The following is a 57,671-nucleotide window of genomic DNA, read 5'->3' on the forward strand; positions in this document are numbered from 1 at the left end:
GGGTGGGATGGGCCAGCTCGCTGTGCAGCTTGTCCATGTCCAGTTCCTTTTCCCATTTCGACACGACGATGGTGGCCACGCCGTTACCGACAAAGTTGGTCAGCGCGCGGCATTCGCTCATGAAGCGGTCGATGCCCAGGATCAGCGCCATGCCGGCCACGGGAATCGTCGGCACCACGGCCAGGGTGGCGGCCAGGGTGATGAAGCCGGCGCCCGTGATGCCGGACGCGCCTTTCGACGTCAGCATCGCCACGCCCAGGATGGTGAGCTCTTGCCAGATCGTCAGTTCCGTGTTGGTTGCCTGTGCCACGAACAGGGCGGCCATGGTCATGTAGATATTGGTGCCGTCCAGGTTGAACGAGTAACCGGTCGGCACGACCAGACCGACGACTGGCTTGGAGCAGCCCAGGCGCTCGAGTTTCTTCATCAGGGCCGGCAGGGCCGATTCCGACGAGCTGGTGCCGAGCACGATCAGCAGTTCTTCCTTGATGTACAGCAAGAAGCGGCCGATGGAGAAGCCCGTGTACTTGGCGATCAGGCCCAGCACGACGAAGACGAACAGGAAGCAGGTCAGGTAGAACGAGCCCATCAGTTTTGCCAGCGGAATCAGCGACGCCAGGCCGTATTTACCGATGGTAAAGGCCATCGCGCCGAACGCGCCGATCGGTGCGACTTTCATGATGATGTTGACCATGCCGAAGATGGCATGCGACAGCTCGTCGATCAGCTTGGTGACCGGACGGCCGCGCTCGCCCAGCAGGGACAGCGAGAAGCCGAACAGGATGGCGATCAACAGCACTTGCAGGATGTCGCCCTTGGCGAAGGCATCGACGAAGGTCTTCGGGATGATATTCATCAGGAAGTCGACGGTGCTCATGCCTTCGGCGTGCGTGTATTGCGCGATCGACTTGGCATCGAGGTGGGCCGGATCGGCGTTGAAGCCGGCGCCCGGTTTCAGGATGTTAGCAACCAGCAAGCCAATGGCCAGCGCGAAGGTGGAGACCACTTCGAAGTACAGCAGGGCCTTGCCGCCCACGCGGCCGATTTTCTTGACGTCCTGCATGCCGGCGATGCCGGAGACCACGGTACAGAAGATCACGGGGGCGATGATCATCTTGATCAGTTTGATAAAGCCGTCGCCCAGCGGTTTCATGTCGACGGCGTTCGAAGGGTAGAACACCCCCAGCAGCACGCCAGCCACGATGGCGAACAGCACCTGTACGTACAGGATTTTATAGAATGGTTTTTTCACGAGTGGTCTCCTCTTGCGGGTTGATGCTGCGAATCATCCGCCCATTGGCAGGCGTGCTCAATTGTGGATAACCGCAGATATGCAGTTTCGCTATATCGGGTATTGCGCCATGGCGAATGTGCCAGTGCTATGCTGCGACGCAGCAATTCAGCCGCGCGCTTGGAGCATTGCCCGCGCTGCGCTACACTGCCGTAGCGTCGCGCGCGGGACATCCCTTGGCAGGCAGAAAGCGGTGCTCTTTTTATATCGAATAAGGAAATCGAATGATCGAAGCGAGCATCAAATCCGTCCAGTGCATCTCCCCCGCAGGCCTGCATACCATGTCGTACAAGGAGTGGGGCGCACCCGACAATCCGAACGTGCTCGTCTGCGCCCATGGCGTGACGCGCGTGGCGGACGACTTCGACAACCTGGCGCGCGCCATGGCCAGCGATTACCGCGTGATCTGCCCCGACGTGGTGGGACGCGGGCGCTCGGGCTGGCTGGCCAATCCCCAGTTCTACCGCGTGCCCCAGTATGTGAGCGACATGGTGACCCTGCTGGCGCGCGTGCTGGCCAATGGCGAGCGCCAGACGGTGGACTGGTTCGGCACCTCGATGGGCGGCTTGATCGGCCTGGGCCTGGCCTCGTTGCCGCACAGCCCGATCAGCAAGCTGGTATTGAACGATATCGGCCCAACCCTGGCGCCGGAAGCCTTGCAGCGCATCGGCGACTACATCGGCCAGGACTTGCGTTTCGATACCTTCGAGCAGGGCGCCAAATTTGTGCGCGACGTGTCCGCCAGCTTCGGCCCGCACACGGATGCGGAATGGCATAAACTGGCAGTCGATGTGTTGCGGCAGGACAAGGATGGCCATTGGCGCCGTCACTATGATATGGGACTGGCCATGCCGTTCCGCTCGGCCACGCCGGAATCGGCGGCCAGCGACGAAGCCATGCTGTGGGCCGCGTACGATGCCGTGCGCTGCCCCACCTTGCTGGTGCGCGGCTCGGAATCCGATCTGCTGTCGCACGAGACGGCGCAGATCATGCTGGGCCGCGGCCCGAAAGCGGAACTGGTGGAAATCGCCGGCGTGGGCCATGCGCCCACTTTCGTCCACGACGACCAGATCGCCATCGCGCGCAAGTTTTTGCTGGGCAAGTAAGAAGGCAACAAGCAATACCGCTGTACAGATTTTGAAACAACCGAAAGAAGAAGCATGGAAATTACACGACTGCACGTAGGCAAACGCCTTTCTGAAGTAGCGATACATAACAACACCATCTACCTGGCGGGACAGATCGCGGAAGACACCACGCAAGGCATCGTCGGCCAGACGCGTGAAGTGCTCGGCCACGTCGACCGTTTGCTGATGGAAGCGGGCAGCGACAAGACGTGCATTCTGTCGTGCCAGATCTACATTGCCGACATGAAGGATTTCGACGGCATGAATGAAGTGTGGGACGACTGGGTCGCTTCCGGCCACACGCCGCCGCGCGCCACCGTGGAAGCGAAACTGGCCAATCCGGCTTGCTTGGTAGAAATCGTCATCATCGCTGCAGAGCGCTAAGTTATTGAGTTGTTAAGTTTATAAGGTATCACATGGTTTCCATCTCGGCCCCGAATAGCGCCACCTCGGAACAACTGGTAGAGGGCTTGAGTGCGCCGGACTGCGCGCGCGTGCTGGACGCGCTCGCGTATGCCACCGCAGCGTATGGCGACAAGCAGACCTTTGCCGGCCGCTCCGCGCTGGACTTCGCCATCGGCGTGGCCACCACCCTGGCGTTCCTGCGCAGCGATGCGGAAACACGCATCGCCGGCCTGATGTTCGAGCTGACCTTGCTGGAACCCGACACGGCGGCCGACATCGAGCCGCGCTTCGGCAAGCAGGTGTGCGACCTGGCGACAGGCGTGCGCCAGCTGATCCGTTTGCGTGCGCTGACCCAGGCGCAGCACGGCGGCGCTGCCGGTCGCGGCAAGAATGCTGCGCAGCAAGCCGTGGCCCAGGTGGAAACCTTGCGCAAGATGTTGCTGGCGATGGCGTCCGACATGCGTGTCGTGCTGGTGCGTCTGGCCGCCTGCGTGACGACCTTGCGTTACTTTGCCGACTTAAAGCTGTTCAATGAAATGACGCGCGAGTACGGCAAGGAAACGCTGGATTTGTACGCGCCGCTGGCCAACCGCCTCGGCATCTGGCAACTGAAGTGGGAACTGGAAGATTTGTCGTTCCGCTTCATCGAACCGGAAGCGTATAAACGCATCGCCAAGATGCTGGAAGAAAAGCGCATGATGCGCGAGGGCTTCGTGTCCTCGGCGATTCTGCGCCTGCAGACGGAACTGGCTTCGGCCGGTATCCAGGCGGAAGTATTTGGCCGCCCGAAACATATTTACAGCATCTGGAACAAGATGCGCGGCAAGGAACTGGATTTCACGGCCCTGTACGACGTGCGCGCCTTCCGCGTCATCGTTGCCGACGTGAAAACTTGCTACACGGTGCTGGGCGTGGTCCACAATATCTGGACCCCCATCCCGAAGGAATTCGACGATTACATTTCGCGCCCGAAACCGAACGGTTACCAGTCGCTGCACACGGTGGTGACGGCCGAGGACGGCCGCCCGCTGGAAGTGCAAATCCGCACGAATGAAATGCACAGTTTTGCCGAATACGGCGTGGCTGCGCACTGGCGCTACAAGGAAGAGGGCGGCTCGAACTTTGCCGGCCAGAAGTACGATGAAAAGATCGCCTGGCTGCGCCAGTTGCTGGCCTGGAAAACGGAGGTGGCCGACGCCGTCGTGGGCCAGGAGGAAATCCAGCGCGAATGGGTGGAAAAGCTCAAGTCCGCCACCCTGGACGACCGCATCTTCGTCATGACGCCGCAGGCGCGGGTGCTGGAATTGCCTGTCGGCGCCACGCCCGTCGATTTTGCCTATCACCTGCATACGGACGTGGGCCACCGCTGCCGCGGCGCCAAGGTCGACGGCATCATGGTACCCCTGAATACGCAGTTGAAGAACGGCCAGACTTGCGAAATCATCACGGCCAAGGGGGCGCCGGGCACGGCCGGGCCGTCGCGCGACTGGCTCAGCGCCGGCTACGCCGTCAGCACGCGCACGCGCTCGAAGATCCGCGCCTGGTTCCACGCCATCGACATGCAGGAAACCCTGGCCCACGGCCGCGCGCTGGTGGAAAAATCCCTGCAGCGCGAAGGCAAGACGGCCGTCAACCTCGAGGCGCTGGCGCAAAAGCTGGGCTTTGCCAAGGTTGACGAGCTGTTCCTGTCTGTCGGCAAGGATGAATTCAGCCTGCGCCACGTGGAGCAGGCGCTGCACGACAATGGCGAAGTGGTGGTGCCGGAAGACGCCGTGCTGGTGGGTAAAAGCCGCGCTTCCAGCGTGGAGCAGGGCGCCAAGTCCGGCGTGCTGGTGGTCGGCACGGAAGGCTTGATGACGGTGCTGGCCAAGTGCTGCAAGCCGGCGCCGCCGGACAGCATCGTCGGTTTTGTGACGCGCGGCAAGGGCGTTTCCATCCACCGCGCCACCTGTAAAAACTTCGAGGAAATGCGCGCCAAATCGCCCGAGCGCGTGATTTTTACCGAATGGGGCAGCACGGGCGGGCACGACACCGTGTATCCGGTCGACATCTTTATTCTGGCAGGCGACCGCCAGGGCTTGCTGCGCGACATCTCCGAAATCTTTTCGCGCGAAAAGATCAACGTGATCGGCGTCAACACCCAAAGCGCCAAGGGCCAGGCCCGCATGACGTTTACGGCCGAGATCAGCTCGACGGCGCAGTTGTTGAAGGCGCTGAATGTGATCAAGGATGTCAGCGGGGTCCTGGAAGCGCGGCGCAGTTAGTTGGAGTTACCCCGAGAGCAGAGGCTGGGGTCAGACCCGGCGGGTCTGACCCCGGTCTTTGCCGTTGGGTTCAATTAATGCGTCTTGTCACCCTGATGCAGCCCCGCCATTGCCGCCGTCTCCGGCTGCAAGGTAATATGGTCGATGCCATGCTTGGCCAGCAACATCTTCTTGATCGCGCGCAATACCTTTGGCCAATGGTCGAGGTGCTCGATTTCCACATGGCCGATCAGGGCCGGCTGGCCCGGCGACATGTCCCACACATGCAGATCGTGCACGGCAATCACGCCATCGACTTGTTCCACGTCCGTGCCCACTTCGATGTAGTCGATGTGCAGGGGCACGCCTTCCATCAGGAAGTGGTACGACTCCTTCAATACCCCGAAAGTCGATTTCAGGATCAGCAGCGATACCAGCACGGACAGCAGCGGGTCGATCTGCATCCAGCCCGTAAAGTAAATCACGGCGCCCGCGATGATGGCGGCGACCGAGCCGAGCAAATCGCCCATCACGTGCACGAGGGCGGCGCGCGTGTTGACGCTTTGCTTGTCTTTCGACAATACCCATGCCACTACCACGTTGATGGCCAGGCCGATGAAAGCGACGATGAAGACCATGCCGCCCTTGACAGGTTGCGGGGCGGAAAAACGCAGCACGGCTTCATAGCAGATCCAGCCCACCACGCACAGCATGGCCAAACCGTTGACGAAGGCGGCCAGCGCTTCGGCGCGGCCGAAGCCGAACGAGTGGCGCGGCGAGGGCGGGCGGCGCGCGATGATCTGCGCCAGCAGGGCCAGGCCCAGCGCGGCCGCGTCCGTGACCATGTGGCCCGCGTCGGAAATCAAGGCCAGCGAATTGGACAAGAAGCCGGCTGCCACCTCGATGCCGGCAAATGACAGGGTCAGGCCCAGCGCCCACGCGAGGATGCTCTGGCTGCGGCCCTCGAACGAGTGGGTGTGCTTGGCGTCGCCCTTCAGGTGGGCGTGCAAATGGGTGGCGTCGTGTTCGGTGTGCGTCGGCTGCATGGAATACTTTGTGGAATGAACTTGCCGCCAGTGTAATTGAAAAGCAACAACATAGTCGGCACGTAAAAAAACCTGCAGGCCTAAAGGCACTGCAGGTTTTTGCTGAGATACATCATTTACTGCGCGGCCGTCTCGCCAAACTTGCCTTCGCGGAAATCCTGTACGGCCTGGAATACTTCCGCCTGGGTATTCATGACAAACGGGCCATACTGAGCGATGGGCTCGTTCAAGGGCTGGCCGGCGACGAGGATCACGCGGCCGCCTTCCGGTGCTTCGATGCGCACGCCGTCGCTGCCCGGCGTATTGGCGAAGATCGCCATGCGCAGGGCGGGCACGGCCTTGCCATCGACCCGCACTTCGCCACGGAACGTGTACAGGAAGGCGTTATGGCCTGGCGGCAAGGGCTGCTCGAAGCTGCTGCCAGCTGGCAAGTCGATATCGAGGTACAGCGGTTCCGTCAATTCGCGCTGCACGGCGCCCGTCACGCCATGGCTCTCGCCGGCGATCACTTGCACGGCCACGCCTGCGTCCGTCGTGTAGCGGGGGATTTCGCTGCTCGTGAAATCGCGGTACCACGGCGTGCGCATCTTGTCGCGCGCTGGCAGGTTCAGCCACAGCTGAAAACCTTCCATCACGCCTTCTTCCTGTTCCGGCATTTCCGAATGGATCACGCCGCTGCCGGCCGTCATCCATTGCACGCCGCCCGACGTCAGCAAGCCTTCGTGGCCCGCGCTGTCCTTGTGGCGCATGCGCCCCGTGATCATGTACGAGACCGTCTCGAAACCCCGGTGCGGATGCTCGGGGAAGCCGGCGATATAGTCGTTCGGCTTGTCGCTGGCAAAGTTGTCGAGCATCAAAAACGGGTCGAGACGGCGCTGCAGCTGCTGCGTCAGCACGCGGTTGATCTTCACACCGGCGCCATCCATGACGGCCTGGCCGGCGATCACGCGCTCGACGGCGCGTGGCTTGTTGACGGTGGTGGTGTCGCTCATTGTTCTCTCCTCTAGGCCGGGACGGCGCCAGTGCGCCGTCCCTTTCACTGCTGGGAATTACACCAGGATCGCGTTGATCTCGGCGTCCGCTTGCGCCTGCGCCTTGGCCACAGCTTCCGGGCCCATGCCCATGCCTTCCGAATACACGTATTGCACGTCGGTCAGGCCCAGGAAGCCGAACATGGTGTTCAGGTAAGGCACCTGGCTATCGTTGGCGCTATCGCGGTGCAAGCCGCCGCGGGACAGGCCCACGTAGACTTTCTTGCCGGTCAAGAGGCCAACCGGGCCGTTTTCCGTGTACTTGAAGGTGACGTTGGCGCGGGCAATCGCGTCGAACCAGCTTTTCAGTTGCACGGTGATGCCGAAGTTGTACATCGGCGCGCCGATGACGATGACGTCAGCTGCCTGCACTTGCGCAATCAGCGCGTCGTCCAGGGCGATGCGGGCCGCCTGTTCCGGCGTGCGCTTGTCGGCCGGCGTGAACAGCGCTTGCAGGGTCGGCTCGTCGAGCACAGGGTGCGGTTGGGCAGCCAGGTCGCGGCGGACCAGGGCGGCGCCAGGATTGGCGGCTTGTACGCGGGCAACGATGGCGTCAGCCAGGCGGGTCGAGGCGGAGCCGGTGCTGCGGGCGCTGGAATTGATTTGCAGGATGTTCATCTTGTTTTCTCCGTTGTGAGGTGTCTTGCGATGGATGAACTATAGCAATTCCAAAAACCATCCGGAAGCCGTTAAAATGGATATCATTAATCCACCAATGGAACAATCAAAACTATGGATATCGATCCCGGAGATTTATTGCTGTTCGCCCGCGTCGTCGAGTGCGGCAGTTTTTCGCGCGCTGCCGTGCGCGTGGACTTGCCCAAGTCAACCCTGTCGCGCCGCATCTCGCAGCTGGAAGCGAAACTGGGCGAGCGGCTGCTGCTGCGCACCACGCGCAAGCTGGCGCTGACGGAATTTGGCGCCAGCCTGCTCGAGCATGCGCGCAAGGTGGTCGAGGAAACGGAGGCGGCCGGCGCGCTGGCCCAGCACCGGCAGGCGGGGCCCAGCGGCTTGCTGCGCATTTCCATGCCGGCGGACTTTGGCGACGCGCTGATGCGCCAGGTGCTGGCCGAATTCGTGCGCCGCTATCCGGCCATTTCGCTGGAACTCGACTTGTCGGCGCGCCGCGTGGATTTGCTGGAAGAAAATTTCGACCTGGCCATCCGCATGGGCAACTTGCCCGACGACGCCAGCCTGTCCGCGCGCCGCGTAGCCTTCAGTACGTTGGCCTTGTATGCCTCGCCGCAATACACGAGCGTGCACGGCTTGCCCGAGCATCCCGACGATTTATATGGCCATGATTTGCTGAGCTTGCCGCGTGCCGTGCATGGCCTCGTGCACTGGACTTTGATCCGCGGCAAGACGACATGGGAGCGCGACTTGCCCGTGCGCCTGCTGGCAAACTCGCCGGAATTGCTGGTGCGCATGGCCTGCACGGGCGTGGGCATCGCGGCCAGCACGGACCGCTTCGCCAAGGCCTATGTGGCGACGGGGGAGCTGGTGCGCGTGTTGCCGGAGTGGAGTTTCCCGCTGGTCACGGGCTGGGCCGTATTTCCCGGCCGGCGCCTGATGCCGGCCAAGACGCGGGCGTTTCTGGACTTGATGGAAGAGATGTATCGCACGGACGCGCCCGTGTAGGCGCGCATCCTGTTGGCTTAGCTGGGCACGTTGCCCATGACTTCGCCCAGCTGCACGGGGCCGGCCGGTTGCCAGTTGGCGTTGAATTGCACGGTGTCTTTCGGGAACAGCATCACGACGGTGGAACCGAGCAGGAAGCGGCCCAGCTCTTCGCCCTGTTTCAGCACCACATTGTCGTTCGCGTAGCTCCAGTCGCGGATCTCGCCCGTGCGGGGCGGGTTGACGACGCCGTGCCAGACGGTCGCCATGCTGCCGACGATGGTGGCGCCCACCAGGGTCATGACGAAGGGGCCGTTGGCCGTGTCGAACACGCAGACGACGCGCTCGTTGCGGGCGAACAGGCCGGGAATGCCGCGCGCCGTCGTCGGGTTGACGGAGAACAATTCACCGGGCACATAAATCATGCGCGTCAAACGACCGTCGCACGGCATGTGGATGCGGTGGTAGTCGCGCGGGCTCAGGTACAGGTTGGCGAAGCTGCCATGTTCGAACTGCGCCGCCAGGGCCGCGTCGCCGCCCACCAGGGCCGTGGTGCTGAAGTTGTGGCCCTTGGCCTGGAAGATCTGGTCCTTGTCGATCTTGCCGAACTGGCTGATGCGGCCATCGACGGGGCAGATGTAGTCGGCCTTGGCCAGCGGACGGGCATCGGGGCGCAGTGCGCGCGTGAAAAAGTCGTTGAAGCTCGTGTAGTGCGTGATGTCCGGGTCCAGCGCCTCATCCATGTTGACGTTGTAACGGCCGACGAACCAGCGGATCAAACGGGTGGTCATGGCGCCGCCTTTGGCGCCGGCGATCCGGCCGGCAAAGTTGGTCAACGCTCCTTTTGGAAGCAGATATTGAGGCAGGACGGCAAGACGGTCAGACACGATGGGAAGCCTTTGACGGGGTGATGGGAACAATGGTGAAAACGCATTATAGCGGCGATGTGGCGCGCAATGATATGCGCCGTATGCAAGGGGGCGTATCGCAGCCTGCCGCCGAATTTAATTTGCTATAGGAAATATTTTCGGGAAACTGTGCCAGTCAGAAAAAATTACAGCACAATACGGCGGCCTGTTTTTTAGCTTTCAGCCATTTTTATTCAGCCAACTTTTTTCAGTTAGGTCATGATGCCACGCCGTTGCCTCCGCCTCACCGTCCTTTGTTCCGCCGTTTTACTTGCATGGAATGCCCATGCCCAGCAATCCGAAACGCCGGCCGTTGATACCGCCGCCGTGCCGTTGAAGGCCGAAAAGGCTGAAAATCCCATGCAAACCGTCGAAGTCAAGGGCAGCGGCTACGATCCGCGCCGCGACGATACCGCCAGCAAGATGATCGTGGGCAGCGAGGAAATCCTCAAGTATGGCGACACGAACGTCACCGACGTGCTCAAACGCTTGCCTGGCATTACCGTGTCCGGCGCGGCCGGGCGCTCGGGTGGCGAAATCCGCATGCGCGGGCTGGGCAGCGGCTATACGCAGATATTGCTCAACGGCGAACGGGCGCCGGCCGGTTTTTCACTCGACACCCTGTCGCCCGACGTGATCGAGCGCATCGAGATTTTGCATGCGGCCAGCGCCGAATACAGCACGCAGTCGATCGCCGGCACCATCAATGTGGTGCTCAAGAAAGCCGTGAAGACGGCGCAGCGCGAACTCAAGCTGGGTGTGCAGGGCAGCGACGTGAGCTTTTCGCCCAGCGTGAATCTGCAACTGTCTGACCGCGACGGCAATTTTTCATACTCGCTGGCCGGTTCGCTGTACCGCTACGACTACCATTACGACAATCCCGGCCTGGAACTGGGCTACGCGCCCGACGGCCGGCAAAACCTGCTGCGCCGCACGAACGGCACGGGCGATGGCCGCCCGGAAGGCATCAATCTGTCGCCGCGCCTGAACTGGGTGCTGGCCAACGGCGACAACGTGACGGCGCAATTCTTTTTCAACGGCGGACGCTCGAATCACCGCAATTTCAGCCGCGCGGAAACAGAACTGGGCTTGCGCCCCGACTACGACGCCAACACGGGCACTTCCAGCAACCACAACGCCTTCGGCCGTAGCGACCTGACGTGGATGCACAAGCTGGCCGGCGGCGCCAAACTGGAACTGAAGATCGGCGCCTCGGCCGCCCGCAATACGTCCGACAGCCTGCAGCAGGGCTTTATCGACGGCGGCGGCCTGGCGCTCGAGCGCAAGGTGGGCGTGAAGGCGACGGAAAACGGCGTCAGTTCCACCGGCAAGTATTCCTCGCCCCTGCTGCCCGGCCATGCCCTGTCGATGGGCTGGGATGGCGCCTACACGGAGCGCGAGGAAACGCGCCGGCAGCGCGAAGCGGCCTTGGGCGTGCGTCCGCCCGTCAACAGCGACGAGGGTTTCGACGCCACCATCAAGCGCCTGGCGCTGTACGTGCAGGATGAATGGGAAATCACGCCGCGCTGGTCCATGTATGCGGGCGTGCGCTGGGAAGGCATCGATACGCGCAGCGCGGGCGATACCTACGACGAAGTAAACCAGCGCACCAGCGTGTGGAGCCCGCTGCTGCAAACCCTGTGGAAGTTGCCCGATACCAAGGGCGACCAGGTGCGCCTGGCCCTGACGCGCACCTACAAGGCGCAGCCGACGTCGAGCCTGATTCCGCGCCGCAATACCTCGACGAATAACAGCCAGACGGACCCTGACCGCGAAGGCAATCCTTACCTGAAACCGGAGCTGGCGCTGGGCATCGACGCTTCCTACGAGCATTACTGGGCCGAAGGTGCCTTGCTCAGCGCGCGCGCCTCGGCCCGCCGCATCGACGGCTATACGCGCCAGGGCTTGCTGTTCATCAATGATCGCTGGGTCTCCACGCCCGTCAACGATGGCCGCGCGAATACGCAGACACTGGAACTGGAAGCGAAGTTCCCGCTGCGCGCCGTGATGGCCGCGCCCGTGCCGGCCATCGACCTGCGCGCCAGCGTCAGCCGCAACTGGTCACAGGTGGAGCAGGTGCCGGGGCCAAACAACCGGCTCGACCAGCAAACGCCCGTCAGCGGTAACTTTGGCCTCGACTACAAGACGCCGGACGGCGTCTTGACCACGGGCGGCAGCTTCAACTTCCGCAACGGCGGCCCCGTGCGCATCACCGAGCGCCAGAGCGCCTACACGTCGCCGCGGCGCGACCTCGACATTTATGCGTTGTGGAAATTCGATGCGAAGAACCAGCTGCGCCTGGCCGTGTCGAACCTGCTGGCGCAAGACTTCGAAAGCGACACCATCTATACGGATGCCAGCGGCACGATCGTGCGCAACAGCATCTCGCCGAGCTCGCCGCAGGCGCGCGCCACCCTGGAAATGAAGTTTTGACGCGTTTGTTTTAACGGTGAAACCCCGGCCGGCATCCCCGCTGGCCTATAATCTCGGCAATTGCGCGCACGGCCAGCCCGTGCGCGCCGCCTTTTCATTTGCCAAGATTGCTTTCCCCATGACGTTTTCCTCCCTCGGCCTGATCGATCCCCTGGTCCGCAAACTTGACGAGCTCGGCTATGCCAAGCCCACGCCCGTGCAGGCGCAAGCGATTCCTGCCGTGCTGGCCGGGCGCGACCTGATGGCCGCCGCCCAGACGGGCACGGGCAAGACGGCCGGCTTTGCCGTGCCCTTGCTGCAGCGCCTGACCCTGGAAGGCGTGGTGGCGCCGCAATGCGTGCGCGTGCTGGTGCTGGTGCCCACGCGCGAGCTGGCCGAGCAAGTCTATGCCAGCTTCCGCAGCTATGGCGGCAACTTGCCGCTGCGCAGCTTTGTCGCCTATGGCGGCGTGCCCATCGAGCCGCAGATCAGCAAGCTGCGCAAGGGCCTCGACGTGCTGGTGGCCACGCCGGGCCGTTTGCTGGACTTGCAGACGCAGGGCGCCGTCAAGTTCGAGCAGGTGCAGACGCTGGTGCTGGACGAGGCGGACCGCATGCTGGACCTCGGCTTCGAGCGCGAACTCGATATTTTGCTGATGACGATGCGCAAGCAGCGCCAGACCCTGCTGTTCTCGGCCACCTTCTCGGACGCCATCCGCGCCATGGCGAAAACCATGCTGAAGGACCCCGTGTCGGTGGAAGTGAGCGCGCGCAACAGCACGGTGAAAGCCGTCAAGCAGTCGGTGATCGTGTGCGACAAGAAACGCAAGCCGGAACTGTTCTTGCACCTGCTGAAGAAAAAGCGCTGGGGCCAGGTCCTCGTCTTCGTCAAGACGCGCAAGGGCGTCGAGCTGCTGGTGAATACCTTGCTGGAGCAGGGCGTGCGCGCCGATTCCATCCACGGCGACAAGACGCAGCCGAACCGCTTGCGCGCGCTGGCGCGTTTCAAATCGGCGGAAGTGCAGGTGCTGGTGGCCACCGACGTGGCCGCCCGTGGCTTGGACATCGATCAATTGCCCGTCGTCGTCAATTTCGACTTGCCGACGGTGGCGGAAGACTATATCCACCGCATCGGCCGCACGGGCCGCGCGGGCGCTTCGGGAGAGGCCATTTCCCTCGTCTGCGCCGATGAAGTCGAATTGCTGTCGGCCGTGGAAGCGCTGACGCGGCAAACCTTGAAACGCAACGAGGAGCCCGGTTTCGAGGCGGAACACCGCGTGCCGGGCACGTCCGCCGGCGGCACGATTCAGAAAAAGATCGTGAAAGTGCTGGCGCCGAAGGCGGCGGAGCGGGCGAAAAAGCGCCGTTTTTATAAGTAAAGGACGCACAAGGCGCGCAGCACGGATATCGCATTCGTGCCATCATGCGCCATGACCTCGATACCTTTGTTCCCGCTCAATACGGTGCTGTATCCCGATGGCTATCTGCCCCTGCAGATCTTCGAGGTGCGCTACCTGGACATGATACGTCAGTGCATCATGGGAGAGCAGCCGTTCGGCGTGGTGCAGCTGCTGGACGGCGCGGAAGTGCGCAAGCCGGGCCAGCTGGAAACCCTGGCGCCCGTGGGCACCCTGGCGCGCGTCATCGACTGGGCCGCGCCCTTGTCGGGCTTGCTGCAAATCAAATGCATGGGCATGCAGCGCTTTCACATCGTCTCCAGCGAACAGCTGAAAAACGGCTTGTGGATGGCGCAGGTCGAAACCTTGCCGCCCGATAAAACCATTCCCATCCCCCAGGAGCAGCAGAACGTGGCCGACGCACTGGGTGCCCTGATCCGCACCTTGCAGGAGCAAAAGATTCCACCCGATCAAATGCCCCTGCAGCCGCCGTACCGCCTCGACGAGTGCGGCTGGGTGGCGAACCGCTGGTGCGAGCTGCTGTCCCTGAGCGCCATGCAAAAGCAATTGCTGCTGAGTCAGGACAATCCCGTGCTGCGCCTGGAACTGGTACAGGATATGCTCACGGAAAACGGCTTGCTGGAAGAGTAAAACACGCCAGGCCGCATGTTTTCTCGCGCTTCCGTTGTGCAATTGCAATTACTATTGAGAAATACTTTACGCTTTGCCGCCGCTGGCATAAGATAATGCCCCTGGGCAAGATTGCCCTGGGCAACATTCAAGAGCAGACGACATGGCAAAAGTAAGCGCGGAACAGATCAATGCGGCAATGGAAGCGATGGCGGGCGAAGGCCAGGCCATCACGGTGCGCGCCTTGCGCGAACGGCTGGGCAACGGCGCCTGCCTGGGCACCATCAGCAAGCTCTTGCAGCGCCGCAAGGCCGGTGCGCAGCGCCAGATCGCCGCCGCCGCCGAACTGTCGCCCGTGCTGCAGCAAGCCATCCTCGATTATGTAGGGCAGGAATTAAGCGCCAGCCACAGCGCGCATGAAGCCGAGATGAACGACAATCAACAGGAATTGATGGACCTGGCCAGCGAGAACGAGCGCCAGCAAGAGTTGCTCGACCTGCAGGCGGGCGAGCTGGAAACCCTGCGCGAGGAACTCGAGCGCGAGCGGCAGGTGGCGAATCAGGCTAGAACGGACCTGGCCAAGGCGCAGCTGCGCCTGGAAGGCTTGCCGCGCCTGGAAGAGGCGGCCGAGCAGGCGCGCATGGACCTGGCCAAGGCGCAGTTCAAGCTCGAGGGAATACCGCGCCTGGAAGAGGCTGCCGAAGCGGCACGCGCGGAACTGATCCAGGCCCAGCTGAAGCTGGAAAGCCTGACGCGCGTGGAAACGGAACTGGCGGCCGCCCGTCTGGAACTGGAAGCGGAACGCGAAGAGCTGGGCGAAACGCGCGCCGAGCTGGACGAGGAACGGACCTTGCGCATCAAGGCGCAGCAGTTTATCGTCGATCCGATCTTCAAAACACCTGTCTGAGGACGCCTGATCAAACCTGCTGCGCGTCGGTATAGGTAGCCTGCGATGCTCACCGTGCTTCAGCACGGTTGCGCTTCTTAGCCACCTCTACCTTCCGCTCGCGACGGTTTTGTCAGGTGTCGATACGTCGGGGGAATATGTCATGCGGGCCTTGCTGGCTTAGAATGGCGCACTGTCGCGCCATGTCATGCCATGTGACGCCTTGATCGCAAAGAAGGTTTATGTCTGTAGAAAAAGAAGTGCCGCTCCCGCTTGCGGCCGCCCCCATCGCGCCGCGCGCGCTGCCGCCCCGGCCGCCAGCCGAATTCAGCTCGCCCGAAGCGGCCCTGGCACGCAAGCTGGCGCGCGAAGACAAGGATGCGCAGGTGCGCGGCGTCACGTCCATCGACGCCATGCGCGAGGCCATCAAGCGGGCGGCGCGGGACTTGCCCGCCATTACCGAAGTGCCGCGCCTGGCCATGCTGGACGCCGCCGCCTTCCGCGCGCGCGCCGCGCTGGGCTTGCCCTTCCTGATGCGCGGGCTGGTGCGGCGCTGGCCTTTGTCGGCATTGGTGCCAGAGGTCTTGCGCGAACAGTTCAGCCACGTGCCCGTGCGGGCGCGGGTGGGTGACTATATCAACACGGCGTTCGCGGCCGACCGCGCCATGCAGGACATGTCGATGGGGCAATATCTGGACCTGGTGGAAGAAGGGGCGCACGCGTTGCCGCCGTACCTGGGCAACTTGGAATTGCGCGAGCTGAACCGCCTGTGCCACTGGCCCACGTATTTCGACAAGATGGGCCCGCCGCGCTTCTGGGTGGGGCCGGCCGGCACGGTGACGCCCCTGCATTGCGATTACGACGATAATATTTTCGCGCAAGTGTGGGGCCGCAAGCGCATTTTCCTGGCGCCGCCGCACCACGACGCCTTCCTGTATCCCAGCGAAGCGAACGCCATCCTGTTCGGTTCGCCCTTCGACCCGGAAGCGCCCGATTTCCAGCGCTTCCCCTTAGCAAGCCAGGCGACCATGATCGAATGCCTCGTGGAGCCGGGCGACATGCTGTACGTGCCCGCCGGCTGGTACCATCAGGTGCGCGCACTGACGTTTTCGCTGTCGTCGAACCGCTGGGCCAGGGCCATGCCGCTGGCCCTGCATGGCGGAGCGGCGCTGCGGCGTACGGAGGCCTGATCTTATGGCGCGATGGCCAGTGCCTGCAGGCACCCAATTGTGCTGGCAGCGGAAACCGGATGAGTGTGGCCCGCCAGGAATCCACGGAGAATCATCATGACGGCAACTTTGCACAAACCAACCTTACACAAGCGCTATCTGGGCGCCTTGCTGGGACTTGCCTGCGGCGATGCCGTCGGCACGACCGTGGAATTTTCTCCGCGCGGCAGCTTTGCGCCGGTGACGGGCATGACTGGTGGCGGTCCGTTCGGCTTGCAGCCGGGACAATGGACCGACGATACGTCGATGGCGCTGTGCCTGGCCGAAAGCCTGGTCCAGAAAGGGGCGTTCGATGCGGCGGACCAGATGGTGCGGTACTTGAACTGGTGGCAATGGGGCTACCTGAGTTCCACCGGCACCTGCTTCGATATCGGTGGCACGGTAAGGAGCGCGCTGGCCAGTTTCCAGGAGACGGGCAATCCCTGGAGCGGCTCCGCCGCGCCTGACACGGCGGGCAATGGGTCGCTCATGCGCCTGGTCCCCGTCGTGCTGTTTGCCTATCCCGATGCCGAAGCGGCCATAGCCTGCGCTGCCGACAGTTCCCGCACCACCCACGCGGCGCCGGAAGCCGTCGAAAGCTGCCAGCTGCTCGCCGCCTTGCTGTGCAGCGCGCTGGCGGGCACGGCGAAAGACGCGCTGCTGGACAGTATCGCGTTCCGGCCTGCGGAACCGAAGCTGGTGGAGCTGGCCAGCGGCAGTTTCCTCGCCAAGACGGAGCAGCAGATACGCGGCACCGGTTATTGCGTGGAATCGCTGGAAGCGGCGCTCTGGTGCTTCTTCCATACCAACTCACTGGAAGCGGCGGTATTGCGCGCTGTCAATCTGGGCGAAGATGCCGATACGACCGGCGCCATCGTCGGCCAGCTTGCCGGCGCCTATTATGGCGCCCAGGCGATTCCCCCGCTATGGCTGGATGCGCTGGCCATGCGCGACGATATCGAGGAACTGGCGGGCAAATTGTTCGAGCGGGCCAGGGACTAGCGCAGGCTGCAGCCCACCAGCAGCAGCATCGGCCGCTCGCGCTCTTCCGCCAGGGCCGGCTGCTGCGCCACCTGCGCATCTGTCGGCCCCCATTCTTCCACGTGTTCCAGCTGGAAACCTGCCCGCAGCAGCGCATTGATGGTCGTGCCCAGGGTGCGGTGCTGCTTGATCACGCCGGGCGCCAGCCAGTCCGACACGCGCGGACCTTGCTGCTGGTAGCTGTCTACGGGCCAGCGCTTGCGGCCCTGTCCGTTCGTCAGCCAGCCCTGCTGGCGCGGCGCCATGAAGATCGGGTGCTCGATGGAAAACACCAGCTTGCCGCCCGGCTTCAAGCCGTGGCGGATGGCGGCCAGCAAGGTGGCGAAATCCGCGATATAGTGGAAGGCCAGCGAGCTGTAGACGAGGTCGTAGCCGGCTGGCGGCAAGACCAGTTGTTCCAGATCAAGCCGCGCATAGCTGACAGCCGCATATTCTCCCATGCCGCCTGCCTGCGCCAGCATCTTTTCCGACACGTCCACGCCCAATACCCGCGCCGCACCCTGTTCTGCCGCCCAGCGGCAGAACCAGCCATAGCCGCAACCCAGGTCAAGTACTTGCTTGCCTTGCACGTCTGGCAGCATGGCGCGCAGGGCCGGCCATTCGGGCGCGCTGTCGAGGCCGCCGATGGAGCGGGGCAGCTGGCTGTAGGCCGTGAAAAAGGCGTCGTTGTCGTAGATATTTTGGGTCATGGTTCAAGATCCTGATGGGCGCTGCGCTTGGCATGTCCGCCCCGCTGCGCCCGGTAAATGCCAGCGTGGCCGGAAAACAGGTAGGCCACGACGCAGGCGATGGCTGCGTACACGCCGATCTCGGCGCCGAACAGCTCCATCGCCATCAGGGTCGAGGCGATCGGCGTGTTGGCGGCGCCCGCGAATACGGCGACGAAGCCGATGGCGGCCAGCAGAGCGAAGGGCTGGTGCAGCAGCGGCCCCAGCGCATTGCCCAGGGTCGCGCCGATGAAGAACAATGGCGTCACTTCACCGCCCTTGAAACTGGTGCCCAATGACACGATGGTGAACGCCATCTTGCCGAGGAAATCCCAGGCGGGCAACGGTTCCTTGAGCGCGTCGACGATGGTGGGAATGCCCAGGCCGATATATTTGTCGGTGCCCAGCAGCCATACGGCGAGCGCGACGGCGAGGCCGCCCGCCAGCGGACGCAGCGGGGCGTAGGCGATCTTGCGCTTCATCAGTGCGCTCAAGCCGTGCGTGGCTTGCGCAAACACCTTACCGGTCACGCCGAACAGCACGCCCGCGACCACCATGGCGGATAAAGTCCAGGCGGAGAGGGCGGGGATCAAAGGCACGGCGTAATGCGTATGCTGGACGCCCCACAGCAAGCCTACCTGGTCGGCGATGACGGCGGCAGCCAGGCAGGGCAGCATGGCTTCGTAGCGCAAGCGGCCGATGGCCAGCACTTCCAGGCCGAAGATGGCGCCCGCCAGCGGCGTGCCGAAGACGGAGGCAAAGCCGGCGCTGATGCCGGCCATCAGGATGATGCGGCGGTCTTCATTGCTCAAGCGAAACATGCGCGTGAGCTGGTCGGCCAGCGCGCCGCCCATCTGCACGGCCGTGCCTTCGCGCCCGACGGAGGCGCCGAACAGATGCGAGATGACGGTGGCGCCCAGCACCAGCGGCGCCATGCGCAGCGGAATGATTTTTTTCGGATCGTGGATTTCATCGATGAGCAGGTTCGCGCCGCCCTCGACACTGCTGCCGTAGCGCAGATACAGCCAGCTGACGGCAAAGCCCGCCACGGGCAGCAGCCAGATCAGCCAGGCGTGCGCCAGGCGCGTCGCAGTTGCCCATTCAAGGGCGAACAGGAAACCGGCCGAGGCGGTGCCAGCCAGCACGGCCACGACAAAGGCCAGCAGCAGCCATTTCAACAGATGCTGCAGCAGATCGGTGAGGGCGCTCAGGCGGTGCATCGGTCATCCAGTCATGGGCGATGGGTGGGTGTTTCTTACAGGCCCAGTTCCGCCACCAGCGCCTGGCCGATGGCCCGCTGTTCGGCCAAAATGGCGCGCAGGTGGTGGGGGCGCGTCTTGACATTCGTCATGACCACGCGCAATACATTCGTCGGGCCAGGGTAGCGCGTCGATTCCAGGACCGTGCGCGACACAAAACTGTGGCCTTGCGCCTTTTGGCGGTTTTGCAGCTTGGCGTTCAAGGTGTTCAGTTGCTTGTTCAGCTCGGTCGCCGCCTCGACCTGTCCGCCGGCCAGCAGGCTGTCCATGCGCTGGCGCAAGGGCGCGGGCACGTAGCGGTAGGTCAGAATGAAGGTGTCGGAGCGCGTGACGAGTTCGAAATCCTGCTGGTCGGCCAACAAGTCCTGCAACTGGCCGGACAGGGTGGCCGCCTGCTGCAGCAAGGTCGTGTAGCCGGACACGCCCAGCACCTTGAACGAGGTCCACAGTTTCAAGGCGTCGAAGCGGCGCGAGCCTTCCAGCGAGGTCTGGCCCAGGTCGCCCGAGTTATCGCGCAGGATGTAGTTGGCGTTGTGCTTCAGCAGGTTCAGGCTGGCGCCATCCTTGAACAGCACCATGCTTTGCGCCATCGGCACCCACAGCAATTTATGCCCGTCGATGACGACGGAGTCGGCCAGGGCGATGCCGTCGTAGAGGGGGCGGTACTGTTCCGCGATCAAGAGCGCGCCGCCCCAGGCCGCATCTACGTGGAACCAGATGCCTTCCCGCGCGGCAATGGCCGCCATGGCGGCCAGCGGGTCGATGGCGCCCGTTTCCGTCGTGCCGGCGATGCCGATCATGGCGACGACCTTGATCTTGCGCGATTTCAAATCGGCAATCGTCGCTTCCAGCGCGGTGACGTCGATGCGGTTGTCGCGGTCGACGGCCACCAGGTGCAGGGCGTTTTCGCCGAGGCCCAGGGTCGCCAGCGCCTTTTTCACGGAATAATGGCTGCGGGCCGAACCGATCACGGCCAGTCCCGCGTAGCCGGATTCTTGCATGGCGGCAAACAGACCGCGTTTGCGCGTGCCGGGCAATTGTTTTTCCAGTGCCACGGCCAGCGCCGTCAGGTTGCCCATGGTGCCGCCATTGACGACATTGCCCAGCGCGCCGCTGGTGGCGGCCATGGCCTGCGCGTAGACGGCGTCCGGCTGCTGGTACACCTGGCGGTGCAGCCAGCCCAGGATCTGCTTTTCGATCAGGGTCGATACGTACGCCGTCTCGATCTTGACCTGGTTCTGGTTCAGGGTGGCCGTAAACGCTTCGGCCAGCACGCTGATCCAGGGCAAGGCCTGCGTCATGTGGCCGATGTATTGCGGATGGTTCAGCTGGGCCGTATTGGCCAGCACGGTGGTGTCGAGCTCCTGCAGGAAATCCGTTATGGGCATGCCATGCGCGGGCAGGCAGGTATCGGACAGCTGCGTCAGCAGTTCCGCGTACGGCGTGTGCGGATACGGTTCGGCGCGTTCGGCCGCAAGCCAGCCGCCCAGCATGTGCAAGGCCTGCTGCAAGGGCGCGGGTGCCTGCTGTAGCGCATCGATGGAAAAATGCTGCTGCAGCAGTTGTTCGATAGGGGTCTCGGTCATGGCGCGTTGTCTTCTCTACGGATTGCTGGTGCCACGGTGACAAACGAATTGCGCCCAGGCGGAAGCGGGATTTTACCCGACTCCGCCTGGGCGCATCAGTTTGCTATTGCTGCGGGCGATCAGAAGTAGTTGAGGCCCAGCGCCGACTTGACTTCGTCGGCCGTGCGGGCCGCCACTTCGCGCGCCTTGAAGGTGCCTTCCTTGAGCATCTGGATGACCTGGCCCTTGTCTTTGGCGAACTCTTCGCGGCGGGCGCGGATCGGCGCCAGCATTTCCTGCAAGACCACATCCAGGCGCTTCTTGACGATGCTGTCGCCCAGGCCGCCGCGCACGTAATGGGCTTTCATTTCGGCCAGTGCCGCTTTTTCCGGATCGAACGCGTCCAGGTAAGTAAACGCGATGTTGCCTTCCAGGTGGCCCGGGTCTTCCACGCGCAGGTGCAGCGGGTCCGTATAAACTTTTTTCACGGCAGCCGTGATTTCGGCCGGGGTCGCGCCCAGGTTGATGGTGTTGCCCAGCGACTTGCTCATCTTCGCCTTGCCGTCGATGCCGGGCAGGCGGCCGATGTCCGGCACCAGCGCCTTGCATTCCATCAGCACTTCACGGTTGTACATGCGGTTGAAACGGCGCACGATTTCATTCGTTTGCTCGATCATGGGGATCTGGTCTTCGCCCACGGGCACCACGCCCGCCTTGAAGGCCGTGATGTCGGCCGCCTGGCTGGCCGGGTAGGTCAAGAAACCGGCTGGAATGTCGCGCTCGAAGCCGCGCAGGCGGATTTCTTCCTTGACGGTGGGATTGCGCTCGAGGCGCGCCACGGTGACGATGTTCAGGTAGTAAAAGGTCAGCTCGGCCAGTTCCGGGATCTGCGACTGGATGAAGACCGTGGTCTTGCTCGGGTCGATGCCGACGGCGAGGTAGTCGAGCGCCACTTCGACGACATTGCGGTGCACCTTGTCGATGTCTTCCATATTGTCCGTCAGCGCTTGCGCGTCGGCCAGCATGATGAATTGCTTGTAGCTGTTCTGGTAGCGGACGCGGTCGCGCAGGCTGCCCACGTAGTGACCCAGGTGCAGGGGGCCGGTCGGGCGGTCGCCCGTCAGGATCACGGATTGCGAAGCGATGGCAGCGGGCGACAGCGGTGCTGCCGGTGCGTCGTTCTGGTCTTGGGTATCTGGGGTGTTAGGCAAGCTCATCAAGTTTCCTTTTGAGCCGCCTGCATCGGGGATGATCCAGGCTGAGCCTGTTACGCCACCGATCGAGGCGGCGTGGATCAAATTCACATCACTATAGAGTGGCCGCGCGAAAGTGAGCGGGACCACCAATTCAAGCAGGCGTGTTGTGACGGGATAAATTTCATGGCGTTATGGTTGCAGTTCGGGCGCGTTCTGTCAAGTTGCGTGCCCATATATCTGCTGCGCTGCGTCAGAGGCTAGCCTATTGTGGAACTTGCTTTCCGGGTACTATTGCCATTCGGCCACTTTTGCGTGGCATGAATCATTGGAGAACAGTATGCGCGTGTCGTCCCCCGTCCGGCTCACCGGCCTGGCTTTTGTTATCAGTTCCTTGTTTGCAGTACCGGCGATGGCGCAAACGCCGCCGATGACGCCCGATATCGGTGCCAAGCTGGTGCTGCCCGATATGAATGATTACGTCAAGCGCGTGGTGATGATCCCCATGCGCGACGGCGTCAAGCTGTACACGGTGATCGTCGTGCCGAAAGACGCCAAGCGGGCGCCGATCATGCTCACGCGCACGCCGTACAACGCAGCGCGCCGCGCGCAGCGCGCCACCAGCGCCAGCATGCTGGCCACCTTGCCGCAGGGCGACGACACCCTGGTGGAAAACGGCTACATCCGCGTATTCCAGGACGTGCGCGGCAAGCATGGCTCGGAAGGCGATTACGTGATGACGCGCCCCGTGCGCGGCCCGCTGAACAATACCAAGGTCGATAACGTGACCGATGCGTGGGACACCATCGAGTGGCTGTCGAAAAATATTCCGGAAAGCAATGGCAAGGTGGGCATGCTCGGTTCCTCGTACGAGGGCCATACGGTGCTGATGGCCCTGGTCGACCCGCATCCGGCGCTGAAGGTGGCCATTCCCATGAGCGCCATGGTCGACGGCTGGCGCGGCGACGACTGGTTCCACAACGGCGCCTTCCGCATGCCGAGCTTGTCTTACCTGGCGTGGCAAACGAGCGTGCGCGGCAGCGGTGAGGCGCCCGTGCTGGGCGTCTACGACGACTACGACGCATATCTGCGCATCGGCTCGGCCGGTGATTTTGCGAAGAAATTCGGCATCGACAAGCTGACCTATACGAAAAAGCTGTTCGAACACCCGGCCTACGACAGTTACTGGCAAGAACAGGCGCTTGATAAAATCCTGGCCAAGCGTCCGCTGATCGTGCCCACCATGCACGTGGTGGGGCAGTGGGACCAGGAAGACATCTATGGCCCTTACGCCACCTATACGGCGATGGAAGGGCGCGACAAGCACAACAACCTCAATTACCTGGCCATCGGCCCGTGGCGTCACAGCGGCGTCAACTATGACGGTTCCAGCCTGGGCGCCCTGAAGTTTGACGGCGATACGGCGCGCCAGTTCCGCGAAAAAGTCATGCAGCCATTCCTCAATCAATACCTGAAGGATGGCGCGCCGGAAGCGAACACGGCGCCCGTCGTGCCCTACCAGAGCGGCACGAACCAATGGCAGCGCCTGCAGCAGTGGCCGCTGGCTTGCGAGACCTGCGACACGAAATTGACGCCGATCTACCTGCAGGACGGTTCCAGGCTGGGCTTTGCGGCGCCATCGGGCGCTGCGGATGCGGCGCAAGGCGCGTTCGATGAATACGTGGCCGATCCCGCCAAGCCCGTGCCTTTCGTGCCCCGTCCCGTGCGCCTCGCCGATGCCGACGTGTGGAAGCCATGGCTGGTCAGCGACCAGCGCGGCTATGCGGACCGCACGGACGTGCTCAGCTATGTTTCGGAACCGTTGAAAACGGCCGTGCGCATCGCCGGCGCGCCGATGGTCAACCTGTTCGCGGCCACCAGCGGCACGGATGCCGACTGGGTGGTGAAACTGATCGACGTGTATCCGGACGAAGTACCGTCGCAGCCGGCCATGGGCGGCTACCAGCTGGGCGTGGCCATGGATATCTTCCGCGGGCGCTACCGCGACAGCTTCGAGCACCCGACGCCGATACCGGCGGGCAAAGTGGAGCGCTACCGCTTCGCCTTGCCGAACGCGAATCACGTCTTCCTGCCCGGTCACCGTATTGCCGTGCAAGTACAGTCGAGCTGGTTCCCGCTGTACGACCGCAACCCGCAAAACTACGTGCCGAACATCTTCCTGGCCGACCCAGGCCATTATAGAAAGGCGACGCAGCGCGTGTACCACGCGGCAGGGGCGGCCAGCGCCATCGAGTTGCCGATCGCGCCGCTCGACGCCCGCTAGGCGATGCGCATCAAGACCGCTCCCGCCGCGATCAGGCCGATGGCCAGGTAGCGGTGGGGGCTGATTTTTTCGCGCAGGAACAGGGCCGCAATGGCGATGGCGAACAAAATCGACGTTTCGCGCAGGGCCGCGATGGCGGCTACGGGCGCCTGCGTCATGGCCCACAGGGCCAGTCCATACGAGGCCAGGGTGCCTAAACCGCCAAAGGCGGCCAGATGCCATTGCGTTTGCGCATAAGCAAGCAGGCCGGCGCGGCGGCGCAGCACCGTCCACAGCAGCAGCCCGGTTCCGTTCAAGACGAAAATCCACATGGTGTAGGCGGCCGGCGCGCCAGACAGGCGCACGCCGATGCCGTCGATCAGGGTATAGCTGGCGATGACGCAGGCGTTGCCCAGTGCAAAGGCGGTGGCGCGTCCCGTGTTTTTCGCGGCGATGGCCGTGACTGGCCGGCGCGCGGCAATATACAGGCCGAGGATGCCCGCGCAGATGCAGGCGATGGCGCCCATTTGCATGGAAGACAGGCGCTCGCCGATCAGCGGCCAGCTGGCCAGCGCCACGATCAGCGGGGCGCTGCCGCGCATCAGCGGGTAGGCGTGGCTCATGTCGCCCGCCTTGTAGGCCGCCGCCAGCAGAGAATAATAGGCAAGCTGCGCCACGGCCGAGGCGGCCAGGTAGGGCCAGCTGGCGGGCGCGGGAGCATCGACGAAGGGCAGGATTGCCAGTGAGATCAGGGCCGCGCCAGCGGAGACGAGCACGGTCGTGAGGAAAGTATCCTTGCCCGACTTGACGATGGCATTCCAACTGGCATGCAGCAGGGCGGCAAACAGAACGACGGCGACGACGAGACCGGACATGCAGGCCTTAGCGCGGGCGTATGCTCTGCGACAACAGTTCCTGGCGGTGATGGCGCTGGAAGCCTTCCATCAGGGTGCCCGAGCGGCTGGCTTTTTCCAGCAGTTCGCGCAGGGCCGCCTGGTCATCCGCCGTCAGCGACTTGCGCGACAGGTAGACGCCGCTCATGCCCCACGGCAATTCCGGCAAGGCTTCCAGACGCAGGCGGTCGGCCAGGCCGTACACGCGCGCATCGTTTTGCGCCACGCCGGCCAGGATGGTGGGGCTCATGATGGTGGCGTCGATGAAGCCGCTTTGCATCAGGCGCGCCACGGACAGCGCATCGACCTCGTAGAACAGGCGGCCCTGGCTGCTCAGTTCCTTGGCCAGCGCCTGGTAAGAGGCGCCATAGTCGTAGCCGCGCACGAGCGCCACGCGCAAGTCGCGCCGCTCGATCAGTTCCTGCATGGTGTTGATGGGCGCGCGTGCGCCTTGCAGCGAGATCAGCAGGGGCCGGTTGCCCATCAAGGGGATGAACAGGCCGTGCTGGTCGCGCCGCGGCGTGCTGCTGGCGGGAATCAGCATATCGGCCTTGCCCGCCTCAAACATCGCCTCCAGGCGCGCCCGGGGCACGGCCGTGAAGATGAAATTGCAGCCCAGCTTGGCGCCCATGCTACGCAGCAAGTCGGGGTAGATGCCGCCGATGGCGGCGCCATTGACCACCACGCTGGCGCCGATGGCCGAGACGGGCACCTGGATATCGCGCGAGCATTGCGCGCCCGCCAGGGTCGGCAGCGCCAGCGCCAGCATGGCCATGGTCCGGCGCCAGGCGCTGGAATAAAAGTCAGTCATACCCATCCTTGCTCACCATCGAATCGCGGGCGTCGGCAACGTCCGCTTGATTATCCCATTCTCGCCTATCTATTTCTCAAATGCAATATTATCCTGCCGACTACTTTGTGGTGGAAACCGCAAGTCTGGCCAGGCGCTGTGCCTGGAAGTAGCGCCAGGCCACCACGATGCCCAGGGTTTGCATGATGGCGCACAGATAGAAGGTGCTGCCGATGCGCCAGTCCTGCGGCGGCAAGTGGCTCACCTCGCCGAGGATCATGCTGCCGAGCAAAGGCATGATGATGATGCCCAGGCTGCTGATCGATTGCAGGGAGCCCATCAGCTCACCCTGTTCGCCGGCGTTCGATGATTTCGAGATGATACCCTGCAGGGCAGGGCCGGCGGCAAAGGCCAGCAGGTTGCACAGGATCAACGCGTACATCATCCAGCCTTGCGTGGCCAGCCCGTACAGCAGGTAGGTGAGGGCGCCCGAGGCCATGCCCAGCAGTGACAAACGCACTTCGCCGAAGCGCTTGATGAGTATGCCCAGCAAGCCCGCCTGCACGACGGCCGCGCACAGGCCCACGCAGAACAGGGCGATCCCGTTCTGGCGCGGCGTCCAGTCGAAGCGGAAATGCGTGTACAGCACCCAGGTGGTGTTGAGCATCATTTGCGCAAACGTCATCAGGCCGAAGGCCAGCACCAGACCGCGGATCTCCACGCGGCGCACCAGTTTCAGCAGGGCGGCAAACGGGTTGATGCGCGCCCAGGTAAAGGGCGTGCGGGGACCGGGCTGCAGCGATTCGGGCACGCAAAAATAGCCGTAGAGGAAATTGGCCGCCGACAGGCCGGCCGCCACGTAAAACGGCAGGCGCAGATTGACCTCGCCCAGCAGGCCGCCCAGCATGGGCCCGCAGATGAAGCCCAGGCCGAAGGCGGCGCCGATCTTGCCGAAACTCTTGGCACGGTTGTCGTGCGTGGAAATATCGGAGGCGTAGGCGGACGCGACCGACATGCTGGCCGACGAGACACCGCCGATGATGCGGCCGATGAACAGGCAGGCCAGGTTCGGCGCCCAGCCCGTGGCGAGAAAGTTGATGCCCATGCCGGCCATCGAGTACAGCAGCACGGGACGGCGTCCCACGCGGTCGCTGATGGCGCCCAGCATGGGCATGAAGATGAACTGCAGCAAGCCGAAGACGGCCGCCATGATGCCGTACCAGAATGCCTGCGCATCCTTGCCGTCGACAAAGTCGCCGATCAGGATGGGCAGCACGGGCACCACCAGGCCGATGCCCAGCATGTCGATGAAGACGCAGACGAGGATGAAATTGAGATTGCCGGCGCGCGCGGGCGCGGCGGGCGAGGACGAGGAATGGCTGTCGGGGCTGGTTTTATCGGACATGCATGCTTTCGGCGCGTTGGCATCGCGCCGGCGCGTTACAGGATGCTGCTGACGCGCGGCGCGATAGCTGAGGCTTGCATTATAGACAGCATGCGCGTTGCTGGCTATCGCCGCCAAGCTTATGCGCCCATTCCCCATTCGTCGGCAAAGGCGGCGCGGAAATCCGTCAGCACGGCCAGGCGCTGTTCGGCCAGCGCGCGGCCCGCCGCCGTCTGCATCTTGCCGGGCAGCTTGTCGAGCTTGGTGACGATATGGTCGAGTGCGTAGGCCTTGTCGTCGAGCGGGCGATGCGCTGCCAGCGGATCCGTGCCATGCGCCAGCGCGCTATCCATGCGCGCAGCCGTGTAGAACAGGCGCGCCAGTCCCACGGCGCCCAGCGCGTCGATACGGTCGGCATCCTGCACGATCTGCGCTTCGATCGTGTGCGGCGTCAAGTTGGCGGAAAAACTGTGCGTCTCGATGGCGTGGGCCACGCCGGCCAGTTTTTCTGGTGGAAAATCCAGTTCGGCCAGCTGGCGGCAAGCCAGCGCGGCCGCCTGGCGCGAGGCCAGATGGCGCTCGGGGTGGTTTTTCGGCAGGTTGATCAGGTCGTGCAGGTAGCACGCTGCTATCACGGTGAGGGCGTCGGCCTGCGCATATTCCTGCAGCAGAACGCTGGCATTGCGCCAGACGCGGTGCAGGTGGTTGATGTCGTGGGCGCTGTCATCGCCCAGGCCGGCCGAGGCCAGCGCCAGCAGGCGTGGCTGCCATTGGGAAAGCAAAGAATGCATGGTTCACCATCATAAAAAGCGGGGGGCGCCAGTGTGGCATAAAACGTGCGCACGCAACTATCCATTGCTCTAATGGTATTTGCTTTTTTATTTACTTCTGAGCAGAATGCGCGTCTTGGGGTTTTATTGCCCATCAGATATTTTTTTAAAACAATCATTCCACATTGAAAAGGATGCTCATGCACCGTTATTGGCTGATAGTCGGTTTGTTACTTGCCTGCGGTCACGCGGCCACCTGGGCCCAGGAAGCTCCCCGCTATACCTTGACAGAGGATATGGCGCAAACAGGCACAGTCATTAAACACAAGGGTGTGAAGGCCGGTATTCCCTTGAATTACAGCTATGCGCAACTCAGTGCGGAGCAGAAGCTTGCCGTACGGGATCAGTACGAAGGCATGCCGGCCACAGACGAGCCTCCCTATCCGCTCAAGGGCTTAGCACCTTTCTTGCGTGAAGTGTACGCGGCGCAGCGCATCTTGCAGGTGCGGGGCCAACTGGTGCTGGCGGTGCAGGTAAATAGCAAGGGGGAAGGCAAGGAAGTGGCCATCTTCGAGTCTCCGGACGACAAGATGGCGAACTTCGCCGCGGCTGCCGCCATCAAGCAGCGCTACAAGCCGGGGCTGTGCGGCGGCGTGCCTTGCACCATGGATTTTGTGTATACCGTGACATTCAACCTGCCGTCGAACGAGGAGGGCGGGGAGAGGGCGGCACCATAGCGGCTGGCGCCCAGGCGTGATGCTTTTGCTACAAAGTCAGATAATCGCGGTCCAGCGGAAACAACGATGCTCTTTTTTAGTGCACTGAAAATTTACATGCGGTAACATTGCCGTATTGCAATTTCAGTGCATTATTTAATAAATTCCCTATGGGCGTCCAAGATTGGTGATAGGCGCGTCCTGCGACATTTCTAAAGGATCATCATGAACACCAATTCCAGCGACACTGGCGCCACCGTTGCCAAGGCTGCCGAGTACCTGGCCTTTACCCTGGGCCAGGAAGAGTATGGCATCGACATCCAGAAAGTCAGCGAAATCCGCAGCTATGAAACGCCGACCCGCATCGCCAACGCCCCCGAGTTCGTCAAGGGCGTGGTCAACCTGCGCGGCATCATTGTGCCGATCGTCGACATGCGCATCAAGTTCAACCTGGGCACGCCCAGCTATGACCAGTTTACCGTCGTCATCATCCTCAATATCGGCAACCGCGTCGTCGGCATGGTCGTCGACCGCGTCTCCGACGTCACTACCCTGATGCCGGAACAGATCAAGCCGGCGCCGGACATGGGCCGTTCGATCAACACGGAATACGTGATCGGCCTGGGTACCATCGACGAGCGCATGCTGATCCTGGTCGACATTGACCAGCTGATGTCCAGCGCCGACATGGGCCTGATCGAAAAACTCGCAGCCTAGGCCGCCAGGAAAAGTCCGGGACGGCGTTGCATTGCCCCTGAACATTTCCCGACATCCTAATCCGAGAGGGTTTCTTAAAAACAATTGACTCTCGACATTGCTTGGTTTTTCTGCAAGGCGCACGCTAGCGCATTTTCTGGCGCACGGTTCCGCCGAACCGTGCGCCAGTTTCACTTCAGTTTCACTTTTACACCCGCCTTGACACCGCCGCCAGCCAGCGCGCCAAAGGGAAGCCATCAGCCGTGCGGCATGCTGGCATCAGGGCTTTTTAGGATAGTCACATGAATGTATTACGCAACGTCAGCATCGGTGTCCGCCTCGGACTCGGTTTTGCCGTGATTTTGCTGTTTTCCATGCTCATTACGGGCATCAGCGTCTGGCGCCTGCACGACGTGGCCAGCGCCACGCGCGTCATGATGGAGCAGCCGCTGGCGAAGGAACGCTATATTTCCGACTGGTATGGCCGCATCGACAGCGCCGTGCGCCGCACCATCGCCATTGCCCGCAGCAGCGATACCTCACTCAGCGGTTATTTCGCCGAAGAATCGAAAGTCTCGTCGGCCAGCTCGGCCGAGCTGCAAAAGAAAATCGAGGCCTTGATCGACAAGCCCGAGGAAAAAGCCATGTTCGCGGGCTTGCTGGAGCAGCGCAAGGTGTACATCGGTTCGCGCGACCAGGTCTACAAGCTCAAGGGTGAAGCGCAGGTCGATGCCGCCAATGAAGTGTTTGAAAAGACCTTCGTTCCTGCCGCCGCCAAGTACCAGAAGATGGTGCAGGACTTGCTGGAACACCAGCGCGCCAGCATCGACACGACGGCGCGCGAGATCGACGCCGTCGCCAATACCAGCCGCAACCTGATGCTGGTGCTGGCCGCGCTGGCGCTGGCTTTTGGCGTTGTCTGTGCCTGGGTCTTGACGACGGGCATCGTGCGCCCCCTGCGCACGGCCGTGGATATCGCCCGCAAGGTGGCCGATGGCGACTTGACGGCGCAGATCGACGCCAGCGCCAAGGATGAAACGGGGCAATTGCTGCAGGCCCTGAAGGACATGAATACGAGCCTGCTCAACATCGTTGGCGAAGTGCGCAGCGGCACGGACAGCATCGCCACGTCCTCGACGCAGATTGCCGCCGGCAACCAGGACCTGTCTTCCCGCACGGAAGAGCAGGCCGGTTCCCTGGAAGAGACGGCGTCGTCGATGGAAGAGCTCACTTCCACCGTGAAACAGAATGCGGACAATGCGCGCCAGGCAAACCAGTTGGCGGCCTCGGCGGCGCAAGTGGCCGTCAAGGGCGGCGAGGTGGTGGCGCAGGTGGTGGGCACGATGGAATCGATCAATGCCTCGTCGAACAAGATCGTCGACATCATCAGCGTCATCGATGGCATCGCCTTCCAGACGAACATTCTGGCCCTGAATGCGGCTGTGGAAGCGGCGCGTGCCGGCGAGCAGGGCCGCGGCTTTGCCGTCGTGGCGTCGGAAGTGCGCAACCTGGCGCAGCGCTCGGCCAGCGCCGCGAAAGAGATCAAGACCCTGATCGGCGCGTCGGTCGAGCAAGTCAATGCGGGCAGCATGCTGGTGGCGCAAGCCGGTTCGACCATGAATGACATCGTCGACAGCGTGCAGCGCGTGAGCGACATCATCACGGAAATCACGGCGGCCAGCAGCGAGCAAAGCGTGGGCATCGACGAAATCAACCGGGCCATCGGCCAGATGGATGCCGTCACGCAGCAAAATGCGGCGCTGGTGGAAGAGTCGGCGGCCGCTGCCGAATCGATGCAGCACCAGGCGCATAACCTGGCGCAGGTCGTCAGCGTGTTCAAGCTCAACGGCCAGCAGGCCAGCGGTGCGAACGGTGTCACACATGCGCTGAAACGCCCGGCAGCGCCGCAAACCGCCTTGCGCATCGGCACGCGCTGATGCCGCTGCGGCCGCCCCGTGCGGCCGCTTTCTGCTGTCCCCCTTTTTATATAGTCTGGTTCCGCTTTTTTAGGATATTCACATGAATTTGTTAAGAAACGTCAGTATTGGTGTGCGCCTCGGCCTGGGTTTTGCCGTGATTTTGCTGTTTTCCATGCTCATCACGGGCATCAGCGTGTGGCGTTTGCACGACGTGGCCACGGCCACGCGCACCATGATGGAACTGCCGCTGGCGAAGGAACGCTATATTTCCGACTGGTACGCGAAGATCGACAGCGGCGTGCGCCGCACCACGGCCATCGCGCGCAGCAGCGACACGACCTTGGGCGCGTATTTTGCGGAAGAGGCGAAACAGTCCTCCGTCGTCTCGGGCGAACTGCAAAAGAAAATCGAAGCCTTGATTTCCAGCCCGGAAGAAAAGGAACTGTTCCGCCTGGTGAGCGAACAGCGCAAGGTTTACCTCGATTCACGCGCGCAAGTATCGAAGCTGAAGGCGGATGGACAGGAAGCGGAAGCGGAGAAGGCTTTCCAGGGTATCTTCGTGCCCGGTTCGACGAAATACCTGAAAGTGGTCAACGACATGCTGCAGCACCAGCGCGCCAGCATCGACACGACGGCGCGCGAGATCGACGATGTCGCCAAGACGAGCCGCAACTTGCTGCTGACCCTGGCCGTGCTGGCGCTGGGCTTTGGCGTCGTCTGCGCCTGGTTGCTGACGATGGGCATCGTGCGTCCTCTGCGCACGGCCGTGGACATTGCCCGCAAGGTGGCCGATGGCGACTTGACGGCGCAGATCGATGCCAGCGCCAAGGATGAAACGGGGCAATTGCTGCAAGCGTTGAAGGACATGAACACGAGCCTGCTCAACATCGTCAGCGAAGTGCGTACGGGCACGGACAGCATTGCGACCTCGTCGACGGAAATTGCCGCCGGCAACCAGGACCTGTCTTCCCGCACGGAAGAGCAAGCCGGTTCCCTGGAAGAGACGGCGTCCTCGATGGAAGAATTGACCAGCACCGTGAAGCAGAATGCGGACAATGCGCGCCAGGCGAACCAGTTGGCGGCATCGGCGGCGCAAGTGGCCGTCAAGGGCGGCGAAGTCGTGGCGCAAGTGGTGGGCACGATGGAATCGATCAATGCGTCGTCGAACAAGATCGTCGACATCATTTCCGTCATCGACGGCATCGCCTTCCAGACGAATATTCTGGCGCTGAACGCGGCCGTGGAAGCGGCCAGGGCCGGCGAGCAGGGCCGCGGCTTTGCCGTGGTGGCGTCCGAAGTGCGCAACCTGGCGCAGCGCTCGGCCAGCGCCGCGAAAGAGATCAAGACCCTGATCGGCGCGTCCGTCGAGCAAGTCAACGCGGGCAGCATGCTGGTGGCGCAGGCAGGCTCGACCATGAACGACATCGTCGACAGCGTGCAGCGCGTGAGCGACATCATCACGGAAATCACGGCGGCCAGCAGCGAGCAAAGCGTGGGCATCGACGAGATCAACCGGGCCATCGGCCAGATGGATGCCGTCACGCAACAGAATGCGGCGCTGGTGGAAGAATCGGCGGCCGCCGCCGAATCGATGCAGCACCAGGCGCACAACCTGGCGCAGGTGGTCAGCGTGTTCAAATTGAATGGGCAGCAGGCCAGTGTCAGCGGCTTGAAGGGGGCCAAGCGTCCGGCAGCCAATGCGCCAGCAGAAGCATTGCAGCTCGGCCGCGCCGCCTAGTTGCTTACCCAGTAACGGCTGGGGTCGTACCCTGAGAGTACGACCCCGGTATTTAAGCCTCTGGGGTGAAGCTTGCGATCGCCAGCTGCGACAGCCGGTCCGCCTCGCCATTTCTGTGGCGCGGCAGCCAGCGCAAACTCACATCCGTGAATTGTTTCAGCAGGGCCACTACGGTGGCCCTCTGCGTTTCCAGTCCCTTGGCGCCGATCGGCGTCGTTCCCAGCACATCATTGATCACCACCTGGCTGTCGCCGTACAGCAGCAGTTGCACGGGCGGCGGGCGCACGCCGAGTGCCGCCTGCAGCAAGGCCGTCAGGGCCGCGTATTCCGCGTCGCTGCTGCTGCCATAACCGGCCGCTTCGCTCACTTCGATACGTTCGCCATGCGGTCCCAGCAGCAGGGCCCCTATGCCCAGCTTGCCCGGGTTCGGGTGGGCGGACCCGTCGAACCAGCCGCGCCAGGCCAGCGGGCCGCCATGGTCCTGGCGCTTGAGCGCCAGCTGCGCGCGGCGCGCCTGCATCCTGGCTTCCTTGCGCAGTTTGCGCGCCTCTGCCTCCGCCGTCATGGCTTGATCAGGAAGGTGTCGATGAGGCTGCCGATCCAGCACGCCACCAGCACACACACGGCCACCGTCATGGCGGGGCCGTCGTTGGCGGAGAGGGCCTCCACTTTTTCCATGATCAGCTGCACGTCGAGGGGCAGGGCGCCGCTGTCGATCTGTGCCATTACCTGGTCCAATCGTGCCATGATCTGGCGCAATACGATCGCCAGCGCGACCAGGGCCGGCACGAGGAAGAGGCAGCCACGGGCCTTGCGTTGCAAGACAAAATGCCCGCTGCCGGGGAAGACCAGGGCCGACAGCAGCAGGGCGAGATGACGTTTGGAAAGGGAGGAGCCGCTCATGCGTGCCTTTTGTAGGGGAAAGAGCGGCTCATCATACTATTGCCAGCCGAATTTGCGCAGATACACGCGTTTCATGAACGTCGTCAGCACGGTGTAGCAGACGAGGATGCCCAGCAGCCATGGGAAATAGCCCAACGGCAAGGCTTGCAGCTTGAAGTAAGTCGCCAGCGGTCCCATCGGCAGGAATACGCCCACAGCCATGATGACGGTGGTGGCCACCAGCAGGGGCACGGACGCGATGCTGTCGATGAAGGGCAGCTTGGGCGTGCGGATCAGGTGCACGATCAGCGTCTGCGTCAGCAAGCCCACGACGAACCAGCCGGACTGGAACAGGGTCTGCTGCTCTGGTGTATTCGCGCCGAACACATGCCACATCAGGATAAACGTGCTGATGTCGAAGATCGAGCTGATGGGCCCGAAGAACACCATGAAGCGGCCGATGTCGCGCGGGTTCCAGGTCAAAGGCTGCTGGATCAGTTCGGCGTCGACATTGTCGAACGGGATGGCGATCTGCGACACGTCATACAGCAGGTTTTGCACCAGCAAGTGCAGCGGCAGCATGGGCAAGAACGGCAAAAAGGCGCTGGCCACCAGCACGGAAAACACATTGCCGAAGTTCGAGCTGGCCGTCATGCGGATATATTTGAGCATGTTGCTGAAAGTGCGCCGGCCTTCCAGCACGCCTTCTTCCAGCACCATCAGGCTTTTTTCCAGCAGGATGATGTCGGCCGCTTCCTTGGCGATATCGACGGCCGAGTCGACGGAAATGCCGATGTCGGCCGCGCGCAGGGCGGGCGCGTCGTTGATGCCGTCGCCCATGAAGCCGACGATATGGCCATTGCCGCGCAGGGCGCGCACGAGGCGTTCCTTGTGCAGCGGGCTGAGCTTGGCAAACACGGTATTGTCTTCCGCAGCGCGGGCCAAAGTGGCGTCGTCCATGTCGTCCAGTTGCGGGCCTTGCAGCACGCCGTGCACGGCCAGGCCCACTTCGCGGCAGATCTTCGCCGTCACCAGGTGGTTGTCGCCCGTCAATACTTTCACGGTGACGCCATGTTCCGCCAGCGCGCGCAGGGCGGGCGCCGTCGATTCCTTCGGCGGATCAAGAAACGCCACATAGCCGATCAGGGTCAGCGCCGTTTCATCGGCCACGCCGTACACGGTCTTATGGGGCGGCACTTCCTTGACGGCCACGGCCACTACGCGCAATCCTTCCGCGTTGAGGCCATGCGTGGTTTCCAGTACCTTGTCCAGCAGGGCCGCGTCGAGCGGAATGTTGACGCCGCCGAGGCGCAGATGGCTGCAGGCGGCGAGGATTTCCTCGACGGCGCCCTTGCAGATCAGCTCATGGTGGTCATTCTTTTCAGACACGACAACGGACATGCGGCGGCGCACGAAATCGAACGGGATTTCATCGACTTTCACGTAATCGCGGGCCAGTTGCATTTCCGTCTGCAATTCCACGTGGTCGAGCACGGCGCGGTCGAGCAGGTTTTTCAGGCCCGTCTGGTAGTGGCTGTTCAGGTAGGCAAATTGCAGCACCTCGTCGGACGGCTGGCCGAACACGTCCGTATGGCGCTCGAGCACGATCTTGTCCTGCGTCAAGGTGCCCGTCTTGTCCGTGCACAGCACGTCCATGGCGCCGAAGTTCTGGATCGCATCCAGGCGCTTCACGACGACTTTCTTTTTCGACAGTTTCACGGCGCCCTTGGCCAGGGTGCTGGTGACGATCATCGGCAGCATTTCCGGCGTCAGGCCCACGGCGACGGACAGGGCGAACAGGAACGCTTCCATCCAGTCGCCCTTGGTCCAGCCGTTGATCAGGAACACGAGCGGCGCCATCACGAGGGCGAAGCGGATCAAGAGCCAGCTGACGCTGTTCACGCCCGCCTCGAATGCCGTGGGCGTGCGCTCGGTGGCCGTCACGCGCGTGGCGATGGTGCCGAAATACGTGCGGTTTCCCGTGGCCAATACCAGCGCCGTGGCGGCGCCCGAGATTACATTCGTGCCCATGAACAGCAGATTGGCCAGTTCCATCGGGTCTTTGCCATGGGCATCGGCCAGTTCGGCCATCTTTTCCACCGGCAAGGATTCACCCGTCATGGCAGCCTGGCTGACGAACAGGTCTTTCGCGGACAGCAAACGGCAGTCGGCGGGGATCATGTCGCCGGCCGACAGCACGATGAAGTCGCCCTGCACCAGTTGGCGGATCGGCAGTTCGATCTGCTGGCCATTGCGCAGCACGGTGGCGGTATTGCTGACCATGGCTTTCAGGCGTTCGGCGGCGCGGTTCGAGCGGCCTTCCTGCACGAAACGCAGCAGGGTCGACAAAATCACCATGGTGCCGATGACGATGGTCGCTTTCGGGTCTTCCGTCAGGTAGGAAACGATGGCCAGCACGGTGAGCAGCAGGTTGAACGGATTCTTGTAGCACAGCCACAGGTGCTGGTACCAGGCCAACGGCTTCTCATGCTCGACCTCGTTCGGCCCCGTTTGCGCGCCGATGACTTGCGCCTCGGCATCGCGCAAGCCTTCCAGGCGCGTGTGCAGGCGGTTCAGGGCGCTGTCCAGGTCTTCATGGGCGGCGGCCAGCAGCTGGCGCGCCAGGTGGTCGGGCACGGGCCGGGCCGTGCTGTTTTCCAGCGGCATGGCGCGGCGCCGGAAATTGCCGGCCGTATGGCGCTTGCGCAGGAACGATTCGAATAAGCGGGTGAAGAGATTCATGGCTCTTCCTTTCACGACGAGGTGTTGACGGGCGGCGCAGCCGCAGGCAAGACTTGCGTGCCGCCAAGACACAATAGTGCTGGCGGGCAATCCGGGTCAGTAGCCGGTCGCGATCGGAAAGAGGGAGGGAGAGGCGCACAGCCGGAGTGGCCGCGCGAGACACCGCACCTTGCTCAGCAAGGCACGGAGGAAACGGGATTCCGCGTCGCTTGCTGCTTAGCTGCCGAGGCAATCACCGATACAAGATCGGCTACTGTCACTAGAACAAGTACCCACGTGGGACTCCGTAAATGAATAATGAGGGCATCTTATGGATGCGCTGCAACAGTGTCAACTGAAGAAATGTTAGGTTTCCAAAGTGTAATGTGGGCGTGGACGAACACGAAAGTCCGATGCCACGGCTATTCACGTTGTTGTGACAATGTGTGTTTCTTTCTGCTTGGCAATCCGTTATGCTCGGGTACGCTGACGCGCTACTCCTGCAGGTTTCAGATCCGGCTCGAGATCAGGATGCCTTGGCGTTGTTGTGCTGTTTGCCGTCGTTCCGCTGACTTGCTTTCTACTGGTGCACGCCTAAACCTGATCCATTTTTGGCGTGGCGCGCCTCGCTAAAGGCTGCGCGTTCCCTGCCAGCTTCCACGATGCTGCTGCTCCGCATGCGTAGAAACCCGTGAATAAGTGTTATACGGCCAGCACTATTGGCAGCGGCCGACGTCTTTCGGTTTATTGTGTTGAAGAAATTGAGTGGCAACAGTTTTGGGAGGTCTCCAACCTCCAGGCCGCCGGTGGTCGTTCACCGGCGGCGGTACTGGCCGGGCTGGGCTCGCAGAATATTGATCTAATGGTGTACGTACCTGAGTTTTTCAACATCAAAGGGCGTGACCTGCCAACAACGGCAAGGAGCAGTCGTTCGAAGCGCAACTTGAGTAACTCAAATCAATGCTAAAAATTATGGAATCTCAAATACAGCTTCAGTTGGGACAGAAAATTTCCCGCATTTCCTTATTTTTTTTCTCCTTAATTTTCTTTGGCTGCGCCTTTGCTCCTGAAGTTGTACCGGCTAATGTAAGGTTTTTTTCCTTGGCTGTATCGGCATTGTTTTATTGTGTAGGAAGCAATAAGTCTGCGTTGATTTCACCGACGAAGAGCTTGCAATGGCAGTTCATGCCGCCGATACCACGAGCTTTGTTTCTCGCTTTTTTTCAGTTGCTGGTATTGTCGGCTGTGATGATGCTCCTGGATGCTTAACTTGCCACGATTTCACTAGACACTGCTGAACTGCTCATAAGCTCTGGCTGGGCGACAGTTGCAAACAGTAAGCAATGCATTCAACGGGGCGGAGCCTGCCAACGACGGAAAACGGCGCAAGCGGAACTTCGCATGCGAAAAATCCGCCAGCAAGTCGTACCACATTTGAAGGTAGCAAAGTGGTGCTTTCGAAGAGTCGATGGCGGCTTGTGTCAGACCTGGTTGTCGGTTCACTGTGTGGCAGTGAGCTATGCCGCATCAGGCCGGTTGTGCCGCCATCGCCAGCGAATCGGACAATATCTGCCACAGCGCCGCATGGCGCTGCTGCAGCGCGGCGCCGCCCGCGTAGATCAGTTCCACGTGCAGGCTGTCGACGATGCCCAGGTAGGCTTGCGCGTACAGGTCGACGCGTTGCGGCGGCAGCGCGGGTGCCAGCCGGCCCAGGCTGGCCACGTAGTGCCGCTGCAATTGCGCCAGCAAGGCTTCGTAGCCCGTGCCCACTTCCACGCGCAGGGGCGCGGGCGGCAAATACGCGGTGCGCAGCAAAAAGCGCAAATGGGCTGACTCCGCATAGCGCTGCGCCATGCGGTCGCAGTACAGGGCACCGGCCCGCTGTCCGCCCGGCACCGCCAGCGCGGCCTCGTCGGCGAAGCAGGCGTCCATGAAGGCTTGCTCTTCGGCCAGCGCGTCGGCAAAGACGTCGAGGAAGAGGGCGTCCTTGCCGGCGAAGTGCGAGTACAGCGAGGCCTTGCGCATGCCCGCCTGCGCGGCGATATCGCTGAGGGAGGAAGCGTCGTAGCCGTGTTCGGAAAAGTGCACGACGGCAACGGCACAGATATTATCGGCCGAGGCCGAGCGTTTTTTCATCATTGGGGTGAGAGTGGGTGAGGCGTCAGTGCGCTCCCAGGCTGTTGGCGTGTGCCGGATGGACGCGCGCAGTGGCCAGGGTCAGCCATGATACCAGCAGGCCGGCCACGGTCAAGAACAGCAGCCAGGGCAGCGGCCCCCGCTCGGACAGGCCGGCCGCCAGCGGCGTGGCCAGCGATGACAAGCTCATCTGTATGGCGCCCAGCAATGCCGCCGTGGAGCCGAGCGCGCGCTGCTGCGAGCCCATGGCCATGGCCATCAGCGCCGCTTCCGCCATGCCCAGGCCAAACAGGGCCACGAACATGCCGGGGACGACGACCATGATTCCCCCTCCGGTCCAGGCACCGAGGAGGGCCAGCCCCGCGCCGGACAGCATGGCGGCGCTGCCCGCCACGCTCAAGCGCGCCACGCCATGGCGGCTTACCAGGCGGCCGCTGGCCATGGCACCGAGCAGCACGGCCACGCCCGTCGCGCCGAACACGAGGCCGAAACTGCCGGCGGACAGGCCGAAATCGCGCTGGTACACGAGCGACGCGCCGCCAATATACGCAAACAGGAAAAAGAATGCGGCCGACAGGGCCAGCGCGGGCAGCAGGAAGGCGCGGTCGAGCGCGATGCGCGCATACGTGCGGTGCATGCCTTTCGGCGATACACGCTGCTTCGGCGGCAAGGTTTCCGGCAGGAACAGCGCGCTATTGAGCAGGGTCAAGGCGCCCAGCGCGGCCAGGGCCAGCATCACGGCGCGCCAGCCGTAGTGCGCATCGAGCAAGCCGCCCACGGCGGGTGCCAGCACGGGCGCCAGGCCCACGATGGTCATCAACAGGGCAAACAGCTGCGCCGCCTGCACGCCGTCGGCCACGTCGCGCACCATGCTCATCACCACGACCAGGGTCAGCGCCGCGCCCAGGCCTTGCACCGCCCGCGCCAGCAGCAGGGTGTGCAATTGCTCCGCCTGCGACGCCCATACGGCGGCCACGATGTAGACGGCGATGCCGGCCAGCAGCGGACGGCGCCGGCCCAGCATGTCCGTCAGCGGCCCGCACAGCAGCTGCCCGCCGCCCAGGGCCAGCAGGAAGACGGTCAGGCTCAGCTGCACGTTCGCATACGAGGTGTGCAGTTCGCGCGCCATGGCGGGCATCGAAGCGAGGTACATGTCGATGCCGGCCGGACCGAGCACGGCCACCAAGGCCAGGGAAGCCGCCAGCCCGAGACTGGCGGCGGGGAGAGTGGTTTGCTGCTGCATTGTGCTTCCTTCATCGTTCAAAAACACGGCATGGACGCCGCTGTGTTTTTTATTGTACACTTACTGCCTACCGGTAGGTAGCTTGTTCAATCAATGAAAAGGATGGGGACGATGAAAAAGGAAACCATGACGGATGCGTTGCATCCGCAGGGAGGGCTGGCATGACGGAAGTGGGCATTTCACTCAGCGGCGTGGCCGTGGCCTTGCTGTTTGCCGCCTGGAGTTCGCACCGCACGCGCTGCGAGCGGCGCGATGTCGTGTTGCTGACGATGCTGGGCACCGCCCTGGGATTGCCGGGCGCGGCCTTGCTGGCGCTGTAGCGTTGTCACGTTGTAGGTCGGATTAGCGGAGCGTAATCCGACATCGCCACAAGCTCCAACCATGTGTCGGATTACGCGCTTGCGCGCTAATCCGACCTACGTGGATGTGTAGGCATAAAAAAAGGCAGGCCGCGCGGCCTGCCTTCCTGTCGTCGCTACGCCCGCGGAAGCGGGCGCCTGGCGCTTACTCTTGCTTACTCTTCCTCGTACGAACTGATCGGGGCGCAGCCGCAGAACAGGTTGCGGTCGCCGTACACGTTGTCGGCGCGGCCGACCGGCGGCCAGTATTTGCGCTGACGCAGGGAGGCGACCGGGTAGGCCGCAATTTCACGGCTGTACTTGCGTTCCCAGTTGTCCGACATCAATACCTGTGCCGTGTGCGGCGCGTTTTTCAGCGGGTTGTCGTCATGGTCGAATTCGCCGCTGGCGACCTTGGCGATTTCGCCGCGGATGGCGATCATGGCGTCGATGAAGCGATCGATTTCCACTTTCGATTCGCTTTCCGTCGGCTCGATCATCAGCGTGCCCGGCACGGGGAAGCTCATGGTCGGCGCATGGAAACCGAAGTCCATCAGGCGCTTGGCCACGTCTTCATTGCTGATGCCGGTGGCGTCCGTGATCGGGCGCAGGTCCAGGATGCACTCGTGCGCGACCAGGCCGTCGTGGCCCGAGTACAGCACCGGGTAGTGCGGCGCCAGGCGGCGCGCGATGTAGTTCGCCGCCAGAATCGCCGTCTCGGTCGCTGCCGTCAAGCCTTCCGCGCCCATCATGGCGATGTACATCCACGAAATCGGCAGGATGCTGGCCGAGCCGAATGGCGCGGCGCTGACGGCGCCGATGCCGGCCGCGTCGCGCTGGTAGCCCGACGAACGCTGGTTCGGCAGGAATTTCGCCAGGTGGGCGCCGACGCCGATCGGGCCCACGCCTGGTCCGCCGCCGCCGTGCGGGATGCAGAAGGTCTTGTGCAGGTTCAGGTGCGACACGTCGCCCCCAAAACTGCCGGGAGCGGCCACGCCGACCAGCGCATTCATGTTGGCGCCGTCGATGTAGACCTGGCCGCCGTGCGAGTGGATGATCTCGCACAGTTCCTGGATGCCTTCTTCAAACACGCCGTGGGTGGATGGGTAGGTGACCATCACGCAGGCCAGGTTGGCGCTGTGCTTTTCCGCCTTGGCTTTCAGGTCGGCCAGGTCCACGTTGCCGTTGGCGTCGCAGCTGGTGACGACGACCTGCATGCCGACCATGTTGGCCGATGCGGGGTTGGTGCCGTGCGCCGACGATGGAATCAGACAGATGTTGCGGTGGCCTTCGCCGCGCGACTCGTGGTAGGCCTTGATCACCAGCAGACCCGCGTATTCGCCCTGCGAGCCGGCGTTCGGCTGCAGCGAGACGGCCGTGTAGCCCGTCAAGGCGCACAGCATCTCTTCCAGCTGGGCGATCATTTCGCGGTAGCCCACCGTTTGCGCGTCGGGGGCGAACGGGTGGATGTTCGAGAACTCGGGCCAGGTGACGGGAATCATTTCGCTCGTCGCGTTCAGCTTCATGGTGCACGAGCCGAGCGGGATCATGGTGCGGTCCAGCGCCAGGTCCTTGTCGGCCAGGCTGCGCAGGTAGCGCAGCATTTCGTGTTCCGAGTGATAGCTGTTGAAGACGGGATGGGTCAGGTAGGCGCTCTCGCGCGCCAGCTGCGCCGGCAGCGCGCTGGTCACCGCCGCTTCGACGACGTCCATGTCCGGGGCGGCAGGCGCGTTGGCCAGGCCGTGCGCGAACACTTTCCACAGCAGCGCGATATCGTCGCGCGTGGTGGTTTCGTCGAGCGACACGCCGACGTGGGTGGCGTCGATCTTGCGCAGGTTGACGCCGTGGTGCATGGCCGTCGCGTGCAGCTGCGCCGCATCGGCCACGTTGACGGTCAATGTGTCGAAATAGCTCGCGTTGACGACGCCGTAGCCGAGGGTCTTCAGGTTCGCCGCCAGCACGCCCGTAAAGCGGTGCACGCGCTGGGCGATCTGCAGCAGGCCGGCAGGGCCATGGTAGACGGCGTACATCGAGGCCATCACGGCCAGCAGCACTTGCGCCGTGCAGATGTTGGACGTCGCTTTTTCGCGGCGGATATGCTGTTCGCGCGTTTGCAGGGCCAGGCGATAGGCCTTGTTGCCTTGCGCATCGACGGTCACGCCCACCAGGCGGCCCGACATATTGCGCTTGAATTCATCGCGCGTGGACAAATAGCCCGCGTGCGGGCCGCCGAAACCGAGCGGCACGCCGAAGCGCTGGCTGTTGCCGACGACGACGTCGGCGCCCCATTCGCCCGGCGGCGTCAGCATGGTCAGGGCCAGCAGGTCGGCCGCGACGATGACCATGGCGCCATTCGCGTGCAGTTTTTCCACGCCGGCGCGGTAGTCGCGCACGACGCCGTTCACGCCAGGGTATTGCAGCAGCACGCCGAAGCAGGCGTCCAGCGATTCGATTTCCGCCGGATCGAAAGTGCGCACTTCGATGCCGATCGGCTGGGCGCGCGTCTGCACCACTTCCAAGGTTTGCGGCAGCACGTCATTGGCGACGTACAGCACGTTCGATTTCGACTTGCCCACGCGCTGGATCAGGGTCATCGCTTCGGCGGCGGCCGTGCCTTCGTCCAGCATCGAGGCGTTCGAGATGCCCATGCCGGTCAGGTCCGTGATCACTTGCTGGAAGTTCAGGATCGCTTCCAGGCGGCCTTGCGAAATCTCGGGCTGGTAAGGCGTGTACGCCGTGTACCAGGCCGGGTTTTCAAAGATGTTGCGCAGCACGACGCCTGGCGTAAACGTGTTGTAATAGCCCTGGCCGATCAGGGATTTGAGTACCTGGTTCTTGCCGGCGATGGCTTTCAGGCGCGACAGGGCTTCCTGTTCCGGCATCGGCTGCGAGTACGCGCCCAGGGGCAGGGCGCCCTTGTTGCGAATGTTGCTTGGCACCAGGGCATCGATCAGCGCGGCGCGCGATGGATAGCCGAGGGTCGCCAGCATGGCTTGCTGTTCGGTGGCGGAAGGGCCGATGTGGCGGGCGATGAAGGCATCGCGTGCTTCGAGTTGGGTCAGGCTGGTGCGGGTCATGATATAGAGGCCAAAAAAGACTGAAAAACCGGGAGGCGGCGCGCGGGCGCGGCGGCGGGGTATCGCTACAAAATTAAATGCAAACGGGCCGCAAACGCGGCCCGTGAATCAAACGCGATTACGCGCTGGTGGTGGCGCCATAGGCGGCAGCGTCGAGCAAGCCGTCCAGGGCCGACACGTCGGCTGGCTTGATCTTGAACAGCCAGTTGGCGTAGGCGTCGGCGTTGATCGACTCTGGCGAGTTGACGACGTCGTCGTTGACGGCCACGACTTCGCCGGCGATCGGCGCGTAGATGTCGCTCGCTGCCTTGACCGATTCCACCACGGCGGCGTCGTCGCCGGCGCCATAGCTGTTGCCCACGGTTGGCAGTTCGACGAAGACGATATCGCCCAGCGCGTCCTGCGCGTACTCGGTGATGCCGACGGTGATGGTGCCGTCGGCTTCAAGGCGTACCCATTCGTGGGAAGCGGTGTACTTCAGGTCTGCAGGAATGTTCATGTGTGGCTCCAGATGGTAAGTGTTCGTTATTGATTATGGTTGTACGGTCTTGCGGGCGGCTCTATAAATACGCTTACGCAGCCAGGATTTTACCGTTACGCACGAAAGGCAGCTTGACGACGGAAGCGGCCAGCTGCTTGCCGCGGATTTCCACGTGCACGGTGTCGCCCACGTTGACGCCGTTGGGCACGCGCGCGAGAGCAATGGCTTCCTGCATCGTCGGGCTGAAGGTGCCGCTGGTGATTTCACCGGCGGCGTCGCTGCCGGCGATGATGACTTTTTGATGGGCGCGCAGCACGCCGCCTTTTTCGCGCAGGATCAGGCCCACGAATTGCGCGTTCTGCCCTTTCGCCAGCAGGGCGGCCTTGCCGATGAAGTCGCGCTCGCTGACCAGGTCGATGGTCCACGCCAGGCCGGCGTCGAGCGGGTTGACGCTTTCGTCCATGTCCTGGCCATACAGATTCATGCCTGCTTCCAGGCGCAGGGTGTCGCGCGCACCGAGGCCGGCCGGCTTGACGCCGGCGGCGATCAGGGCGTTCCACAGCGCTTCCACCTGGGTGGCGGCCACGCCGATTTCAAAGCCGTCTTCGCCCGTGTAGCCGGTGCGCGCCAGCATGACTTCGCCGAAGGCCGTGTCCTTGACGATGACGACATTGAACGGCTTGATGGCTTCGGACGCGGCTTGCGTTTCCGGCAGCACTTGCCACACCTTGGCGCGCGCGTTCGGGCCTTGCACGGCCACCAGGGCCATTGGATTGTTGGCATTGCGGCGCTCGGTAATCGTCAGGCCGCTGTTGGTGTTGGTGTTTTGCTGCTGCATCCAGGCTACGTCTTTTTCAGCCGTGCCCGCGTTGACGACGAGGCGGAACCAGTTTTCGTTGAAGAAGTAGACGATCAGGTCATCGATGACGGTACCTTCGGCATTCAACATGCACGAGTACAGCGCCTTGCCCGACACCTGCAGCTTGTCGACGTTGTTGGCCAGCAAGCCGCGCAGGAAGGCGCGCACGTTCGGGCCTTCGATATCGACCACGCACATATGGGACACGTCGAACATGCCGGCGTCGCCGCGCACGGCGTTGTGTTCTTCGATTTGCGAGCCGTAGTTGACGGGCATGTCCCAGCCGCCGAAATCGACCATGCGGGCGCCGAGGGCACGGTGGGCGTTGTTGAGTGGGGTCGCTTTGAGCGTCATGGATTCCTCGGGACGAAGGTAAAGGGGGAAGTTAACAAAACATAGAATAGCCAAACACGGCTTTCCAGCGTGATCACTGACCCCCCTGTCCTTTGTACCTGAGAGATTACGGGGGCTTGCCCCGTGCGCCCCTTCGGTGGGCCGCCGGCATGTGCCGCGGCCGCTCTCCAGAGTTGAGCTAAAACGTGTCGCCAAAGCAACAGCTTCAGTCCGCCTGATCGGTCCTTTTGCCTGAGAGTTTTTGGGTAGTGCCCCTTCGGCGGCAACGCTGGGTTGCCCTCTCCCGATCAAGTGGGAGGAATATATGCCAGCAGGGTGTTTCTGTCAATCTGAAAAGACGTTGCCAAATTGCAGCAAAAGCCCCGGTTTGCGGGGCTGGGAGGGGCGCTGGCCCGGTGCAAAAGGGCGCCCGGCCGCGCGGGAATGCGCTATGATGAAATCCTGGCTTTCTTGCGGGTGCCTGCCATGAACACTACACAAAGCGAGACGCAAAACAACACCGAGCAGCACGGTTACTTTACCCTCTCCGGCGACGTCAACAGCGACATGGTGCGGCGCGTCTTCAATGCCGCCGCCGACATCACGGAAGACAAGCTCACCACCGCGCACATCCTGATCCAGTCCAACGGCGGCTATGTCAGCGATGGCATCTGTCTGTACAACTTCCTCAGCAAGTTGCCGCTCGACATCATCACCTACAACGCGGGCGCCGTGGCGTCCATCGCCGTGACCCTGTTCCTGGCGGGGCGGCACCGCCATGCCAGCGACACGGCCCGCTTCATGGTGCACAAGTCACATGCGACCGCCTCGCCCGGTTCGCGCCCCGATGCGCTCAGCATCATCGTCGAGGGCTTGCGCGCCGACGACATGCGCACCGAGCGCATCTTGCGCGGCCACGTCAACCTGACGGAAGAGCAGTGGCAGGTGCACGCGTATTCCGACCTGCACCTGACGGCCGACCAGGCGCTGGTAGTGGGCATGGTCGAATCGATCCGCGACTTTGCGCCGCCCAAGGGCAAGCGCCTGACGAATATCTGAGGCGTCGCCGGTGCGGCATCCGCGAGAATATTTTCTTATGGCAATTTTCGAGGTGGAAATTGTAATGGAATGTAATTCTTGCCCGTAGTTGATGAAAACCCGGGTGCAAGCAGGGCCAGTCGTGGCATAGTGCACGCTGATCATGAAATAAGCGTAGGCACGATGACTTGGTGGAATGGGATTTCTTTTGCGGCCGACATGTCCGTGATGGGGCCGGCTGGCGTGGCGATCGCCCTGTGGCTGCTCGTGTCGCGCCAGTGGCGGCTGGTACTCAGCTGGAGCTTGTGGTACGGCGGCGGCCTGGCCCTCGTGGTGCTGTCGAAGCTGGCCTTCATGAGTTGGGGCGTGGGCAGCAGCACGCTCGATTTTACCGGTTTCAGCGGCCACGCCATGCGCGCCGGCGCCGTGTTTCCCGTGCTGATGTATGTGCTGCTGCAGCGGGCCGAACCGCGCTGGCGCCATGCCGGCGTGCTGGTCGGCGTGGCCTTTGCCGTGCTGGTGGCCATATCCCGCGTGGTCGTGCATGCGCACAGCGTGTCCGAAGCCGTCAGCGGCTGCGTGCTGGGCCTGGCGCTGGCGCTGGGCTTCATGTGGAATGCCCGTGGCGCCGTCAATTTTGCCGTCAGCCATGCGCTGGCCCTGGCCAGCCTGGCGCTGATGGTGGTGCTGAGCTTCAAGGCGGAGCCCATGCCGACCGAACAATGGCTGCAAAAACTGGCCCTGGTGCTGTCCGGCCATGAGCGCGTTTTTTCCCGCGCGGACTGGAAACTGGCGCAGGATGGCCGTCCTGCCCCCTGATCCGCTGCCGGCAGGCACCTGGCGCGACGGTTTTTTGGCCAGAAAAGCATCAGGAAATGGTATGATGAACCACTTTTTTGCGGCGAGCGGCCAGGCTGCCGTCGCGATGCGGCATCTGAACTGAACATGAACCGGGTTCACCCATAATATAACCGCCAGCATAGGCCAGGAACTCTAAAACACGTGCGTCTCTCTTCCATCAAGTTGTCGGGATTTAAGTCTTTCGTCGATCCCACCAATTTTCAGGTGCCAGGCCAGCTCGTGGGCGTGGTCGGGCCGAATGGCTGCGGCAAGTCGAACATCATCGACGCCGTGCGCTGGGTGCTGGGCGAATCAAAAGCGTCCGAATTGCGCGGCGAATCGATGCAGGACGTCATTTTCAACGGCTCCACGCACCGCAAGCCGGCTGGCCGCGCCTCGGTCGAGCTGGTGTTCGATAACAACGATGGCAAGGCGTCCGGCCAGTGGGGCCAGTACGCCGAGATCGCCGTCAAGCGCACCTTGACGCGCGACGGCACCTCCACCTATTACATCAATGGCCAGCCCGTGCGCCGGCGCGACATCCAGGATATCTTCCTCGGCACGGGCCTCGGTCCGCGCGCCTACGCCATCATCGGCCAGGGCATGATTTCGCGCATCATCGAATCGCGCCCCGAAGAATTGCGCGTGTTCCTGGAAGAAGCGGCCGGCGTATCGAAATACAAGGAACGCCGCCGCGAGACGGAAAACCGCTTGCAGGACACGCGCGAGAATTTGCTGCGCGTGGAAGACATCTTGCGCGAGCTCAATGCCAACCTGGAAAAGCTGGAAGCGCAGGCGGCCGTGGCCACGCGTTTCCACGCCTTGCAGGCGGACCAGGAAGAAAAGCAGAAACTGTTGTGGCTGCTGCGCAAGAACGAGGCGCAAAACGAGCAGACGCGCTATTTCCGCGAAGTGGAACAGGCGCAGACGGACCTGGAAGAGCAGACGGCCAAGCTGCGCAACGTGGAACTGACCCTGGAGCAGATGCGCCAGGCGCACTTTGCCGTGGGCGACCGGCTGCATACGGCGCAAGGCCATCTGTACCAGACGAATGCGGAAATCGGCAGCCTGGAAGCGCAGATCAAGTTCGTCATCGAATCGCGCGCCCGCCTGCAGGCCCAGCTGGCCACCCTGACGGCCCAGCGCGACCAGTGGACGCAGCAGGGCGGCGAATACCAGGAACAGATCGAAGAGGCGGAGTTCCACCTTGAGGAACTGGCGGCCAAGGTGGAACAGTCGCAAATGATGGCCGAGCAGAAGGGCGAGCAATTGCCCGAGCTGGACGCTGCCTGGCGCGCCGCGCAAAACAAGAGCACGGAATCGCGCGCGCGGATTATGCAGGCCCAGCAGCAGCTGGAACTGGAATCGGCGCACCAGCGCAATGCCTCGAACATCCTCGCCAGCCTCTTGAGCCGCCGCGAGCGCCTGCAGCAGGAAAAGAACAGCCTGAGTTTGCCCGACAGCAGCCACCTGGAAAATCTGAAACTGCAGCTGGAAGAAAAGCAGCAAACCCTGGAAGAGCAGGGTTTCTACCTGGAAGAAGCGCTGGAGCAGCAACCGAAGCTGGAGCAGGAGCGGGCCGAGGCGCAGGCGCAAGTCAATGCCGAAACGGCGGCCAACGCCCAGCTGGAAGCGCGTCTTTCCGCCTTAAAACAATTGCAGGAACGGGTGCAGACGCAGGGCAAGGTCCAGCCGTGGCTGAAAAAGCACGAACTCGACACCTTGCCCCGTCTGTGGCAAAAGCTGCAGATCGAAGCGGGCTGGGAAGCGGCCATGGAGTCGATCCTGCGCGAGCGCACGTCGGCCCTGCAACTGTCGAATATCGACTGGGCCAAGGCTTTCTTTGCGGACGCGCCGCCGGCCAAGCTGGCCCTGTATGCGCCATCGACCGTGGCGCCGCTGCCCCTGCCGGACGTGCCTGGCCTGAAACCGTTTTTGAACTTGTTGAAACTCAACGATCCCGGCTTGCGCGGCTTGCTGCAGGATTGGCTGTACAACGCCTACGCCGTGGAAGACGCGGCCGAGGCGCTGGCCGAACGGGCGAAATTGCCGCCGGGCGGCTATTTCGTCACGCGCGCCGGCCACGTGGTCACGGCCACCAGCGTGCGCTTCTATGCGGCCGATTCGGAGCAGGAAGGCATGCTGGGCCGCCAGCAGGAAATCGAGAATATCGGCAAGCAGCTGCGGGCCCAGCAACTGCTGGCCGAAGAGGCGCGCGCCCGTTCCGTGCGGGCCGACGCCGCCGTGGCGACGCTCACGCGCAACCTGTCCGACTTGCGCCTGCGCATACAGCAGCTCACTTCCTCCGTGCATACCCTGCAACTGGACGTGGTGAAACTGTCGGAAGTGGAAGCGCGCTTCAACCAGCGCAGCACGCAGATCGGCGCCGACCTGGCGGAAATCGCCGCGCAGGAAGCGGAGCAGCAGCAGATCAAGGCCGAATCGGAAGAGAAATTCGAACAGCTGGACATGGAACTGGGCAACTTGCAGGAAGCGCACGAAGACGGCCACACGGATTTCCTGCAGAAGGAACAGCGGCTGGCCGAGGCGCGCGAAGCCTTGCGCGACCTGGAGCGGGCCGCCAAGGATACGGAATACGCGGAAAAAGCCCACCGCGCGAAGATCGAGGAATTGCGCCGCAATATCGCCACGGCCAGTACGCAGGCCCAGCAAGTGACGGAAAGCCTGGAAGCTGGTCAGCAGGAACTGGCCAGCCTGGAAAGCGGCGCGGCCGCCGACGGCTTGCAGGATCTGCTCGAGCGCCGCACGACGCAGGAGCGGGCGCTGGCCGACGCGCGCCATGAACTCGATCAAATTACGCAGCAGCTGCGCCTGTCCGAAGATGCGCGCACGCAATCGGAACGCAGCCTGCAGCCGCAGCGCGACAAGATCATGGAAATGCAGCTCAAGGAACAGGCCGCGCGCCTGAACCAGGAGCAATTCGCCCAGCAACTGCTGGAGTCGGGCGCCGATGAAGCGGCCCTGACGGAAAAACTGCATCCGGACATGCGTCCATCTTATCTGCAGGGCGAAGTCACGCGCCTGACCAATGCCATCACGGCACTGGGGGCCGTCAACCTGGCCGCGCTGGACGAACTGGCGCAGGCGTCGGAGCGCAAGAATTTCCTCGACGCGCAGAACGCCGACCTGACGGAAGCGATCAATACCCTGGAAGACGCGATCCACAAGATCGACAAGGAAACGCGCGACTTGCTGCAAGACACGTTCGACAAGGTCAACCACCACTTTTCCGAGCTGTTCCCCATCCTGTTCGGCGGGGGACAGGCCAGGCTGACCATGACGGGCGACGAGATTCTCGATTCCGGTGTACAAGTCATGGCGCAGCCTCCCGGCAAGAAAAATGCCACCATCCACCTGTTGTCCGGTGGAGAGAAGGCGCTGACCGCGACCGCATTGGTGTTTTCCATGTTCCGCCTGAATCCGGCGCCGTTCTGCCTGCTCGACGAAGTCGATGCACCGCTGGACGATTCGAACACGGAACGCTTCTGCCGCATGGTCAAGCGCATGTCCGACCAGACCCAATTCCTTTTCATTTCGCATAACAAGATTGCGATGGAAATGGCCCATCAATTGATCGGTGTGACGATGCAGGAGCAGGGCGTATCGCGCATCGTGGCGGTGGACATGGAGTCCGCCGCAAATTTTGCAACCGAGGCACAAGCAGCATGACAGACCTTCAAATTACCTTGTTCGGCGCCGGCGGCGTTTTTATCGTCGGCGTTTTCTCGTACAACAAATGGCAGGAATACAAGGCCAAGAAAAGCGTGGAGCGGGCTTTTTCCACCGACCACGATGACGTGCTGATGCGCGAGGGCGACGCCCCTGCGGTGGAAGCCCAGGAACCCGTCTTGCGTCAGGAACCGCGCTTTGACGCCGCGCCCGCCGCCAAGGCCGAACCGTCGTTCGGCGCGCCGCCCGCTAGCGCCGTGCCCGAAGCCCCCGTGCATGCGGAACCGTCGCTCGGCGATGCCGGCGTGGAAGCGCCTGCTGCCGTGGCCGCGCCGCTGCAGCAGGAAGTGAGCGCCGCCAGCGAGCAGGCGACCAGCCTGGTCGACCCGCTGATCGATTGCCTGCTGCCTTTGTCGCTGGAAGCGCCCGTGCGCGGCGACAAGATCCTGCCCGTGCTGCAAACCCTGCGTCTGGTGGGCAATAAACCCGTCCACTTCATCGGCTTGCACGTGAATGGCGACTGGGAACCGATCACGCATGGCGGTGTCTACACCAAGATGCAGGGCGGCGTACAGCTGGCCAGCCGCAGCACGGCCCTCAATGAGCTCGAATACTCGGAACTGGTCACGCGCCTGCGCGGCGTTGCCGACGAGATCGGCGCCGAGCCGGAAGTGCCCGACATGATGGAAGTGATGGCCGAAGCGCGCAATCTGCACCGTTTCGTCGCCGGTCACGACGCCCAGCTGGGCGTGAACCTGCACACGAATGGCGCGCCATGGGCCATTTCCACCTTGCTGTTCGCGCTGGAAAAACAGGGCTTTGACGTGCGTCCGGACGGCCGTTTCGTCATGCCCGACGGCGAAGGCAGCCATCTGTTCTCGCTGTCGACGAATGTCACCCTGGCCGAGGAAACGACGCCCCGTTTGACACTCCTGCTGGACGTGCCATGCGTGGCGCCCGCGCGCGACGGTTTCGGCGCCATGGTCGCCTGCGCCAAGGCGCTGGTGGGCCGCCTCGACGCCACCATTGTCGACGATTACAACCAGGCCTTGTCCGATGCGGCGCTGGCCGAGATCGCCGGCCAGGTGCAAGAGTTTTACCAGGAAATGGACGCGGCCGACATTCCGGCCGGTTCCACCCGCGCCCTGCGTTTATTTAGCTGAAGAATCCTGCAACAATGACTGATCCGATCAACCAGGATGCCGCAGCGCGCGTCCTGGCACTCACGGCCGAACTCAACCGGCACCTGCACGCCTACCACGTGCTCGACAATCCCACCATCCCCGACGCCGAGTACGACAAGCTGTTCGTCGAACTGCAAACGCTGGAAGCGGCCCATCCCGACTTGCGTACGCCCGATTCGCCCACCTTGCGCGTGGGCGCGGCGCCTTTGCCGCAATTCGAGCAAGTCACGCACACGGTGCCGATGCTGTCGCTGAACAATGGTTTCACCGATGACGATATCATCAACTTCGACCGCCGCGTGCGCGAAGGCCTGGACCTTGATGGTACGGATGTCGACTATGCTGCCGAAGTGAAATTCGACGGCCTGGCCATCAACCTGCGCTATGAGCGCGGCCTGTTCGTGCAGGCGGCCACGCGCGGCGATGGCGCCACGGGCGAGGACGTGACGGCGAATATCCGCACCATTTCCGGCATCCCGCTGCGCTTGCATGGCGACAAGATTCCAGCCGTGCTCGACGTGCGCGGCGAAGTGATGATGTTCAAGGGCGATTTTGCCCGCCTGAACGAACGCCAGCGCGAAGCGGGGCAGAAAGAATTCGCCAACCCCCGCAATGCGGCGGCCGGCAGCCTGCGCCAGCTCGATTCGCGCATCACGGCGCAGCGCAAGCTGCGTTTCTATGCCTACGGCATCGGTGCGCTGGAAGGCGCCGCTATGCCTGCCTCGCATTCGGCCTTGCTGGACTGGTACGAAACCCTGGGCATCCCCGTGTCCAAGGAGCGCAAGGTGGTGCAGGGCGCGCAGGGCTTGCTTGCCTACTACGCCGATATCGGCGCGCGCCGGCCCTCCTTGCCGTATGAAATCGACGGCGTCGTCTACAAGGTGAACGCGACGGAAGACCAGCAGGAGCTGGGCTTTGTGTCGCGCGCGCCGCGTTTTGCGCTGGCGCACAAGTTCCCCGCCGAAGAAGCGCTGACGCAAGTGCTGGGCATCGATATCCAGGTGGGCCGCACGGGCGCCATGACGCCCGTGGCGCGCCTGGCGCCCGTGTCCGTGGGCGGTGTGACGGTGACCAACGCCACCTTGCACAATGAAGACGAAGTGCTGCGCAAGGATGTGCGCGTGGGCGATACCGTCATCGTGCGCCGCGCCGGCGACGTGATCCCGGAAGTGCTGAGCGTGGTGCTGGATAAACGCTTGGCGCCGGCGCCGCTGCCGTTCAAGATGCTGGAAGCGTGCCCCGTGTGCGGCTCGCACGTGGTGCGCGAAGAGGGCGAGGCCATCGCCCGCTGCTCGGGCGGCCTGTTCTGCTCGGCGCAGCGCAAGGAAGCGTTCCGTCATTTCGCGGGCCGCCGCATGATGGATATCGAAGGTCTGGGGGAACGTTATATCGATACCCTGGTCGAACTCGAATACGTGCATGGCCTGGCTGACCTGTACAGCCTGACCCTGGATAAATTGCTGGAAATGAAGCTGCGCGCCGACGAGCGCGACGGTTCGACGCCGGAAACAGTGCAACAAGGCAAGATTCCCACCAAGTGGGCGGAAAATCTGCTGGCAGGCATCGAAGCGAGCAAGCGCCCGCCGCTCGAGCGTTTCCTGTTTGCGCTGGGCATCCGCCACGTGGGCGAATCGACGGCCAAGACCCTGGCCGAGTGGTTGGGTAGCCTCGATTATGTGCGCCGGGCGCCGGCCGCCTTGCTGCGCGTGCTGCCCGACATCGGCGGCACAGTGGCCGAGTCGATTGCCGATTTCTTTGCCGAAGAAAAGAACCAGCAGGCGTTGCAGGCATTGCTGGACGCTGGTGTCACGCCGCAAGGCGAACACGCGCCCAGCGCCAAGCTGCGCGCGCAGCTCGAACAAACCACCTTGCTGGCCGCCATCGGTATTCCGAAGCTGACGGAGCCGCGCAGCAAACAGCTGGTGGAGCGGGGCGTGACCCTGGCCAGTCTGGCGGCGCAAGGTGCCAGCTTCCACGCGGGCTTGCCCGCCGCCGTGGCCGAAGCGCTGGCGCAATGGCTGGCCGATGAGGGCAATGTCAAGCTGCTTGGTCAACTGGACGCGCTACGAAATGAATTACTGTCACAATTGCCTGAAATGCCAGCTGCTGGCGGCAAACTGGACGGCAAGACCTTTGTTTTGACGGGCACTTTGCCCAACATGAGCCGCGACGAGGCTGCGGAGTTGATCGAGGCGGCCGGCGGCAAGGTCAGCGGTTCCGTGTCGAAGAAAACCGCTTACGTCGTGGCCGGTTCGGACGCCGGCAGCAAGCTGGCCAAGGCGCAGGAGCTGGGTGTGGCCATACTCGACGAGGCTGGTCTGCTGACCCTGTTGGCGCAAGACTAATCATTCATTACAGAAGACCCATGAAAAAAATCAGAAAAGCAGTCTTTCCCGTCGCCGGCCTGGGCAGCCGTTTCTTGCCTGCGACCAAGGCGCAACCGAAGGAAATGTTGCCCATCGTTGACAAGCCATTGATACAGTACGCGGTCGAGGAAGCCGTGGCTGCGGGTATCACGGAAATGATCTTCATCACGGGCCGCAACAAGCGCGCCATCGAAGACCATTTCGATACGGCCTATGAGCTCGAGTCGGAACTGGAAGCGGCCGGCAAGCGCCAGTTGCTGGAAATGGTGCAAAACGTCATTCCCAAGCACATCAATTGCATTTACATCCGCCAGTCGGCGCCGCTTGGCCTCGGGCATGCCGTGCTGTGCGCGCGTCCCGTGATCGGCGACGAGCCGTTTGCCGTCTTGCTGGCCGACGATTTCATGGATGTGGAAGAGGGCGTGCGCCCCGTGCTGGCGCAGATGGCCGATGTGTTCCAGTATGAAAACTGTTCCCTGCTGGCGGTGCAGGACGTGCCGCGCGCGGAAACCAGGCAGTACGGTATCGTCAGCGCCCAGCATTATCAGCCTGACCTGGAGCTGGTGTCGGGGATCGTGGAAAAACCCGTGCCGGAAGAGGCGCCGTCGACCCTCGCCGTGGTCGGCCGGTATGTGCTGACCAGCCGCATCTTCGAGCACCTGGAGAAAATCGGTACGGGCGCCGGCGGTGAAATCCAGTTGACGGACGGCATCGCCGCCCTGATGCGTGAAGAGCGCGTGCTGGCTTACCGTTACAAGGGGCAGCGTTATGATTGCGGCTCCAAGCTTGGCTATCTGAAGGCAACGACGGCGATGGGCATGAAACACCCGGAAACGGGCGCGGCCTTTCGCACTTACCTGCAAGAACTGCAATCGATACTGGACGCAAAATGACCGTACGTGAAATCCTGAAGATGGGCGATCCGCGCCTGCTGCGGATGGCCGAGCCCGTGCGTGAATTCGATACGCCCGAACTGCATGCCTTGATCGCCGACATGTTCGACACCATGCACGCGGCCAATGGCGCAGGCCTGGCGGCGCCGCAGATCGGCGTCAACCTGCAAGTGGTGATCTACGGCTTCAAGCAGAACCTGCGCTATCCCGACGCGCCGCAAGTGCCGGAAACCGTGCTGATCAACCCCGTGCTGACGCCTTTGTCGGAACGCAAGGAAGAGGGTTTTGAAGGCTGCCTGTCCGTGCCCGGCCTGCGCGGCAGCGTGCCGCGCTGGAGCGAGCTGCACTACGAAGGCGTCGACCAGTTCGGCCAGCCCATCAGCCGCGACTGCGACGGCTTCCATGCGCGCGTGGTGCAGCATGAAGTGGACCACCTGCACGGCATCCTGTATCCGATGCGTATCGTCGACTTCACGCAGTTCGGCTATACCGAGGTCATGTTCCCCGACCTGGATCCGAACGACGACGATTAATTGCCGCTTAACCTGGACGTCCGGGGTCAGACCCCCGGATGCGTTAGCGCAAAGCTATGTGTTGGCGGTGTTGAGGGTCTGACCCCAGTACTAAACTAGCGCACCTTGCGGCTGCTGCCCAGGTTATCGAGCAATGCCTTCAGCTCATCCTGCATGGCATCCGTCAGGTTCAGGAAGCGGCAGCCGATCTGCACCTGCTCGCCCAGCAGGAAGGAGCGGAAGGTGCGCGACAGGCGGATTTCCAGGTCGGCGATCATGACCTTGTCCGGCCCCAGCTCCAGGCGCACGCGCGACAGCTTGCGGCCCACGTACAGGCCTACCGTGTCGCGCGGATGGGCGCGCATGCCGATGCCGCCGGCCGAGAAATCATACAGCTGCAATTCATATGGACGGCCCTCGAGCACGAAGGCGGCCAGGTAGTACACGCCCAGCGGTGTTTCCAGGCGGGCCGATTCGCGCCGCTCCAGGACCAGGCAATGGCTGGGAAAGTTCGTCAGGTAGACGTTCGGCCGCTCGGGATACGCTTGCCATTCGCCATTGATGGTGAACTGCAGTTTGGCGTTTTGTACCCACGACACAAACGTGGCGCCGCCAGGCGGCAGGGTCGCACCTTCATTGAGTTCCAGCACGAATTGCGGCAAGTCATCATCAACGGACAGGACGCGCCCCAGGATGAGGTCTTCGCCGCCAGCCGGGTAGATGGAGATGGCGTCGCCGTTGTCAGCCAGGCTGCACAAGGTTTCGCCGATATCCCACGGATCGCTCATATGGTGCGGCTTGGTGCCGGGGGCCATCGGCTCGGCCACGTCAGCCAGACTGGGCGCGCCCTTGCGCAGGGGATTGGGGATGGGATCGTTCACGACAGCGTATCTCTTTTGTTCTAATGGGGAATAGTGTATAGGTTTAAGGCAATATTTACTAAGTAAATCACAATAATTGATTTTATATCACTATATTCCTGTTGCTTATGTATGCTGGCCTGGCATGCCGCCTTGACGTCGCCGCTTAAAACTGTTCGTCTGCGCTCAAATAACGCCATTGGCCGGTAGGCAAGTCGCCCAGTTTGACCTTGCCGATGCGCACGCGTTTCAAACCCAGCACCTTCAGGCCCACGGCTTCGCACATGCGGCGGATCTGGCGTTTCTTGCCTTCGCGCAAAGTAAAGCTTAGCTGGTCTTCGTTTTGCCAGCGCACCTTGGCCGGCAACAGCGGCTTGCCGTCGAGCCACAGGCCGTGGTTGAGCTTTTTCAGCTCGCTGTCGGGCAGGGTGCCGCCCTTGGTGTAGCTCACGCGCACCAGGTATTCCTTGTCGATGTCGGTATCGTGGCCGATCAGCTGCTTGGCCACGCGGCCGTCCTGCGTCAGGACCAGCAAGCCGACGGAATCGATGTCCAGCCGTCCCGCTGCCACCAGGCTGCGCAGCTGGGTCGGATGGAATTGTTCCGGGCTGCGGTCTTCCGCCCAGCGGTTTTCCGCCTTGATCAGGGCCACGGCGGGCGTGTAGCCGTCTTCGGCCTGGCCGCTGACGTAGCCGACGGGTTTGTTGATCAGCACGGTGACGCGCTTCGATTGCTCGGCCGCCGCCTGGCGTTCCACGGTGACGCGCTGGCTCGGGTAGACCTTGCTGCCCAGTTCGGACACCACCTTGCCATCCACGCGGACCCAGCCGCGGGCGATCCATTCATCGGCTTCGCGGCGCGAGCACAGGCCCAGTTCGGACATGCGTTTGGACAAGCGTAATAATTCTTCGGTCATGTTGTTTCAGTTTCAGTAAGGGTAGGCGCTGCGCGGAAAGCTTACACTTTCAGCGCATCGAGTAAATCGGTTTCCAGCAATATCTGGTTGCGGGCATTGTTGAGCGCGGGGCCGTCGACGAGGAAGACGTCTTCGACCCGCTCGCCCAGGGTCATGATCTTGGCCGTG

At 62.7% G+C, this 57,671-nt stretch carries 48 protein-coding genes and 2 riboswitches (1 of these 50 running past the window's edge); of the genes, 24 read left to right on the plus strand and 24 right to left on the minus strand.

All coding sequences use genetic code 11. From position 1 onward, the window contains the following. Window positions 1–1,252: dicarboxylate/amino acid:cation symporter (locus JAB8_RS00825; RefSeq protein ID WP_070287935.1), on the minus strand; the 1,252-nt coding region annotated here is incomplete at its 3' end. Between the two features lie 263 nt (window positions 1,253–1,515). Here JAB8_RS00825 and JAB8_RS00830 point away from each other — a divergent pair. Genes JAB8_RS00830 through JAB8_RS00840 form a run of 3 tightly spaced genes read left to right on the plus strand, consistent with a single transcriptional unit; the run spans window position 1,516 to window position 5,087 of the window. After that, window positions 1,516–2,397, plus strand: a complete 882-nt coding sequence (locus JAB8_RS00830) for an alpha/beta hydrolase (RefSeq protein WP_070221558.1) — start codon at window positions 1,516–1,518, stop codon at window positions 2,395–2,397. Between the two features lie 54 nt (window positions 2,398–2,451). Continuing rightward, complete coding sequence (locus tag JAB8_RS00835) at window positions 2,452–2,802, plus strand: RidA family protein (protein WP_070221557.1); 351 nt, start codon at window positions 2,452–2,454, stop codon at window positions 2,800–2,802. Between the two features lie 32 nt (window positions 2,803–2,834). Further along, window positions 2,835–5,087 (plus strand): bifunctional (p)ppGpp synthetase/guanosine-3',5'-bis(diphosphate) 3'-pyrophosphohydrolase, encoded by a 2,253-nt coding sequence (locus tag JAB8_RS00840; protein WP_070221556.1) that lies wholly within the window; start codon window positions 2,835–2,837, stop codon window positions 5,085–5,087. Between the two features lie 74 nt (window positions 5,088–5,161). Here JAB8_RS00840 and JAB8_RS00845 read toward each other — a convergent pair whose 3' ends face one another. The 3 genes from JAB8_RS00845 to JAB8_RS00855 form a co-directional block, all read right to left on the minus strand. Next, complete coding sequence (locus tag JAB8_RS00845; RefSeq protein WP_070287938.1) at window positions 5,162–6,112, minus strand: cation diffusion facilitator family transporter; 951 nt, start codon at window positions 6,110–6,112, stop codon at window positions 5,162–5,164. 116 nt (window positions 6,113–6,228) lie between these two features. After that, a complete protein-coding gene (locus JAB8_RS00850) occupies window positions 6,229–7,104 on the minus strand; it encodes a pirin family protein (RefSeq protein WP_070287940.1) in 876 nt (291 codons plus the stop codon). A 57-nt stretch (window positions 7,105–7,161) separates the two neighbouring features. After that, window positions 7,162–7,761, minus strand: coding sequence for an NAD(P)H-dependent oxidoreductase (locus JAB8_RS00855; RefSeq protein ID WP_070287943.1), 600 nt, complete (start codon window positions 7,759–7,761; stop codon window positions 7,162–7,164). A 114-nt stretch (window positions 7,762–7,875) separates the two neighbouring features. Here JAB8_RS00855 and JAB8_RS00860 point away from each other — a divergent pair, with 114 nt between their 5' ends. Next, window positions 7,876–8,781 carry a LysR family transcriptional regulator gene (locus tag JAB8_RS00860; RefSeq protein WP_070221552.1) on the plus strand — a complete coding sequence of 302 codons (906 nt, stop codon included), beginning with the start codon at window positions 7,876–7,878 and terminating at the stop codon, window positions 8,779–8,781. Window positions 8,782–8,798: 17 nt separating this feature from the next. On the opposite strand, the gene asd is transcribed toward JAB8_RS00860, so the two are convergent. After that, complete coding sequence (asd, locus tag JAB8_RS00865; RefSeq protein ID WP_070221551.1) at window positions 8,799–9,647, minus strand: archaetidylserine decarboxylase; 849 nt, start codon at window positions 9,645–9,647, stop codon at window positions 8,799–8,801. Window positions 9,648–10,028: 381 nt separating this feature from the next. Here asd and JAB8_RS00870 point away from each other — a divergent pair, with 381 nt between their 5' ends. The 6 genes from JAB8_RS00870 to JAB8_RS00895 all read left to right on the plus strand — a co-directional run bounded on the left by JAB8_RS00870 (window position 10,029) and on the right by JAB8_RS00895 (window position 17,202). Further along, on the plus strand, window positions 10,029–12,101 hold the full coding sequence (locus tag JAB8_RS00870) for a TonB-dependent receptor (protein WP_254679412.1): 2,073 nt from the start codon (window positions 10,029–10,031) through the stop codon (window positions 12,099–12,101). 118 nt (window positions 12,102–12,219) lie between these two features. Beyond that, window positions 12,220–13,458 (plus strand): DEAD/DEAH box helicase, encoded by a 1,239-nt coding sequence (locus tag JAB8_RS00875; RefSeq protein ID WP_070288505.1) that lies wholly within the window; start codon window positions 12,220–12,222, stop codon window positions 13,456–13,458. A gap of 51 nt (window positions 13,459–13,509) precedes the next feature. Then, window positions 13,510–14,127 (plus strand): LON peptidase substrate-binding domain-containing protein, encoded by a 618-nt coding sequence (locus tag JAB8_RS00880; RefSeq protein WP_070287945.1) that lies wholly within the window; start codon window positions 13,510–13,512, stop codon window positions 14,125–14,127. 142 nt (window positions 14,128–14,269) lie between these two features. After that, the gene (locus JAB8_RS00885) at window positions 14,270–15,013 is read left to right on the plus strand and encodes a DNA-binding protein (RefSeq protein ID WP_046684938.1); all 744 of its coding nucleotides are present in this window, start codon (window positions 14,270–14,272) and stop codon (window positions 15,011–15,013) included. A 221-nt stretch (window positions 15,014–15,234) separates the two neighbouring features. Then, window positions 15,235–16,182 (plus strand): cupin-like domain-containing protein, encoded by a 948-nt coding sequence (locus JAB8_RS00890; RefSeq protein ID WP_070287947.1) that lies wholly within the window; start codon window positions 15,235–15,237, stop codon window positions 16,180–16,182. A 96-nt stretch (window positions 16,183–16,278) separates the two neighbouring features. Further along, window positions 16,279–17,202, plus strand: coding sequence for an ADP-ribosylglycohydrolase family protein (locus JAB8_RS00895; protein WP_070287949.1), 924 nt, complete (start codon window positions 16,279–16,281; stop codon window positions 17,200–17,202). On the opposite strand, the gene JAB8_RS00900 is transcribed toward JAB8_RS00895, so the two are convergent. From JAB8_RS00900 to trpS, 4 genes are all read right to left on the minus strand, one after another. Next, window positions 17,199–17,930 carry a class I SAM-dependent methyltransferase gene (locus tag JAB8_RS00900; protein ID WP_070287952.1) on the minus strand — a complete coding sequence of 244 codons (732 nt, stop codon included), beginning with the start codon at window positions 17,928–17,930 and terminating at the stop codon, window positions 17,199–17,201. The two genes, JAB8_RS00895 and JAB8_RS00900, sit on opposite strands and share 4 nt — an antisense overlap. Next, a complete protein-coding gene (locus JAB8_RS00905; protein ID WP_070287955.1) occupies window positions 17,927–19,168 on the minus strand; it encodes a voltage-gated chloride channel family protein in 1,242 nt (413 codons plus the stop codon). Before JAB8_RS00905 ends, JAB8_RS00900 begins: the two co-directional genes overlap by 4 nt. A gap of 35 nt (window positions 19,169–19,203) precedes the next feature. Then, on the minus strand, window positions 19,204–20,793 hold the full coding sequence (locus JAB8_RS00910; protein WP_070221545.1) for a pyridoxal-dependent decarboxylase: 1,590 nt from the start codon (window positions 20,791–20,793) through the stop codon (window positions 19,204–19,206). 119 nt (window positions 20,794–20,912) lie between these two features. After that, window positions 20,913–21,989, minus strand: a complete 1,077-nt coding sequence (trpS, locus tag JAB8_RS00915) for a tryptophan--tRNA ligase (protein WP_205602349.1) — start codon at window positions 21,987–21,989, stop codon at window positions 20,913–20,915. 316 nt (window positions 21,990–22,305) lie between these two features. On the opposite strand from trpS, the gene JAB8_RS00920 reads away from it, so the two are divergent. Further along, window positions 22,306–24,249: a CocE/NonD family hydrolase gene (locus JAB8_RS00920; protein ID WP_070287957.1), complete on the plus strand. Its 1,944-nt coding sequence runs from the start codon at window positions 22,306–22,308 to the stop codon at window positions 24,247–24,249. Here JAB8_RS00920 and JAB8_RS00925 read toward each other — a convergent pair. From JAB8_RS00925 to JAB8_RS00940, 4 genes are all read right to left on the minus strand, one after another. Further along, window positions 24,246–25,103: a DMT family transporter gene (locus JAB8_RS00925; RefSeq protein WP_070287960.1), complete on the minus strand. Its 858-nt coding sequence runs from the start codon at window positions 25,101–25,103 to the stop codon at window positions 24,246–24,248. The two genes, JAB8_RS00920 and JAB8_RS00925, sit on opposite strands and share 4 nt — an antisense overlap. Before the next feature lie 7 nt (window positions 25,104–25,110). After that, window positions 25,111–25,932 (minus strand): transporter substrate-binding domain-containing protein, encoded by an 822-nt coding sequence (locus JAB8_RS00930; RefSeq protein WP_070287962.1) that lies wholly within the window; start codon window positions 25,930–25,932, stop codon window positions 25,111–25,113. Between the two features lie 100 nt (window positions 25,933–26,032). Next, window positions 26,033–27,316: a TCR/Tet family MFS transporter gene (locus JAB8_RS00935; protein ID WP_070288506.1), complete on the minus strand. Its 1,284-nt coding sequence runs from the start codon at window positions 27,314–27,316 to the stop codon at window positions 26,033–26,035. 119 nt (window positions 27,317–27,435) lie between these two features. Next, window positions 27,436–28,086, minus strand: coding sequence for an HD domain-containing protein (locus JAB8_RS00940; protein ID WP_070221541.1), 651 nt, complete (start codon window positions 28,084–28,086; stop codon window positions 27,436–27,438). A gap of 179 nt (window positions 28,087–28,265) precedes the next feature. On the opposite strand from JAB8_RS00940, the gene JAB8_RS00945 reads away from it, so the two are divergent. The 4 genes from JAB8_RS00945 to JAB8_RS00960 all read left to right on the plus strand — a co-directional run bounded on the left by JAB8_RS00945 (window position 28,266) and on the right by JAB8_RS00960 (window position 33,134). Then, the gene (locus JAB8_RS00945; RefSeq protein WP_139142882.1) at window positions 28,266–28,802 is read left to right on the plus strand and encodes an energy transducer TonB; all 537 of its coding nucleotides are present in this window, start codon (window positions 28,266–28,268) and stop codon (window positions 28,800–28,802) included. Window positions 28,803–29,006: 204 nt separating this feature from the next. Beyond that, the gene (locus JAB8_RS00950; protein WP_034752308.1) at window positions 29,007–29,498 is read left to right on the plus strand and encodes a chemotaxis protein CheW; all 492 of its coding nucleotides are present in this window, start codon (window positions 29,007–29,009) and stop codon (window positions 29,496–29,498) included. 281 nt (window positions 29,499–29,779) lie between these two features. After that, window positions 29,780–31,414: a methyl-accepting chemotaxis protein gene (locus tag JAB8_RS00955; protein ID WP_070287964.1), complete on the plus strand. Its 1,635-nt coding sequence runs from the start codon at window positions 29,780–29,782 to the stop codon at window positions 31,412–31,414. Between the two features lie 82 nt (window positions 31,415–31,496). Then, the gene (locus JAB8_RS00960) at window positions 31,497–33,134 is read left to right on the plus strand and encodes a methyl-accepting chemotaxis protein (RefSeq protein ID WP_070287967.1); all 1,638 of its coding nucleotides are present in this window, start codon (window positions 31,497–31,499) and stop codon (window positions 33,132–33,134) included. Window positions 33,135–33,186: 52 nt separating this feature from the next. Here the strand turns inward: JAB8_RS00960 and JAB8_RS00965 are convergent, their stop codons facing one another. From JAB8_RS00965 to mgtA, 3 genes are read right to left on the minus strand one after another with little or no spacing between them, the layout of a single operon-like run. Further along, window positions 33,187–33,699 carry a ribonuclease HI family protein gene (locus JAB8_RS00965; RefSeq protein ID WP_070287969.1) on the minus strand — a complete coding sequence of 171 codons (513 nt, stop codon included), beginning with the start codon at window positions 33,697–33,699 and terminating at the stop codon, window positions 33,187–33,189. After that, complete coding sequence (locus tag JAB8_RS00970; RefSeq protein ID WP_070287971.1) at window positions 33,696–34,037, minus strand: hypothetical protein; 342 nt, start codon at window positions 34,035–34,037, stop codon at window positions 33,696–33,698. The genes JAB8_RS00965 and JAB8_RS00970 overlap by 4 nt, the downstream gene beginning before the upstream one ends. 36 nt (window positions 34,038–34,073) lie before the next feature. Continuing rightward, on the minus strand, window positions 34,074–36,758 hold the full coding sequence (mgtA, locus tag JAB8_RS00975; protein WP_070287973.1) for a magnesium-translocating P-type ATPase: 2,685 nt from the start codon (window positions 36,756–36,758) through the stop codon (window positions 34,074–34,076). A 951-nt stretch (window positions 36,759–37,709) separates the two neighbouring features. On the opposite strand from mgtA, the gene JAB8_RS00980 reads away from it, so the two are divergent. Then, window positions 37,710–38,006, plus strand: a complete 297-nt coding sequence (locus tag JAB8_RS00980; RefSeq protein ID WP_139142884.1) for a hypothetical protein — start codon at window positions 37,710–37,712, stop codon at window positions 38,004–38,006. A gap of 258 nt (window positions 38,007–38,264) precedes the next feature. Here the strand turns inward: JAB8_RS00980 and JAB8_RS00985 are convergent, their stop codons facing one another. Both JAB8_RS00985 and JAB8_RS00990 read right to left on the minus strand, forming a co-directional pair. Continuing rightward, window positions 38,265–38,876: a TetR/AcrR family transcriptional regulator gene (locus JAB8_RS00985; RefSeq protein WP_083287514.1), complete on the minus strand. Its 612-nt coding sequence runs from the start codon at window positions 38,874–38,876 to the stop codon at window positions 38,265–38,267. 22 nt (window positions 38,877–38,898) lie between these two features. After that, on the minus strand, window positions 38,899–40,116 hold the full coding sequence (locus tag JAB8_RS00990) for a Bcr/CflA family efflux MFS transporter (RefSeq protein ID WP_070288508.1): 1,218 nt from the start codon (window positions 40,114–40,116) through the stop codon (window positions 38,899–38,901). Window positions 40,117–40,277: 161 nt separating this feature from the next. On the opposite strand from JAB8_RS00990, the gene JAB8_RS29345 reads away from it, so the two are divergent. Next, window positions 40,278–40,436 carry a hypothetical protein gene (locus tag JAB8_RS29345; protein ID WP_162995629.1) on the plus strand — a complete coding sequence of 53 codons (159 nt, stop codon included), beginning with the start codon at window positions 40,278–40,280 and terminating at the stop codon, window positions 40,434–40,436. A gap of 194 nt (window positions 40,437–40,630) precedes the next feature. Here the strand turns inward: JAB8_RS29345 and gcvP are convergent, their stop codons facing one another. The 3 genes from gcvP to gcvT form a co-directional block, all read right to left on the minus strand. Next, window positions 40,631–43,531 carry an aminomethyl-transferring glycine dehydrogenase gene (gene gcvP, locus JAB8_RS00995; RefSeq protein ID WP_070287978.1) on the minus strand — a complete coding sequence of 967 codons (2,901 nt, stop codon included), beginning with the start codon at window positions 43,529–43,531 and terminating at the stop codon, window positions 40,631–40,633. Window positions 43,532–43,649: 118 nt separating this feature from the next. After that, on the minus strand, window positions 43,650–44,030 hold the full coding sequence (gene gcvH, locus JAB8_RS01000; protein ID WP_070287981.1) for a glycine cleavage system protein GcvH: 381 nt from the start codon (window positions 44,028–44,030) through the stop codon (window positions 43,650–43,652). Between the two features lie 73 nt (window positions 44,031–44,103). Continuing rightward, the gene (gene gcvT, locus JAB8_RS01005; protein WP_070287984.1) at window positions 44,104–45,225 is read right to left on the minus strand and encodes a glycine cleavage system aminomethyltransferase GcvT; all 1,122 of its coding nucleotides are present in this window, start codon (window positions 45,223–45,225) and stop codon (window positions 44,104–44,106) included. A gap of 75 nt (window positions 45,226–45,300) precedes the next feature. Then, window positions 45,301–45,406, minus strand: a riboswitch (glycine riboswitch). Window positions 45,407–45,434: 28 nt separating this feature from the next. Further along, a riboswitch (glycine riboswitch) is annotated at window positions 45,435–45,521 on the minus strand. 169 nt (window positions 45,522–45,690) lie between these two features. On the opposite strand from gcvT, the gene JAB8_RS01010 reads away from it, so the two are divergent. The 7 genes from JAB8_RS01010 (at window position 45,691) to def (ending at window position 55,748) form a co-directional block, all read left to right on the plus strand. Next, window positions 45,691–46,263, plus strand: a complete 573-nt coding sequence (locus tag JAB8_RS01010) for an ATP-dependent Clp protease proteolytic subunit (protein ID WP_070288509.1) — start codon at window positions 45,691–45,693, stop codon at window positions 46,261–46,263. Between the two features lie 162 nt (window positions 46,264–46,425). Beyond that, the gene (locus JAB8_RS01015; protein ID WP_230505599.1) at window positions 46,426–47,061 is read left to right on the plus strand and encodes a phosphatase PAP2 family protein; all 636 of its coding nucleotides are present in this window, start codon (window positions 46,426–46,428) and stop codon (window positions 47,059–47,061) included. A gap of 183 nt (window positions 47,062–47,244) precedes the next feature. Beyond that, window positions 47,245–50,772, plus strand: coding sequence for a chromosome segregation protein SMC (smc, locus tag JAB8_RS01020; protein ID WP_071654367.1), 3,528 nt, complete (start codon window positions 47,245–47,247; stop codon window positions 50,770–50,772). Then, window positions 50,769–51,935: a cell division protein ZipA C-terminal FtsZ-binding domain-containing protein gene (locus JAB8_RS01025; RefSeq protein ID WP_070287991.1), complete on the plus strand. Its 1,167-nt coding sequence runs from the start codon at window positions 50,769–50,771 to the stop codon at window positions 51,933–51,935. The genes smc and JAB8_RS01025 overlap by 4 nt, the downstream gene beginning before the upstream one ends. Window positions 51,936–51,949: 14 nt before the next feature. Then, window positions 51,950–54,301, plus strand: a complete 2,352-nt coding sequence (gene ligA / locus JAB8_RS01030; RefSeq protein WP_070287993.1) for an NAD-dependent DNA ligase LigA — start codon at window positions 51,950–51,952, stop codon at window positions 54,299–54,301. Window positions 54,302–54,321: 20 nt separating this feature from the next. Next, the gene (galU, locus tag JAB8_RS01035) at window positions 54,322–55,215 is read left to right on the plus strand and encodes a UTP--glucose-1-phosphate uridylyltransferase GalU (RefSeq protein WP_070287996.1); all 894 of its coding nucleotides are present in this window, start codon (window positions 54,322–54,324) and stop codon (window positions 55,213–55,215) included. Then, window positions 55,212–55,748: a peptide deformylase gene (gene def, locus JAB8_RS01040; protein WP_070221525.1), complete on the plus strand. Its 537-nt coding sequence runs from the start codon at window positions 55,212–55,214 to the stop codon at window positions 55,746–55,748. Before galU ends, def begins: the two co-directional genes overlap by 4 nt. A 95-nt stretch (window positions 55,749–55,843) precedes the next feature. Here the strand turns inward: def and JAB8_RS01045 are convergent, their stop codons facing one another. The 3 genes from JAB8_RS01045 to JAB8_RS01055 form a co-directional block, all read right to left on the minus strand. After that, window positions 55,844–56,608, minus strand: coding sequence for a PilZ domain-containing protein (locus JAB8_RS01045; RefSeq protein ID WP_083287073.1), 765 nt, complete (start codon window positions 56,606–56,608; stop codon window positions 55,844–55,846). A 145-nt stretch (window positions 56,609–56,753) separates the two neighbouring features. Continuing rightward, the gene (locus JAB8_RS01050) at window positions 56,754–57,503 is read right to left on the minus strand and encodes a pseudouridine synthase (protein ID WP_034752263.1); all 750 of its coding nucleotides are present in this window, start codon (window positions 57,501–57,503) and stop codon (window positions 56,754–56,756) included. 41 nt (window positions 57,504–57,544) lie between these two features. Continuing rightward, window positions 57,545–57,671 carry the 3' end of a [protein-PII] uridylyltransferase gene (locus JAB8_RS01055; protein WP_070287998.1) on the minus strand. The gene runs 2,441 nt beyond the window's last position, so 127 of the gene's 2,568 nt are visible here — the last part of the coding sequence; its start codon lies beyond the right edge, outside the window; its stop codon occupies window positions 57,545–57,547.

The organism is Janthinobacterium sp. HH106 (assembly GCF_001758725.1).
Classification (GTDB): Bacteria; Pseudomonadota; Gammaproteobacteria; order Burkholderiales; family Burkholderiaceae_D; genus Janthinobacterium.

Coding starts and splice junctions, on each gene's coding strand:
- JAB8_RS00900 (WP_070287952.1), bottom strand. CDS start 17,930: ATGACCCAAAATATCTACGACAACGACGCCTTTTTCACGGCCTACAGC.
- galU (WP_070287996.1), top strand. CDS start 54,322: ATGAAAAAAATCAGAAAAGCAGTCTTTCCCGTCGCCGGCCTGGGCAGC.
- JAB8_RS00990 (WP_070288508.1), bottom strand. CDS start 40,116: ATGCAGCAGCAAACCACTCTCCCCGCCGCCAGTCTCGGGCTGGCGGCT.
- JAB8_RS00950 (WP_034752308.1), top strand. CDS start 29,007: ATGAACACCAATTCCAGCGACACTGGCGCCACCGTTGCCAAGGCTGCC.
- JAB8_RS00985 (WP_083287514.1), bottom strand. CDS start 38,876: ATGATGAAAAAACGCTCGGCCTCGGCCGATAATATCTGTGCCGTTGCC.
- JAB8_RS00930 (WP_070287962.1), bottom strand. CDS start 25,932: ATGACTGACTTTTATTCCAGCGCCTGGCGCCGGACCATGGCCATGCTG.
- JAB8_RS00880 (WP_070287945.1), top strand. CDS start 13,510: ATGACCTCGATACCTTTGTTCCCGCTCAATACGGTGCTGTATCCCGAT.
- gcvH (WP_070287981.1), bottom strand. CDS start 44,030: ATGAACATTCCTGCAGACCTGAAGTACACCGCTTCCCACGAATGGGTA.
- JAB8_RS00835 (WP_070221557.1), top strand. CDS start 2,452: ATGGAAATTACACGACTGCACGTAGGCAAACGCCTTTCTGAAGTAGCG.
- JAB8_RS00875 (WP_070288505.1), top strand. CDS start 12,220: ATGACGTTTTCCTCCCTCGGCCTGATCGATCCCCTGGTCCGCAAACTT.
- mgtA (WP_070287973.1), bottom strand. CDS start 36,758: ATGAATCTCTTCACCCGCTTATTCGAATCGTTCCTGCGCAAGCGCCAT.
- JAB8_RS00980 (WP_139142884.1), top strand. CDS start 37,710: ATGGAATCTCAAATACAGCTTCAGTTGGGACAGAAAATTTCCCGCATT.
- JAB8_RS00870 (WP_254679412.1), top strand. CDS start 10,029: ATGCAAACCGTCGAAGTCAAGGGCAGCGGCTACGATCCGCGCCGCGAC.
- ligA (WP_070287993.1), top strand. CDS start 51,950: ATGACTGATCCGATCAACCAGGATGCCGCAGCGCGCGTCCTGGCACTC.
- JAB8_RS00830 (WP_070221558.1), top strand. CDS start 1,516: ATGATCGAAGCGAGCATCAAATCCGTCCAGTGCATCTCCCCCGCAGGC.
- JAB8_RS00905 (WP_070287955.1), bottom strand. CDS start 19,168: ATGCACCGCCTGAGCGCCCTCACCGATCTGCTGCAGCATCTGTTGAAA.
- JAB8_RS00840 (WP_070221556.1), top strand. CDS start 2,835: ATGGTTTCCATCTCGGCCCCGAATAGCGCCACCTCGGAACAACTGGTA.
- JAB8_RS00845 (WP_070287938.1), bottom strand. CDS start 6,112: ATGCAGCCGACGCACACCGAACACGACGCCACCCATTTGCACGCCCAC.
- JAB8_RS00910 (WP_070221545.1), bottom strand. CDS start 20,793: ATGACCGAGACCCCTATCGAACAACTGCTGCAGCAGCATTTTTCCATC.
- JAB8_RS00960 (WP_070287967.1), top strand. CDS start 31,497: ATGAATTTGTTAAGAAACGTCAGTATTGGTGTGCGCCTCGGCCTGGGT.
- JAB8_RS00940 (WP_070221541.1), bottom strand. CDS start 28,086: ATGCATTCTTTGCTTTCCCAATGGCAGCCACGCCTGCTGGCGCTGGCC.
- trpS (WP_205602349.1), bottom strand. CDS start 21,989: ATGAGCTTGCCTAACACCCCAGATACCCAAGACCAGAACGACGCACCG.
- JAB8_RS00935 (WP_070288506.1), bottom strand. CDS start 27,316: ATGTCCGATAAAACCAGCCCCGACAGCCATTCCTCGTCCTCGCCCGCC.
- JAB8_RS00850 (WP_070287940.1), bottom strand. CDS start 7,104: ATGAGCGACACCACCACCGTCAACAAGCCACGCGCCGTCGAGCGCGTG.
- JAB8_RS00955 (WP_070287964.1), top strand. CDS start 29,780: ATGAATGTATTACGCAACGTCAGCATCGGTGTCCGCCTCGGACTCGGT.
- JAB8_RS00945 (WP_139142882.1), top strand. CDS start 28,266: ATGCACCGTTATTGGCTGATAGTCGGTTTGTTACTTGCCTGCGGTCAC.
- JAB8_RS01050 (WP_034752263.1), bottom strand. CDS start 57,503: ATGACCGAAGAATTATTACGCTTGTCCAAACGCATGTCCGAACTGGGC.
- JAB8_RS00885 (WP_046684938.1), top strand. CDS start 14,270: ATGGCAAAAGTAAGCGCGGAACAGATCAATGCGGCAATGGAAGCGATG.
- JAB8_RS00860 (WP_070221552.1), top strand. CDS start 7,876: ATGGATATCGATCCCGGAGATTTATTGCTGTTCGCCCGCGTCGTCGAG.
- JAB8_RS00970 (WP_070287971.1), bottom strand. CDS start 34,037: ATGAGCGGCTCCTCCCTTTCCAAACGTCATCTCGCCCTGCTGCTGTCG.
- JAB8_RS01010 (WP_070288509.1), top strand. CDS start 45,691: ATGAACACTACACAAAGCGAGACGCAAAACAACACCGAGCAGCACGGT.
- JAB8_RS00965 (WP_070287969.1), bottom strand. CDS start 33,699: ATGACGGCGGAGGCAGAGGCGCGCAAACTGCGCAAGGAAGCCAGGATG.
- gcvP (WP_070287978.1), bottom strand. CDS start 43,531: ATGACCCGCACCAGCCTGACCCAACTCGAAGCACGCGATGCCTTCATC.
- gcvT (WP_070287984.1), bottom strand. CDS start 45,225: ATGACGCTCAAAGCGACCCCACTCAACAACGCCCACCGTGCCCTCGGC.
- JAB8_RS01025 (WP_070287991.1), top strand. CDS start 50,769: ATGACAGACCTTCAAATTACCTTGTTCGGCGCCGGCGGCGTTTTTATC.
- JAB8_RS00855 (WP_070287943.1), bottom strand. CDS start 7,761: ATGAACATCCTGCAAATCAATTCCAGCGCCCGCAGCACCGGCTCCGCC.
- JAB8_RS00890 (WP_070287947.1), top strand. CDS start 15,235: ATGTCTGTAGAAAAAGAAGTGCCGCTCCCGCTTGCGGCCGCCCCCATC.
- JAB8_RS00895 (WP_070287949.1), top strand. CDS start 16,279: ATGACGGCAACTTTGCACAAACCAACCTTACACAAGCGCTATCTGGGC.
- JAB8_RS00920 (WP_070287957.1), top strand. CDS start 22,306: ATGCGCGTGTCGTCCCCCGTCCGGCTCACCGGCCTGGCTTTTGTTATC.
- JAB8_RS00925 (WP_070287960.1), bottom strand. CDS start 25,103: ATGTCCGGTCTCGTCGTCGCCGTCGTTCTGTTTGCCGCCCTGCTGCAT.
- def (WP_070221525.1), top strand. CDS start 55,212: ATGACCGTACGTGAAATCCTGAAGATGGGCGATCCGCGCCTGCTGCGG.
- JAB8_RS01015 (WP_230505599.1), top strand. CDS start 46,426: ATGACTTGGTGGAATGGGATTTCTTTTGCGGCCGACATGTCCGTGATG.
- JAB8_RS29345 (WP_162995629.1), top strand. CDS start 40,278: ATGACGGAAGTGGGCATTTCACTCAGCGGCGTGGCCGTGGCCTTGCTG.